Origin of the sequence: Undibacterium sp. Dicai25W, from assembly GCF_049340505.1 — a bacterium.
Classification (GTDB): Bacteria; Pseudomonadota; Gammaproteobacteria; order Burkholderiales; family Burkholderiaceae_D; genus Undibacterium; species Undibacterium jejuense.
Map to the genome: position 1 here is coordinate 1 of NZ_JBMPOQ010000001.1, position 57,671 is coordinate 57,671.

Sequence of the window (57,671 nt, forward strand, 5' to 3'; positions counted from 1 at the left end):
CCATCCCGAACAGGACCGTGAAACGACTCTGCGCCAATGATAGTGCTGCAACCAGTGTGAAAGTAGGTTATCGTCAGGCTCCCCAATGCTACCCCTCTCTGTGAAAACAGTGAGGGGTTTTGCTTTTGTGATTCAGAAACTCTTCTACGATAACTCAGGTTATCAAATCCCATTCTCCGTTCACCGTTCTCAGTTCTTCGCCCCACAATGACTCGCTTTTACGCTCTACATCTGCCGTGCGGCTCAACGCCCGATCTACGCAAGAATTCGATTTTTCTGTGTGTTACGGGAGGGCTTGAGCGGAGAAAATCAAATCGTTTTAGTCGGACTCAATCCGGTGTGTACTCGCCAATGACAAATCACTAAGACCATATCTACTTCTCTCGTCGTGACTACAAATATGTTTAAAGACCTTGCAGACTCTCATATTTCGTATAAAACTGAGTATAGTCCAGACTAATTCACGTTTTCCGGGGGAGAACAAGCCATGATGACCGTTCCTATCGTGATGGATATCGAAGCATCTGGCTTTGGTGCTGGCAGCTATCCAATTGAAGTCGGTTTTTCACGGCGCCACGGTGAAGGGTGGTGTACCTTGATTCGCCCTGAGGAGGATTGGGAGCACTGGGACGAAAGCGCTGCGCAAGTGCATAAAATCCCTCGCGAAACGTTGGTTGAACGAGGTCGACCTGTAGCAAATGTCGCTGTAACCCTGAACCTCATTTTAGCTGGGCACACCGTATATACCGACGGTTGGGCACATGATTACGTCTGGCTTGCTCGCTTGTTTGATGCGGCTGACCTTCAACCTGGATTTCGTTTGGCGGATTTTAGAGAAATTATTTCTCCCAAGCAGGAAGAACTGTGGCATCAGACAAAAAGGCAGGTTGAAATTGACCTTAATGTTGGTCGACATAGAGCTAGTAACGATGCGCGTATTTTACAATTGACCTGGCTCCGCACTTACGACGCGTGCCGACTTTTGCATTAAGCAATCCTATTTATGCCAACGTGCTTTGTGATCTGGAGTTCTGTTAAATTTTCCTTTGATTACTTAATTTCTCGCTTATTTTGTCTCTCTCCTCTTCAGGGCTTTGCTCTTTTTTGCCACGAGCTTATTTGTAAGCATTTCCGGAGCCGTCGCACACGTGTTCCCATGATTGCCCCCGCACTCATCTCGTCAATCTGCTTTTTTAGATTCAGTTTGTTACATTTTTTCTAGCAATATTTTGTTTGCAGTTTAAATGTAATGAAAGAAATAAAGTCTTACATTATTCCTCCCAACCGATAACTACTTTTTTGTTTCCCTGCACCTATAATAAGTATCGTTAAGTAACGAAATTTATATTAATGTTGTATTGGGAGAGCAAATGCTAGTCGGTGATGTCGACCACTTTTCCTTGTGCAAAGTCTTTATTTTTGGACTCGCCTTGTGCCCTAATCCTATACGCGCGAGTAGCTACGAGCATCATTCTATTTCGCGGTCAAAACAGGGGAAAATTTATCCAACACTGCTTGCTAAGTTCCCTGCGATAACACGAAAAAGTTTCCAGTAATGACACGTACACGAAATTAAAAAGCCGTGTTGTGCGGCCTGCAGTTATTCAATTATCCAATCCGCCTCGAGCAAGCCAAAATAAGGTCATCAGCCTTCCCCGCAGTACTGCAAGCCTGATCGACAACGAACTGAAAGTCCCAGCTACAAAGTTCTCCAAAACATGTCAAAGAAGTATCTTAAAAAATAGTGGCGAGTCTGAACGTTTCTTTTGGTACATGAGATCAACGAGATACGGATTGCAATCAGTTCAAGGATTTGGTGAGCAAGGAAGAAAAGATCCGCGTCAGCGTTTTGTATATCGATCATTACGTTGCACTTACCTTTCGCTTCATCCGCCTTAGCTACAGGGCATTCCATCAATAGATGAGACGACAAACTGGCAAAGCACAAGTCATTTGATCGTTCGATCTACGATCGCTATTTTTGAGAAGCGGCGACTTGCTCTGTTTCCCAGACTGTCTGCCGCCAGAATACCAATAGTTTATGGAGAAATATGATATGTCTAAAATTGCATTACTAGGAATGGGTGCAATGGGATCGCGCATGGCAAAAGCATTGATTGAAGCTAAGCATACGCTCCACATTTACAACGTTGTAGGCAATGCCTGTGAACCTATAGTTGCGATGGGCGCTAAAGCATTTGTTACGCCTCGCGAGGCTGCGGTGGGTGTTGATTTTGTTATTGCAATGGTCTGGGATGATGCCGCGTCAGCGTACGTGTGGCTTGATCCCGAAATTGGTGCTATGCAGTCACTTTCAAAAGGGGCCGTCGCAATTGAATGTGCAACCTTAACCGTTGAGCACGAAGCAAGGTTGATGAAAGCGGCGGAAGCGCAGGATGTCGAGTTTGTCTCTGCACCAATGTCAGGATCACTACCTGAAGCCGATGCCAAGACATTGATATTTACCACAGGTGCAAGCAAGCAAGCCTTTTCTAAAGTGGAGCCCATTCTCATGGCGATGGGACAAAAGATCAACCATGCAGGAGATCCACTTGATGGAATCTCCCTAAAATTGCTTATTAACAGCAAACTCGCTCTCGAATACGCAGCCATGGCAGAAATGATCGCATTTCTTTTGGCATCAGGTAAAGATGCCAAACGTTACTTAGAGATCGCTGCATCAACCGCTCCCTTCTCGGCACGAGGTATAAGGGAGGCGCGCTATATGTTGGACGGCAACGAGACTTCACGAGTAAAAATCAATCAATTAATCAAAGACTCTGCCAATCATATTGCGCACTGCAAAACACATGGTGTCCCCTGCCATATGACTGAGGCTGCCAACTTAGTGTTCCGTAAAGCCAGTGCCGCAGGCTTTGGTGATCTCGATGCTGTTGCTCTGGCACGCATCTACCGGGAACAAACTGCGCAATACCAAGCTGCGTGAACGTGGGTGACAAGGTGCTTGCCTTTATGTGCCTCGCCAACAAACAACCAGTAATAACCAACTCGTAAGGGATTTTATATGTTTAAAAGATTTTCACGCGCCTATCAAGCCCAACAAATTCAACATGATTGGGAGACCAATCCACGTTGGAAAAATGTCTTCCGCCCGTATTCCGCAGAAAAAGTCGTATCGTTGCGGGGGTCTTTGCAACTCGATCATACCTTGGCACGCCAGGGTGCCCAAAAATTATGGGACTTGCTTCATACCGAGCCATACGTCAACAGTTTGGGTGCGCTTACAGGTAACCAGGCAATGCAACAAGTAAAAGCGGGTCTCAAAGCAATCTACCTTTCTGGATGGCAAGTCGCAGGTGACGCCAATACTAATGGTGAAATGTATCCGGATCAGTCACTGTATTCAGTTGATTCTGTACCTAAGGTGGTTATGCAACATTCAAACGTGCTGATGAAATTCAATGGAATGAAGGAAAAGAGGAGATTGATTATTTTGTGCCTATCGTTGCTGATGCTGAAGCCGGATTTGGCGGTGTGCTCAATGCATTTGAATTAATGAAATCCATGATCGAAGCCGGTGCTGCGGGTGTTCACTTTGAAGATCAGCTTGCTTCTGTCAAGAAATGTGGTCACATGGGAGGGAAAGTGTTGGTACCTACTCGCGAAGCCATCGCTAAATTAGTTGCAGCACGCCTAGCCGCGGATGTCATGGGTGTACCTACGCTTCTCATCGCAAGAACCGATGCCGAAGCGGCTGACCTGGTGACTTCAGATATTGATGAAAATGATCAACCGTTCCTTACAGGCGAACGCACCATAGAAGGTTTCTACCGCGCTCGTAACGGCATGGATCAAGCAGTTTCGCGTGCTTTAGCTTACTGCCCTTATGTGGACATGGTGTGGTGTGAAACTGGCAAACCTGATCTGGATTTTGCGGAGGAGTTCGCTCGTCGCATCCACGACAAGTTTCCAGGGAAGATGCTTGCTTATAACTGTTCTCCTTCCTTCAATTGGAAGAAAAATCTTGATGATGCAACCATTTCTAAGTTTCAAAACAGACTTGGCGCTCTTGGTTACAAATTTCAATTCATTACTTTAGCTGGGTTTCATAGTCTCAACCACGCTATGTTTGAATTGGCTTACGGTTATGCTCAACGGCAGATGAGCGCGTTCGTTGAGCTTCAGGTAAGGGAATTTGAATCATCATACAAAGGATTTACCGCAGTAAAACATCAACGTGAAGTGGGCACTGGCTATTTTGACGCCGTCACTACAGCGATCGAAAGCAATGCGTCGACTGCTGCACTTAAAGGGTCAACTGAAGAAGAACAATTCTTAGAATGTGACTCAGCAGAATAAGCAGAATAAGCAGTAAAAGCAGTAAAAGCAGTAAAAGCAGTAAAAGCAGTAAAAGCAGTAAAAGCAGTAAAAGCAGGGTTGCGTTGCAGCCCCGCTTTTGAATCCGCTACGTTTTACGTCTGTTTTTTGCAAAACCTACATCTAAGATCCAAACGAGTCGCCTTTTTTTCGTTCTGTCCTCAACTTTTCACATACTGTCGCAAGCTATTCGCTTTTGCTATATCTAGCCCTTATGCTCTCGTCAAATGATCCACTTGCAATGCATGGAAGTTCTTATTCAACGGTTGCAATGACGTGCTTCGAGCATATTCAATGTATATCTGCGGAACCTGCCAAAGGCACTATTTTGGATTTGCGTTGGTGTTTGTTAAGGAGTCAATGATGAAAAATTTTCTATCCGGCCGTATCTTTCGCTTTTTCATTTATATCGGCTTGTGCACGATATTAGAAACGGTACTGGTAGCTGATGCCCAAGCTGTTTCTGAAGTGGGCGGTGGATATGCAAGAGAGCGCAGACCTATTGATGCCCGCGTCACGAATGTAGTGATGAGTGGACCAATTCAGTTTATTTTAAAACCATCCATCGTTCCCGATTTATATGTCACCGGTGACCCATCCTTAGTGACGAAAGTCACCACGATAATTGACGGTAATACTTTATATATAGCAACCAAAGGTATTTTTATTGCAGCGGGAAAAACGCAGAAAACTATCGTGGAAATACATTTACCAAAGATAGAGAAACTGCAGTGCTCTGCGAATGGTGATAGCTCCGTCATCGGTTTTAAAGGCGATAACCTGGATCTCGACCTGCGTGGTAGCGGCAATTTCATCTTAGATGCCGATTATGTCAATTTGAAAATGAAGTCGACAGGAAGTGGAACAGTACAACTGCGGTTACAAAACATGCAAACTATCTCAATAAATTCACAAGGAAAGGGAACAATTTTGCTCTACGGTCAAACAAAAAATTTTGATGCACAAGTGTCTGGCGCCGGTGGACTCAACGCTAGTGCAATGCGAGCACAACAAGGCACTCTCAATCTGACCGGCTCTGCGGATGTGGCAGTGTATGTGAATACTGAAATCTCAGCATTTGCATTGGGAAGTGGCAATTTACGAATTTTAGGTAATCCAATAAGACGCCATGTGGAGCATCGCGGTTCTGGCCAGATTATCTGGCAGTAAATTCATGGTTAAACCTGTTAATCATATCGATTGTCCGCACTTTTTAGTTTGGCAAATATATCTACCACCAATTAATTGTTGTAAATTACTCTTGTGCAATAAACATCTTATTGTGAATGGAAAAATATTTAATGAATTTAAAAAACATTATCCATTTTTTATATTGATAATTTATTGTTTTTGTAAATAAAATTTTATCGATTTGTCGTTGGTAGTGAAACTCTATTTGCATGGAAAAATTTCTGTAATAATCATCGCGCAGATGTAAGTATTTGTTTCAAAAATAAAATGTTTTACCTGCGCTCAACAACGCAGGTTCGCTACCAACCTGACCGATCTGGAACCATGATTACTATTCAAAGTAAGTGCCTGACAGCGTTGTTTATTGCGTTTTGTTTCATCTCAGGCGTCTATGCCCAAGAAAATCCTATGCAGTTTTTGAGTAGCGCGAATGCGAAAGTTGCCCGTGCTGAGGCTTTAAAAAATCGATGGGAAGGTCCGCTCGATGGCCCAAAAATTCAAAAGAAAAAGAAAATTATTTTTATTGCCGGCGATATGAGTGATGCCGGAATTTCGAGTGTTTTCAATGGTGTGCGCGAAGCAGGTGCCGCAGGAGCGTGGGAAACGCTGTCGATTGATTGTCGGGGGCGCTGCAACCAAGGCGCAGCGATCATCGCACAGGCATTAGATATGAAGGCAGACGGCATTATTTTGGCAGGTGTCGACGTTACAACGCAGGCAAAAGGCATGGCTGCCGCAGCTAAAGCTAAAGTTCCTGTTGTTGGTTGGCATGCATCGGTTAAGAGCGGTCCCGTCGATGGTTTATTTACGAATATCACCACCAACCCAAAAGAAGTCGCGCAATTGGCTGCTTTGTACACGGTGGTTGAATCAAATAATAAAGCTGGCATTGTCGTATTCACCGATTCGACTAATCCCTATATGTTGGCCAAATCCAGTGCGATTATTGAAACTATTAAACAATGCGAAGGCTGTCGTTTATTAAGTGTAGAAGACGTTGCTTTGAGTGATGCTTATCTGAAAATGAAATCGGTGGTTGACAACCTAGTGAAGCGCCATGGCAACAAATGGACACACGTGATTGCCGTTAACGACTATTATTTTGACCTCCTCAATGCATCGTCGATTGCTCCTTTGGTCGCGGCAAATAAATTGGTGGGTGTATCAGCGGGAGACGGTTCACCAACAGCCTACAAACGTATCCGCGCTAATGATATACAAACTGGAACCGTTCCAGAGCCGCTGGTGATGCATGCGTGGCAACTCGTCGACGAATTGAATCGTGCCATGACTGGTCAGGCTCCAAGCGGCTACGTGACGCCGGTACATCTGGTAACCGCCCAAAATATTGCCTACGACGGAGGCGCAAAAAATGTATTTGATCCGGCAAATGATTATCGCAATCACTATCAACAAAGCTGGCTTAAATAAAACGCTTTCTGGTTCTCTGAGCCAATGACGTGCGGCTAACTTATGTGATTGTTATTGCAACATTTTCATAAGCTAGCCAAAATAGTTTTCGTCTGCATCGATTCCCATCGTCGTTTTCGACTGAAACCCCATCTCACTGTCGCCTGACAATCACAGGCTTCGCAGGAAGGCGTATCATTACGCCCCTGAGTGTATTTTCTATACTGCGTTGGCTCTTCAACTACAGCCGTTAGTTATCTTTTATTTTATCCATGCAAACAACGAACCAAGACATCCCTACTGCATCCGCGCGCCATGTCATTGTGATTGGCGGTGGTCCCGCAGGATTGATGGCCGCTGACGTACTTTCAGCAAAAGGAATACGGGTTGATTTGTATGATGCAATGCCAACAGTGGGACGAAAGTTTTTGTTGGCCGGTAAGGGTGGCATGAACCTGACGCATTCTGAGGAATTTAGTACGTTTTTGTCCCGTTATGGTAACCGCGCCGCAAATCTTCAGAAAATGCTGCAAAATTTTGATGGTAAGGCTGTGCGTGAATGGGCACAGGGGTTGGGTATAGAGACTTTTATTGGCAGTTCAGGACGGGTTTTTCCTGTGGATATGAAAGCAGCTCCTTTGCTGCGCGCATGGTTGCATCGCTTACGTGAACAAGGGGTGCAATTTCATATGCGTCATCGTTGGTTAGGATGGACTGATGATGCGCAATCCTTACGTTTTGATAGCCCCGCGGGTGCATCTCTCGTCAAGTCGGACGCAGTGATACTCGCTCTTGGCGGGGGCAGCTGGGCGCGCCTTGGGTCGGATGGAAAATGGGTAGCACTACTGCAGCAGCAAGGTATTGATGTCGCGCCGCTCCAGGCGGCGAATTGTGGTTTTGATGTTGCATGGACAGATTTTTTTAAAAATAAATTTGCCGGAAAACCATTACTTACCGTTGCGGCGCAGCTTCGTGGCAATCATAGGGGTATGCGTAAGGGGCAATTTGTCATCACTGCTGGAGGTGTTGAAGGTAGCCTGATTTATGCTTTATCATCTTCTTTACGTGAAGAAATTAATTGTGCCGGAGAAGCAATACTGGAGCTGGATTTATTGCCCGATAAAAGTATGGAGCGTGTGCTTCAAGAACTTGGCAGCGGACCGGGTGCGCGTTCTTTTGCGAGCTATCTGAAGACTAAATTGGGATTAGATAGTCTCAAGATTGCCTTAATACATGAAGTATTGAGTAAAGAACAAATGCAGTCGCTGAATGCACTTGCTGGTACTATAAAAAAATGTCCAATTCGTTTGCTATCCGCCCGTCCAATCGACGAAGCGATTAGTAGCGCAGGTGGCGTCAAATTTGAGGCCTTAGATCAGTACGGTATGTTGCTCGCGCGTCAGGGTGTATATTGCGCAGGTGAAATGCTCGATTGGGAAGCGCCCACTGGCGGTTACTTGCTCACCGCTTGCCTCGCCAGTGGCAAGCACAGCGCACAGTCTGTACTTGGTTATTTAAAGAGTATTTAAAGAGTACTTAAAGAGTACGTAATGCTTACTTGATCAAGAAGTAATAAGCAGAATAAGAGATGAAAAAATCGATGTTTTCCTGATTCAACCATCAAGTTTCGCTTATAAGTTGTTACAATCTCGGGCTTGCTTCATGGCTTATATTTTCACACAGTTGTTCAGAACGTCTTACTTATGAGTGATTCTCGAAATTCACCACGTCTTTCGGTTGCCTGGCGCGCCGCTATTCAAGTAGCGGTGGGTAGAATTGTGCCAGCAAAAATAATTAATTTTTCCGCTTCAGGCATACAGCTACAAACCAGTGTGATGCTCAAAGAAAAACAGGTCTACCAGATGATGATGGAAGTACCAAGTCACAAAGATGCCTCATCGCGTACGCAGGTCGTTTGCAAAGCAACTTGTCTTTACACGATCTTGAGCGGCAATGAATACCGTGCCGGAATGAAGTGCTCTGATTTCCCACCGCAACACCGCGAGCTATTAGAAAGCTGGGGCGGTTAAGCCCTTCGGCCTTCAAGGCTTACCAAAGCAAAGTTTTCCCTCCCGTGTTATAACTGACAACCTGGTAGGACGGGTGCAACCCGCCAAGAACACGTTTTTGCACGCCGTCGTGGTCAGTCCACAGCTTGGTCCGGAGTGAACTTTCAATATCGCGAATATGAATACCATCCTTACTGAACAAAAATTACCTGATTCTTCTTTGCGAGTTGCTGCTCTATTATCTGAAATTGGCCACGATCAACCGATCGTCGTACTGCCTGCTTCTGGAAAAACTGCAGCTGAAGCGGCAGCAGGATTGGGCTGTAGTGTTGCAGAAATTGCTAAATCTATCGTGTTCCGTCGGCTTTCGGATAATGCTGCCGTCATGGTCGTTGCTAGCGGAAGCAATCGGGTCGATGTGGACAAAGTTGCGGCAATGGTTGGTGCCCTGGGTAAGGCAGATGCCCAATTTGTTCGCGAAAAAATTGGTTATGTGATTGGTGGCGTATGTCCTATCGGTCATGTCGAAAAAAGCGTCATGCTGATCGATCAGGATTTGTTGCAATATCCTCAAGTCTGGGTCGCAGCTGGTCATCCGCATGCTGTATTTGCCCTGACACCACAACAATTAATTGCAATGACCAATGCCCCTGTAGTGGACATTGCCTTACTTTCTTGAATTGAATAAGTATTATGAGTATTTTGTACGACTTTGATCCCGAAACCGCCTTAGCGACTGAGCCAGTTCCCTCACCGTGTGTCGGCGTATGCAAAATGGATGAGAAGGCAGGTTGGTGCGCGGGTTGTTTTCGTACCATTGACGAATTGACTGCTTGGAGCACTGCCAGCAATCAGAGCAAATTGCAGGTCTGGCGTTTAGTAAAACACCGGATGTTTTGAGATGATTTTATAGCCCGGTAGATTGATCTTTGCCGGGTTTTTGTTTCTTTTTTACGGCATTTTTTGAAAGTGACTTCATGGATGACGAAACGCTGAAGCTCCCGCATGGTATGCAGATATTTCAGCGTGGCTGGTTGTCATCCAATAATATTCTTTTCATCAGCGATACCCAAACAGCTTTAGTTGATTCTGGTTATGTCAGCCACGCTGCACAGACGTTGGCTTTGGTGCAGCACGCTTTGCAAGGTCGGCAACTTGATTTTCTGATCAATACGCATCTGCATTCTGACCATTGTGGCGGGAATGCTTTGTTGCAGCACACTTATGGCTGTCAGACTTTGATTCCGGAAGCTGAGGAGCACGCTGTAACAAATTGGGATGAAGAGCAATTATCGTTTACCGCCACGGGACAGGAATGTCCACGTTTTCGCTTTGACCACGTGCTTAAAGCGGGTGATCAATTGCTACTGGCGAATTTGTCCTGGCAAGTCTTAGCGGCTCCCGGCCATGATCCGCATTCGGTCATCTTGTATTGTGCCCAAGAAGGCATATTAATTTCGGCCGATGCGTTGTGGGAAAACGGCTTTGGCGTAATTTTTCCTGAGCTCGAAGGTGAGTCCGGCTTTGCTGAGCAAGATGCGACTTTGCAATTGATTGAAGAATTAGATGTTCGTTTAGTGATTCCTGGTCACGGTGCGGCATTTACGGATAAGCAAGCTGCCGTGGGCAGAGCGCGTAGTCGCCTCGACTATCTGTCCGCCGATCCAAAAAGAAATGCCCGAAACGCGATCAAAGTATTGATGGCTTTTATGTTGTTAGACAGACGCGAAATGACGCTGACTCAGTTGTCTGCTTGCCTGAATCAGGTTCGCATGATGCGTATCGCTGCGGCGCATTTGGCGCTACCCATTGAACATTTATTGCCACAGCTGATACAGGAGCTCATCAAAGCAGGCGCTGCCCGTCTTGAGGGGGAGCACCTGTTAAGTTGTTAGTAATATCTGGGTTATTTCAGCTGATAGGGTGAATCGCTAAATGCTTGCACTGGTGCGAGATCAGGATAGTTGGTTGGGCGATTTTGTTGTTTCGCCATAAATGCTTCCATTAAATTCGCACTCTGCCATATGCCTGATTGCAACCAACCCATTTGTTGCAATGCGTCGTGCGTGCTATGGTCGCGCGCGTAGTGTATCGCTTGCTTACTGCCCCAGATCGCGACTGGTGGTTTTTCGCTAATTTCTTTGGCCATCTGCAACGCGGCTTCTATCATCGCTTCTGGCGTTTCAAATACGTCATTGACCAGACCGCAGTTGAGTGCACGCTGGGCATTCAGACGACGACCAGTATAGGCCATTTCATGCACTATCCCTTCCGGTATCAGCTTAGGTAAGCGTTGCAAGGTGCCCAGATCGGCGGTCATGCCAATGTTAATTTCTTGTATGCAGAAAAAGGTATTGGTCGTTGCCAAACGGATATCCGCTGCACATACCATATCAACGCCGCCGCCAATGCAACCACCCTGAACCGCCGCGATGACTGGCATGCGTAATTGTTCAATGAGGTTAAATGAATGATGCATATCTTTCAGTATCAACGCAATATTTGCCCGCCCAATAGCATTGTTATCGTCCAGTGAAATGCCGCCACCTGCAAAGACATCCAAGGCCATCCCAGCAGTGAAATGCTTGCCAGTGGATGAAATCACCAGCACCCGGGCGGAGGCCTGATTTTGCAATTGCTGCAGGATTTCGACCAATTCTCTGAAGAATACCGGCTGCATAGTGTTGAGGCTATCGGGCCGGTTAAAACGCAAATGGGCGATTTTATTGTCGATACTGAAGTCAAAACACTGGTAAGTCATAAGGATTCCTTGGCTGCGTGTTGGAGTGAAATGAAGATGGTTCGCACTGGGGTGTTATTGTGTCAGCCCCGCGGTAAATAACTATGTTTTTTCTGATAACATGATATCAGTCGTCTTCATAAAATTCTTACAAATCCCATTCAGTCCCAACAAATACCTACACGTATCGAGATAGATCTATGTCCAGCAACGCGCATCTGCCCCAAATTTTGCAAAACCTCGTTTTACCCGTGATCGCCTCTCCTTTGTTTATCGCCAGCGGCCCTAAGCTGGTTGCTGCGCAATGCAAAGCCGGAATTGTTGGTTCGTTTCCGGCACTCAATGCGCGTCCTGCTGAGCTGCTTGATACCTGGCTGACCGATTTAACGGCGGAGCTCGCTCAATTTCAGGCTAACAACCCAGATGCCAAAGTTGGTCCCATTGCAGTCAATCAAATTGTCCATCAGTCAAACGACAGGCTGGCGCATGACGTGGCGGTGTGCGTCAAGCATCAGGTGCCTATCATCATTTCGTCGCTGCGCGCACCGCCAAAAGAGATGCTGGACGCGATTCATAGTTATGGTGGCATCGTTTTGCATGACGTGATTTCAATTCGTCATGCTCAAAAAGCATTAGAGGCCGGTGTTGACGGCTTGATCCTGGTTGCTGCTGGCGCCGGTGGCCATGCTGGTGGTTTGTCACCGTTTGCCTTAGTTGGAGAAGTGCGCAAGTTCTTTAAGGGACCGATTGCATTGTCAGGCTCAATTGCGACGGGTGATGCGGTGCTCGCAGCGCAGGCAATGGGTGCCGATTTTGCGTATATTGGTTCGCGTTGGCTGGCAACGCCAGAATCCAATGTGGACGATGCGTATCGTCAGGCCATTCTGGAATCCACCGCTGCTGACATTGTGTACACTAATTTGTTCACCGGTGTGCATGGCAATTACCTGAAAAAATCAATTATCGCGGCGGGGCTTGATCCTGACAATTTACCGGTCGCTGATAAGACGAAGATGGATTTTGGTACGGGTGGCAATAAAGCCAAAGCCTGGCGCGATATCTGGGGCGCTGGTCAAGGCGTTGGTCTGATGGATGACGCTCCTACCGTTGCCGAGATTGTCAAACGTTTGCAAGACGAATACCAGGCTGCAAAAGCCCGCGTATTGGCAGCCTGAGTTTCACATCTGATGCAACACAATGATGCAAATTGGCTTAATGGCAGGTTGCAAGCCATTTGCATCTCCTTGAATAATCGTAGTGTGTCCTGAACGCATCAAAAAGATTCAAGTTTAAAGACAGAGTTGCCGTAACCGGACTATCCCATCCAACTTCTGTCGATTATGCGCCGCTACTCCGTATTACTGCTTTCCTTGTTGTTGGCGATATCCGCATCGGCGAACGAAAGTTCGTCGCCTTCGTCGTCACCGCCTTCCAAACCGATAAAGCAGTCGTCGACGAAGGAAAAAGACAAGGAAAAAGAGAAAGAAGAAGCACCTCCTGCCAAAGAAAAAGAAGGACGCAAATCGTCCAAAGAAGGCAAGGAAGGGAAAGAAAGTAAAGACGCTGCAAAAGAATCTGCGAAGGAAGCGCTCGCTGCCGATGAATTGGCTGCAAAAATCGCCGAGCGACTAGCCGTTTTACGCAAAGAAAAAGAAGAGGTTAATTCACGCGCCTCGGCACGTTCAGTAATGCGTCCAGTCTATACTCCACGGCGCGCCGAACCAGTGAAACCAAAAGCCGAGATGGTGGCGTCAGCATCGGCAATGTCAGATCATGGCGCTGCCGCAATTGCTGCGGCGATGGATGCCCACGGCGCTGGCGCTTGGGGTTATCAAGGCGAGACGGGGCCTCTGAGTTGGGGGAAATTAAGTCCGGCTAATAGCAAATGCGATATCGGAGATCGTCAATCACCGATTGATATTCGTGACGGTATCCGCGTCGATCTGGATCCTATTGTATTCGATTACCGCGTTTCTGGCTTTAATGTCATCGATAATGGCCACACGGTACAGGTCAATGTTGGTGCCGGCAATTACATTACGGTAATGGGGCGTAATTATGAATTGGTGCAATTCCATTTTCATAAGCCCTCGGAAGAACGTATTAACGGCAAAAGTTTCGAAATGGTTGTGCATCTGGTGCACAAAGATGCAGATGGAAAATATGCCGTGATTGCCGTTTTGATCGAACGTGGCAAGCCACATAGCGCAATCCAGCAAGTCTGGAATAATCTGCCACTTGAAAAGACGATTCCTCAGGAGGCTTTGACGCCGCTTGATCTGAATAAGGTTTTGCCACAGAAACGCGAATACTATACCTATATGGGATCGCTGACGACACCACCATGCACAGAGGGCGTGTTGTGGATGGTCATGAAAGAACCGATAGAGTTGTCGCCGGAACAGATCGGGATTTTCAATCGTTTGTATTCCATGAATGCCCGCCCTATCCAAAAAAGTAGCGGACGTCTGATTAAAGAATCAAATTAATCGTCAAAGCAGCGTGAAGATACTCCCCTAGTTTTTTTTCAAAATGCTTTTGCAGATCAATATTCGCAATGACATTTAAAAATACTCCATGGGTGTATTTTTTTGCTTGCGTTTTTTACGGCTGACGTTGTAAAAAGTGCCAGCCAGTTTTTACGTTACATTTGTTGTATCCCTTGCTACATACGCATACATAAAGTCGGTCAACCAAAGTGACGGCCAAACGCTTAACGACATATCGGTAATCAATCCTTGGTTACCCCTAATTAAGCGTTAAAGGAGCCCATCATGCGTGTCCCCACTTTCTCTGGCATCACTTTATTAGCAATCATTGCAGCGTCTGCCATGACCAGCGGCTGCGCCGTGTACGCGACTCCGCCACGCGCCTATGTTGTCGCTCCCACCCCAGTTGTCGTTGCACCTGGCTGGGGTTATGGTTACCGCCGTTGGTAATTTGTTCGCAAGAAAGTTTCGCACATCCTGATCTAAACAGGCTGCAATTTGAACCGGCTGACAACTTGTGATAAGTTGTTCGCCTGATCTAATAGAGATTCCGCAGCTGCAGCAGCTTCTTCTACCATGGCCGTATTTTGTTGCGTCGCTTTATCCATGTTCTTGACGGATAAATTAACATCCTCAATATTTGCGCTTTGTTGCTGACTGGCGCTGGTAATTTCCGTCATGATTTCGGTCACATGCTTGATACTGGTCACAATATCATTCATCGTCGCACCTGCTTCATCAACTAATTTTGATCCTGCATCAACGCTATTTACAGACGATGTAATCAGATGTTTGATTTCTTTTGCTGCGTTGGCAGAGCGTTGCGCCAGATTGCGTACCTCGGAGGCAACGACGGCAAACCCACGTCCTTGCTCGCCTGCACGCGCAGCTTCTACCGCAGCATTTAAAGCCAGAATATTTGTTTGAAAAGCGATCTCATCAATGACGCCAATAATATCGGCAATCTTTTTGGATGAGGCATGAATCGAGCTCATCGTATTCACCACATGACTGAAAACCAGCCCGCCTTTTTCTGCGACACCAGCCGCATTCAGTGCTAGCGTATTGGCGGCAACGGCATTTTCCGTATTGAGTTTCACCGCTTTGGTGAGTGTTTCCATTGATAGGGACGTTTGTTCCAGGCTTTGGGCTTGTTGCTCAGTTCGGGACGATAAGTCGATATTTCCAGACGCAATTTCGCGTGATGCAGCCGTGATCAGGTCAGTGCCTTGACTGACTTCTCTGACGATGTCAGCAATGCTATCGCGCATTTTATTAATGGCATGTAGCATGCTGCTTTGATCTCCCGCTTTGATATCAATTCGCGTAAATAAATCCCCTTCTGCGATATGATCGGCAATTGAAATTGCCTCGCTTGGTTCGCCACCTAGCTGGTTTTTGATACTATTGGTGATCAGGGTGCTGACTACCATCCCCACCAAAATGGAGAGAGCTCCTAATACTGCTAGTACGAGTCGGGATGTTGAGGAATCGGCGCTAGTAATTGTGGATAATTGAGCAATGCTGGCATTCTGGTAAGCGGAAAGTTTTTTAATGCTATCGACGTAGTTATTTAAGGCTGGTTCCAGTTTACTTTGCAATAACTGCGTTATGTTTTCCGGATGGGATTTTTTCTCTTGAAAAATATCGTTGCGGACTGCCAGATAAATTTTTCTTTGTTCACCTACTGCAGCAATGAGTTGCCCTTCTTCCGGTGATTTAGTATATGTTTCCAGTGTCTTTTGTATTTCGCTGATGTGGCTGCTGGTTTCTTTGATCAGGGCTTCAAAGTGTTTTTGGCGTTCTGGATCGTTAGACTCTGCGACCACCATAGTTCTGGCGCCATTCAGGTTGGTGCTGGCTGACCATTCTGAGAATAAGCGTTCTTTTTGCATCACATCATTGACCATCATTTTCATGTCCTGATCAATTTTGTGTAAGCGCCAGATGCCCTGCAATGTGATCATCAACAATAGACAAAGGACAATAAAGAATCCTGCGATCAGTCGAGTGTTAACTTTTAAGTTAGATATTTTCATATGGGTGCCTAAACGCGATTGAGCAATGAAAAATTCTCTGAGGCAAATTATTTGCAAATCTGCATTATCAAATTAATATATGTAAGGGTATAACAGAACGTAGATATGTGGCGCAATAAACAAGAAAAATGCTTGCTTTGATCACGCTTACGTGGCGATGTTTGATCCCGGATAAGATGGGTGCCTGGCTTCGCACTAATGTCGTTTGCGTACTTTTGCTGTAGAAACAAATATCATGATGAAAAAATTAACGATTATTGGTGCAGGAAAGGTTGGAAAAGTATTCGGTCGTCGCTTTCAACATCGTGGCGTTTTCAGCGTTGTACAGATTTTGAATCGTCATCTTCAAAGTGCCTTAAATGCCTGTGAATTTATTGGTATAGACAACGTTGCTGCATTAGCCGATCGCAAGCAGTTACAGGAGGCAGACATCTGGATGTTGGCCGTTAATGATGATCAGATCATTCCCGCTTGCCAAATGTTGCAAGAGCAAGGGGTGTTGAATGCCGACAGTATTGTTTTTCATTGTAGTGGTTCTAAGGCATCGACGGAGTTGGTGGCAGCGATGGAAACAGGTGCCGCTGTGGCCAGTATTCATCCAGTCGCTAGTTTTGCGAACCTGCAACACGTGGTAGAAAATTTTCCCGGCACGATCTGCAGTATTGAAGGAGATCAGCGAGCGCTTGCCGTGTTGTTGCCAGCAATACAGGCGATTGGTGCACAAGTTGTGCAAATCAGTGCCGAAACTAAATTGCTGTATCACGCCGGGTCGGTGTTTGCCAGTAACTATCTGGTGACATTGTTGGATACAGCATTACGCGCTTACCAGGCAGCTGGAATACCATCAGAGCTGGCGCTGGCAATGGCAGCACCTTTGGCGCGGCAGTCGATGGAAAACGTATTTGCATTGGGCGCTGCCGAGGCCTTAACTGGCCCGATTGCACGCGGTGATATGCAGACAGTTGCGCGTCAACAAGCTGTTGTAAGTAGTTGGGATGCGAAGGCCGGGGACTTGTATCAGGCATTTACGCCACCAACGCAAGCGCTGGCGGCACGTAAAAATTATTCAGAAAAATAAACGCTGTTGCGGCCGTTCTCTTTGGCTTGCGCCAATGCCTGATCGGCACGTTCAAAGACGCTATCTTCAGTTTCACTATCGCGGCATTCAGCCACACCCATACTGACTGTAATGCTTAAGCGCGTGCGCGTCAGGTCGGTGGTGCGTGAAAAATCGTTATTGGCGATCGTGGCACGCAAATTTTCAGCAATCGAGGTCGCTTTTTCGAGTGTGCAATTTTTCAATAAAATTAAAAATTCTTCACCTCCCCAACGGCAAATGACATCGCTCTCACGCAGTGATCGCTTAGCAATCGCTGCTATTTCTTTGAGTACGTGATCGCCGACTTGATGCCCTTGCTTATCATTGATTTTCTTAAAAAAATCGATATCCAGTAACACTGCGCACATCGGTTGGCGAGAGCGTTCAGCATCGAGTAATGCTTGTTGGAAAATAAAATCAAACGCGTGACGGTTTAGGAGATTTGTCAGGGTATCGGTGGTCGCTGATTTTTCCAGCTTGTTCTGATATTTTTTGATGGTGAAGAATGCCAGCACCATCAGTGTCAGTGTCATGACGCCACCCACAGCCAAATTAACTAGCAGGACATTGACCAGTGGTTTAAGCTCGTCATCGAGATTTTTATCGATGACAAGTTGCCAGCCTAAATCCGGTATGTTTCTGATGCTGACAAGGTGTGAAATTCCATCAGCGTTATATTCTAAAGACGTGGCAGTATTTTTTTGATTCGCCACAATTTGTGCTGAAATATTTTTGATGCCGTTGACGCCGCTGATATTGTCATGGCGATCATTACCTTTCGCAGTGGAAAATACAATGTCGCCCTGCTTATTGAGAAAATAAATGTTGCTGTGGAAATTTTGCTGGTAAGCGTCAATGGTGCCTTTTAAGTTATCGAGATTGAGCTTAATGCCGAACAAGCCAACAATACCGATTAACTTTCCATTTGTGTCAGCTACTTTATAGTTGACGGAGAAACTGGTCGGATCATGGGTGAGAGGATCTGAATCAAAGTTAATTTCATACGGCGCTTTAAGATTTCTGAGTTGAAAGTACCAATTGTCGATTGGATCAGCACTATTCATTGTTTTGGCGATACCAACGCCGTTATACAAATGACGCGTCTGATCTGAAATTAAATAACTTGTCAGGGCATTATTCTTATTTTTGAGGTCTTTCAAATATTGATTAATTTGCTCTGGTTCTTCTTCACCATTAAGTAGCCAATCGCGGGCAACTGTGCTATTTGCTATTTGACCTGAGATGAAGTTTGGTCGGAGCATTAATCTTTGAGTTTCTGCATAGATACTGTCATTGAGCACAGGTAAACTCTGCTCATTGAGTGTATTCGTCAGTGTTGTTTTGGAAATAAAAAAACTGGCGAGGGAAGTGCCAGTGAATCCAATAACAAGAATAACAAATAGCCAAATCAGCCAGCCGTATTTTTTTAACATGTTTTTCATGAGCTGTAGACGGAAGATGTGCGTGAAGTTTGCTGCAAGATCATACTATAAACCTGCACACTTTCTGCTCAATATAGTGTTCGTTTAAACTTGTTTTACGGCAATATTTGTGAAAAATGCCGCAAAAGGCGGCATTTTTTTTATTTAATTAACTAATTTTCCAGCATTCCGGCTTTAAGGAATTGGTGTAATAGACACTCTCAGACGCACGCGTGAACCTGGATCGTATGGCATGACAGACGTATAGCTGCGACCATTGTATTCATACGTGACCGCATAACCGTTAGTGCGTGATTGCCAGTTATCAACATTGCGACATTGACGAACTGGACGGGTGGTATAGCCTGGCTGTGCATTATTGTTGTTATCGACACGATCACCAACAATGGCGCCGGTAATCGCACCAGCAGCGGCAGCGGCAATACGACCGTTACCATTGCCAACCTGGCTGCCCAACAAACCGCCTGCAATCCCGCCGATAATGCCGCCGGTATTGCTGCGTTCTTGTGGTTGTTGAACATTTTCATATACCGTCTGACATTCTTGGCGAGGAACGTTCATTTGTTCAACTTGAGGAACGACGTTGACGATACGTGCATATTCTTCAAAATCTGCGGCATGAACTACAGGCATTGCGAATGCCATACCTAGCAGAGATGAAGAAATCGTAAGTTGCTTCAGTGTCAGTTTCATTTTTTACTCCGGTACATTTGTCATCATTTGGTCAGTATTTAACGCGCGAAGTTCCCAAAAAGAAGACAAATAACAAAAAAAAGTTTCCGATCGTCATCGCGATAATAGTTTCATTGTACAAAATATCGCTGCTGACATGATGTCCTAATGTATATCTTACCTATATTAAATCGCCGGCCGAGTGCAACTGTTACTGCCTGAGCAGGTTGTCGAATCAGGCCGTTTGTCGGTTTAGTTTGTGATCGGTTGGCTTATTTCAATACTTGCTCAAATCATCAGCCAGCTATTTCTATTCATTCCGTAAAACAAATTTCTTGCAAGTATTTCAATCATCCACATATGAGTAGCGATGTTAGGTTAAGATCGTGACCACACTGATCAATCGAATTTCCAATGGAGCTATCATGCAAATTTTATGGACGTCCTGGCTAACAGTCGTTGTTTTAGCGATGTATTTCTGGAACGTAGTTACCGTCGGAAAAGCGCGCGGGAAATATGGCGTAAAGGCACCTTCGGTTGAAGGTCCGGAAGATTTTCAGCGTGCCTTGCGCGTACAGGCTAACACCGTGGAACAACTGGTGTTCTTTTTTCCGGCATTGTGGTTATGTGCGCTCTGGTTTAGTGATAAGACTGCGGCAATTGCAGGTGTTGTGTGGGTCGTAGGTCGTATTTTGTATGCTCTGGCTTATTTAAAAGATCCTTCAAAACGCGGCGCCGGATTTGCGGTTGCTACACTAGCTTCCCTCGCTTTGTGGCTTGGTGCCATTGTCGGATTAACTGGTTTGGTTCATTAAATAAGGATGCAACGATGACTGTCAGCACCAAAAATAATGTTTCTGTCATTGCTTCATATGTTCTGATTGGGATCGGCCTGCTTATCGTTTTGAAAGCTGGCTTATTAGTGGCTCTGTTTTCCGGTTTGTTGATGTATTCACTAATCCACTTGATGGCCCCTGCTATCGCCCGCACTTTTAATCAGCGTCGGCCACGTGCAATTGCGGTAGGTTTGTTGGCTGCCGTGCTGATCATCAGCGTGATGCTGGCAGCTTGGGGTATGCATTTGTTTTTACGTAGCGACGGTGGAAATTTGCATAGTTTGCTACAAAAACTGGCGGATATTATTGAGGCATCACGTAGTCAAATGCCTGACTGGGTGAGTACTAACTTTCCAGAAGATGTCGGTGCTTTGCAAGAAATGATTACGCAATGGCTGCGTGAACACGCAGGAGAAGCAAAGTTACTGGTGCCGGAAGCAGGTCATCTTATCGTGCATTTGTTGCTAGGCATGATCATCGGTTGCATGGTCGCTTTGCGCGAAACCATCGACGATTCAGATCTCAGACCGTTTGCCGCCGCCTTGCAGCAAAGGATAGGTACCTTAGGACGGATTTTCGAAAAGATCGTCTTTGCACAAGTACAAATTTCTTTCATTAACACGGTTCTGGCAGCGATTTATCTCTTGGTCATTTTACCCTTATCTGGTGTACATTTGCCATTAACCAAAACGATGATAGCGGTGACCTTTCTTGCGGGTCTGATTCCGGTGGCAGGTAATGTATTTTCAAACACCGTACTCGTGATCGTTGCTTTATCGCACTCTCTGAATATCGCAATCGCTTCACTCGTGTTCATGGTCTTGGTACATAAAGGCGAATACTTTCTGAATGCCCGCATCATCGGTGCCCAGATCAATGCCAGAGCGTGGGAGCTGCTGACGGCTATTTTGGTGATGGAGACTTTATTTGGTGTACCAGGCTTGGTCGCTGCGCCCGTGTTTTATGCATATTTGAAAAAAGAACTGAGTGATCAGGGTTTGGTCTGACTTTGGCCTGACTTTCAGCTGATTTTGACCTATTTGGTGCCATAATTCAGGTGGTCTGAAGTAATGTCACCTTAGCGTCCTGATGACACATTGCTGTAACGACTAATTTAAACACTTAACTTGCACACTTAACAAGAGCTAAAAATGATACTCGAAATTGCTGATATTCGTATTCATCCCGGACAACAAGCTGAATTTGATGCCGCAATACAACGTGGTATTAATGAAGTGATATGTCATGCAAAAGGATTTAGCGGCTTTAAAATTAATCACGGTATCGAGTCGCCAGAGCGTTACGTGCTGATGATTTACTGGGAAACTTTAGAAAATCACACGGTAGATTTTCGTGAGTCACCGGCATTTTTGCAGTGGCGTGCGATTGTAGGTCCATTTTTTGCGCAAGCCCCTGTGGTCGAACATTTCAACTTACTGGCAAAATCAGCCTGATGACTGTAGGGATATAGGTTGTTCCTCCTTGATTCCTGTCGTTTCACCCCAAGTTAGGACAGTCATCAAGACATCGGTAGTCTGCTACGTATATTTTGCCCAAGCTGCCGATATAACAGGCAGCTCATCAAAAGGTCAATATGGTTCCGCATCTCGTCACGGCTCTGAATGGGCCTTTGCTCGATTTAGAAAAGAAAATCCTCGAAGCAACGCCTGCCATCGAGCGTTGGTTTCGTATGGAATGGCAAGAGCATACGCCCCCATTTTATTGCTCAGTAGACTTACGCAATGCAGGCTTTAAGCTGGCACCGGTTGATACGAACTTATTTCCTGGCGGGTTTAACAACCTCGCTAACGAGATGTTGCCTCTCGCCGTGCAAGCTGCGATGGCAGCCATTGAAAAATATTGTCCGGATGCAAAAAATTTGTTGTTGATTCCGGAAAGCCACACCCGTAATACTTTTTATCTGCAAAACGTGGCACGGATGATGCAGATTTTCCGTCAGACCGGGCTGAATGTGCGTCTTGGTTCTTTGTCTGCTGATATCAAAGAACCCACCCCGATCGATTTGCCTGATGGCACGCAACTGATTTTAGAACCTTTGGAACGTTCAGCAAATGGACGTCGGCTGGGTTTGAAGAACTTTGATCCGTGTACTATTTTGCTCAACAATGATTTGTCGGCAGGTATTCCGGCGATTTTAGAAGACATCAACGAACAAACCTTGTTGCCGCCTTTGCATGCTGGCTGGGCTTTGCGTCGTAAGAGCAATCATTTCTCTGCTTATGATGAAGTGGTGAAAAAATTTGCCAAGATGGTCGATATTGATCCTTGGATGCTCAATCCGTTTTTTACCAAAGTCAAAAACGTTGATTTTAATGAGCGCACGGGTGAAGAAGCGTTGGCGGCCGCGGTTGATACTATCCTGGCAAAAATCCGTAAAAAATACAAAGAATACGGTATTAAAGAAAAACCTTTCGTGATCGTCAAAGCGGATGCTGGTACCTATGGCATGGGCATCATGACGGTCCACAATTCCGATGAAGTACGCGATCTGAACCGCAAGCAACGTAACAAGATGTCAGTGGTCAAAGGCGGCATGGAAGTGCGCGACGTGATTGTGCAAGAAGGTGTATATACTTTTGAGCAGATTCAGGAATCCGTCGCCGAACCGGTCGTGTACATGATAGATCGCTATGTGGTGGGTGGTTTTTATCGCTTCCATGAAGAACGTGGCGTCGATGAAAATCTCAATACACCGGGCATGCATTTTGTGCCACTGGCGTTTGCGCAACAACACGCCGTGCCGGATATGCGTGCTAAGCCTGGCACTGCGGCGCCAAATCGCTTTTACATGTATGGCGTGGTCGCGCGATTAGCCTTATTGGCGGCGTCTTTAGAGATGGAAAAAACTGATCCAAACCCCGAAATTTATTAAACTGCCGGCAGCCCCGGCTTGTGGAACTTTGCTATGAAAATCGCTTTCCTGACTGACCCGTTATCGCAGTTCAAGACTTACAAAGACTCCACCTTCGCGATGATGCGCGAAGCCCATCGCCGTGGCTACGAGATTTATGCATTTGGCCCTGAGGATATGGCGCTGGAAGGCGGTCAGGTGATTGCGAATATCAGCAAAATCACGCTGACTGGTGATAGTGAAGACTGGTATCGTGCTGAAACAGCGGTTTCTATGCCCCTCAGCAGCTTTGATGCTGTCTTACAGCGCAAAGATCCACCGTTCGACATGGAATACATCTATGCCACATACTTGCTGGAAATGGCAGAGCAGCAGGGTGCGCGGGTCTTTAATAAACCAGCAGCGATCCGCAATCACAACGAAAAATTGAGTATTGCCCAGTTTAGCCAATTTACAACACCGACTCTGGTTACGCGCGATGAGCAACGCATACGCGCATTCCACCGTGCCCACCAGGACATTATCCTCAAGCCGCTCGATGGTATGGGTGGCGCTGGTATTTTCCGTATTCGTGAAGATGGCATGAATCTCGGTTCAGTGATTGAAACACTGACACTGAACGGTACTCGTACCATCATGGTGCAGCGCTATATTTCAGAAATCGTGCATGGCGATAAGCGGATTTTATTGATCGGCGGTAAAGTAGTGCCTTACGCTTTGGCGCGGATTCCGCAGAATGGCGAAGTGCGCGGAAATCTGGCAGCAGGTGGTGTGGGTGTAGCACAAGATTTGTCGGAACGCGATCTTGAGATTGCGCAGACTTTAGCACCACAGCTATATGAAAGAGGTCTGTTGCTGGTAGGATTAGATGTGATCGGTAATTGTCTGACCGAAGTTAATGTCACCAGCCCGACATGTTTTCAAGAAATTACGCAGCAAAAAGGTTTTGATGTTGCTGCGATGTTCATTGATGCACTCGAAGTAGCCGTCACAAGTCCTTACAAAAAAACAAGTGTTTGACACACATTTTACACATGCATTTAATATACTCCCGTCGAGTATTTTAATTGCCTTGATGAAATAACTGAGTATGCGGCTATTTTTTTCGCATACTCCCAGGGTAAAGAAATTATGGTCGGAATACTCTTGATGACACATGCTCCCTTGGGTTCTGCTTTTATACAAGCAGCGGCGCATGTTTTTCGTGGCAAGCCTGAACGGATCGAAGCGATCGACGTGATCGCTGATCAGAATACGGACGAAGTTAATCAGTTAGCGCATGCTGCTGTAGAACGACTCAACGATGGTTCGGGTGTGTTGGTGATGACCGATATTATGGGCGGTACACCATCCAATTGCTGTCGCCAACTCGGTGAACCTGATCAGGTGGCAATCATTGCCGGTATTAGTCTGCCTATGTTGCTCAGAGCAATCACCTATCGCCAGGACGACCTTGATGTCGTCGTTGAAATGGCCTTGGCAGGTGGGCAAAATGGCGCTGTTCGTATCGATAATCGGGTTCGGCTGTCCCCCAATTAAGTGGAAAGTAAAAAATGATTCAACAAGAAATCGAAATCGTGAATAAACTGGGTTTGCATGCCCGTGCATCGGCAAAATTCACCCAACTCGCCAGTAAGTTCAAAAGCGAAGTCTGGGTTACCCGCAATAATCGTCGTGTGAATGGGAAATCCATCATGGGCGTAATGATGTTAGCAGCAGGTAAAGGCAGCAAAATTTTGTTGGAAACCGACGGCGGTGATGAGCAAGAATGCTTTACCGCTATGCAAGCATTAATCAATGATAAATTCGGTGAAGGCGAGTAAATCACGACATCAGGAATCCTGAAAGTTCTTGATAGCAGCACAAAAGTCCGTCACATATAGATGGATCTGAATAAATAGCAGATTGGGGACAAAGCATGGCGTCATTTACTTTGCAAGGCATCCCAGTTTCTCGCGGTATTGCGATAGGCAGGGCACATCTCTTACGTCCTGCTGCATTGGATGTTGAACATTACCTCGTTGCCCAGGAACAGGTTGAGGCAGAAGTATTACGTTTACAGGCTGCCATTGCGCAGGTGCATAAAGAATTGCAATCGATCTGGGCCGATCTGCCTCAGGATGCACCGACAGAGCTTGGTGCGTTTATTGACGTTCATGTCCTCATCTTGTCCGATCCTATGGTGTCGGAAGCACCACTCGATATCATCCGCTCGCGTCATTACAATGCTGAATGGGCGTTGGTCACCCAGGTAGACGAACTATCTGCACAGTTTGATGAAATTGAAGATGAATATTTGCGCGAACGTAAAGCCGATATTCAACAAGTTGCTGAACGTATTTTGAAGGTGCTGACTGGTAGCGCCAATTCTGTTCCACGTTCTGATGGCATCGATGAGCGCAGCGCCAATATGATCGTCGTCGCCAGAGATATATCTCCGGCGGATATGATGCAATTTCGCGATGTCGCGTTTGCTGGTTTTGTGACAGACGAAGGTGGTCAGAATTCACATACCGCGATTGTTTCGCGTAGCCTCGGCATTCCAGCCGTGGTCGGCATGGGCAATGCTTCACATCTGATTGAGCAAGACGATTGGTTGATTATCGATAGCGATGCCGGTGTGGTGATTGTGGCGCCGACCTCTTTGGTGTTGGAACAATATCGCGAACGTCAGGTTCTTCTACAAAAGCAGAGAAAAAAATTAGGCAAGCTGAAGAAAACGCCAGCGATAACCCAGGATGGCGTAGAAGTGACCTTGCTTGCTAATATTGAATTGCCCGAAGATGCAGCGCATGCGCTGGATGCAGGAGCGAGCGGCGTGGGTTTGTTCCGTTCCGAATTTTTGTTTATGGAACGCAGTGGGCAAGAGCACAAACTGCCAAGCGAAGAAGAGCAATTTGAAGCATATCGCGCTGCCGTATTAGGCATGAAAGGCCGTCCCGTCACGATACGTACGCTGGACGTTGGCGCTGACAAACCGCTCGATACGACAGAACACAATATTCTGAATCCTGCACTTGGATTACGTGCAATCCGTTATTGCCTCACCGAACCACAATTATTTTTGACGCAATTACGCGCGATCTTGCGTGCCTCTGCTTTTGGCCCAGTCAAGATTTTGATACCGATGATGGCGCATAGTTTTGAAATCGACCAGACCTTGAATTTGATTGCTCAGGCCAAAAAAGAATTGCAGGCTGAATCAAAAGAGTTCGATGCCAATGTACCAGTCGGAGCGATGATAGAAATTCCTGCCGCAGCATTGGCTTTGCCTATGTTTGTCAAAAAACTCGATTTCCTGTCGATAGGTACCAATGATTTGATTCAATATACGTTGGCGATTGACCGTGCTGATCACGAAGTGGCGCATCTGTATGACGATTTACACCCCGCTATTTTGCAACTCTTGCATACCATCGTCACGACTGCAGAGAAAGCTGAAATTCCAGTCTCAATTTGTGGCGGTATGGCGGGAGATATTCGCCTGACCCGCTTGCTAACCGGTATGGGTTTCCGCGAATTATCAATGCCAGCGGCACTATTGCCAGAAATTAAACAGGCAATTTTGAACACCCATCTGGAAAACGTACAGCCGTATGTAAAAAAGATCTTACGCAGTTACGAACCCGTGGTGATACGGGAGACGCTAGCTGCGATGGAAATGCTTGGGCAGACTGTGCATTGATGTTGTGCGTTGGCAGTTGGCGTTTGACGTCCGTGGCAGACTTGGTTATCCTTAACGACTAAGAATTTGAAAACATTGCTTTAAGTTTATAACGTCGCATGTTGACTGCTTTTCGTCAGCGATGCAATGCAGGTTCTTCATAACAAATTTGATGTAAAAAGTGCGCCGATTTGAAAATCAGCTTGCGGGCGCAGTCTGGAAATATCAGACAATAAATACGGCTAAAGCGAGCTTGAATGCAGCTTTTCTCTCTCTCACATTCAGCCCACCTTTTAGCCTTCCTTGATTTTTTTTAACGAGAATTTCTCGATGGAAGTGTGTATGTCAGTTTCACATCAATCTGTTGGCGCTGTTACACCGCAAGCGTTTTTCTTCGAGCAGGCGTTACCACTGCAAAGTGGTGCCAGTATCGCTGAATATACCTTGATGGTAGAAACGTATGGCAGCCTGAATGCCGATAAATCCAATGCCGTTTTGATTTGCCACGCCCTAAATGCATCGCACCATGTGGCTGGTTATTATGCCGACGACCCTAAGAATATTGGTTGGTGGGACAACATGGTCGGCCCCGGCAAGCCAGTCGATACCAATCGTTTTTTTGTGATCGGCATCAATAATTTAGGTTCCTGTTTTGGCTCTACCGGACCCATGCATAACAATCCGAATACTGGTAAGCCGTATGGAGCAGATTTTCCGGTAGTGACGGTCGAAGATTGGGTCAATGCTCAGGCGCGGGTTGCCGATCGATTGGGGATCCAGCAGTTTGCCGCGGTGATGGGTGGTTCATTGGGAGGTATGCAGGCCTTGGCCTGGAGTATTCTGTACCCGGATCGCCTCCAACATTGTGTGGTGATTGCCTCCACACCCAAGTTGTCGGCGCAAAATATTGCCTTCAATGATGTTGCACGACAAGCGATATTGACCGATCCGGATTTTCACGGCGGCGATTTCTATGCGCATGGCGTGGTGCCTCGCAACGGCTTACGAGTTGCTCGGATGATAGGTCACATTACCTACCTGTCCGATGACGATATGGCGGAAAAATTTGGCCGTGATCTCAAGTCTGGTGACTATCAATTTGGTTATGGCGTTGATTTTGAAATCGAATCGTATTTGCGTTATCAGGGCGATAAATTCTCTGATTATTTTGATGCCAATACGTATTTGCTGATTACCAAAGCACTCGATTATTTTGATCCGGCACGCCATACAAATGGTGACTTAAGTAAGGCACTGGGGAATACAAAAGCACAGTTCTTATTGGCATCGTTCACGACGGATTGGCGTTTCTCTCCAGAACGTAGCCGTGAAATTGTACGCGCTTTAATCACCAATAAACGTACCGTCAGTTATGCTGAAATTGATGCGCCACATGGTCACGATGCTTTCCTGCTCGATGATGCACGCTATTTGAATCTCATCGCTGCGTACTTCGATCGCATCGACGCACAATTGCAAGGAACATCCGTATGAATTTTTCAGAATTAAATCAATTACGTCCGGATCTGGCATTTATTGCCGACTGGATAAAACCTGAAACGCATGTGCTTGACGTTGGCTGTGGCGACGGTGTGATGCTTGATTATCTGCAATCGGATAAGCATTGCATTGGTTATGGCATCGAGATCGCCGATGACAAGGTGTTGGCGTGTGCGAAGCGCCATGTGAGTGTGATTCAGCAAGACATGGAAAACGGTTTGAGCATGTTTGATGATAATGCTTTTGACACTGTGTTATGTCTGAATTCTTTGCAAATGATGAAACATGTGGAAGCCTTGCTGCGAGATATTGCACGGGTTGGCAGAGATGCCATCGTGTCGTTTCCCAACTTTGGTTATTGGCCGCACCGCACCGCTTTATTCATGGGGAAAATGCCGGTTTCCAAATCTTTACCTTACCAGTGGTATGACACACCAAACGTGCGCTGCGCAACGATTTATGACTTCGCAGAGTTAGCCAACGAAGTCGGACTGGAAGTCCTGGAGTGCGTGGCTTTGCATGAAGGTAAACCAGTGCATGTATTGCCGAACTGGCGCGGTAGTCTGGCGGTATTTCGTTTGCGCAAACGAAGTGCCTAAGTGGCTTTCGTTGAGGCTGAGGTTGCCCTTTGGTGTAATGATTCTGCTACCATCTTAGTATCAATTATTTACGGTGCTTGGTCATGAAATTTGTTTCACCATCAATGTCGTCATGGGTTTTGCTTGGCCTGTTCGTGTGTAGTGTTGTCAGTGCTCCATTTTCCGTAGCACAAGATGCACCACGTGACGACGGCGTGAAGGTGGGGGGGATGTCATGGGCACGCAATTTTGTGCCAAAAGGCGCTCTCGAACAACAAGCGGCTATGCAATACGCGCAGGTCATCCAACAGGCGCAGCAAGCACGTGCGCTTGGCCCGGATGACTTCCCGCAAGTGGTTCGTTTGCGTACCATCGCCAATAAATTAATTCCATACACTTTGAGCTGGAATGCCCGTTCCAAGAACTGGAAATGGGAAGTCAATTTACTCGCCTCTAAACAAGTCAATGCCTACTGCATGCCGGGTGGAAAAATTGCATTCTATTCTGGCATCCTCGATACACTGAAACTAACTGACGATGAAGTCGCTATTGTAATGGGGCATGAGATTGCCCATGCCTTGCGTGAGCATGGTGCAGAACGTGAAGGCAAAGCGAGGATTGCTAACTTTGGCGTACAGTTGGCGGAGATTTTTGCCGGTTTGAAAGGTTACGATTCGCGTGTTGCTGGTGCCGCGGCAGGAACTCTCGCAAAGGTTGGTATGTTGGCTTTCTCGCGGCAAGACGAAACCGAAGCAGATATTGTCGGCCTTGATATCGCCGCACGTGCTGGTTACGACCCACGCGCCGGTATTGTGCTGTGGCAAAAAATGGGCATGATTAATAAATCTGCACCACCGCAATGGTTGTCGACGCATCCTGCAGGAAATAACCGGATTGCTGAAATTCAAAAACACTTGCCGGAAGTCATGCCTCTATACGCTAAGGCACATGGTTTTAATGTCAACCAGCTTGCACCATATCGTCCGAACGTAAAGGGCATCGAACCAGTGATTTATCCCTGAACAGGATAATGATGATTATGACAGCTTATATTTCCAAAAAAGAAATACTGTCAAATATCGTAATGTTTCATGGTGCTACTAGTTGTTACCTATTTTCATCTCCTTAAGGTAAAAACTTGGTCAAAAATTACTTTTGTGGCTTGTTTGTGACACTTTTCAGCTAATTTCCTTGTCCTGTCATCATCCTTTCATAATTGGATGTAACACTCTGCAAGATTCAGAAAACTTCTGTGATAGACTTTTTCGTATATCGATATATCTAATTTGTAGGAATTTGTAGTTTTATAAATTCTTTTTAAGAACCAATATCGTACAAAATAGACGAGTTTATGCCTTCGTCTGTTTTTTTTACCGAATAAGCAATCGTTTGCGCAATATTGACGGAACAATCCACGATCATTGTAGCAATCGTTTGCGCGTCTAAACGACGATCTCAGTAATAGGCGATATCACGGTCGGCGAATAGTTATATTAAAGCAATAAAGCCAATAAATCTGGCAAGCATGTGTGGTGAAGGAAATGTGATCAAGCTAGCTCTTGCGCTTGAAACCACAGACCAAGTTTGATGCAAATTTAAAATTAATTATTATTTATCTAAAATCAGATCAGGGAGCAGTCAATGAAACAAACCACTAAATCGTCAGCGTTTTTGCCACGCATGTCGATGGTCGCAATTGCATGCCAATTGGTATGTATGAGCATGTCTTCTGCATATGCAGCAGAAGCGACAGAAACAAACAATGATCCAGTTGATTCCAAACAAGTGACTATTACCGGTAAAAAAGTCGGTATGGGCTTGATGGTGCAAGAAAACGCGCCGAAAGCACGTAGCACGATTACTGCGGAAGAACTGGCGAAACAGCGTCCAACTGGTAACGCATACCAAGCCTTGGAATTGATGCCTTCAGTCAACAGCTTCAACTACGATGCAACTGGTTTGTTTGGCGGTGGCTTGACATTGCGTGGTTTTAACAGCGATCAAATTGGTGTCACTATCAATGGCGTGCCTGTTAATGACTCTGGTTCTTTCTCCGTATATCCGCAAGAATTTGTTGATCAAGAAAATACTTGTACCCAATTCGTTACGCAAGGTTCTACTGACGTAGACTCCCCGCAAATCGGCGCAACTGGCGGTATTATTGGTATCACAACTTGTGATCCATCCAAAGAAAAACGTTTCCGTGTGATGCAAACGGTTGGCGAACTGAATATGTTCAAAACCTATATGCGCTATGACACAGGCATGTTGTCTGATGAAAAGACACGCTTATTTATTTCTGCTTCTCACGCAACTTCCGACAAGTGGAAGGGTCAAGGCGGCGCCGATCGTTACCACGTAGATATGGGCTTCCGTACAGACTTTGATAGATTCAATTCGATCAACGGTACTATTTTGTATAACCGCGCAATCAATCAGAATATCAGTTCATTTAATTTGGCTGATCTGCAAAAAAACGGTTACAACTACGATTATTCGACTACATGGGTTGGTCACGCTCCAGCATCACCTGGAAAAGCAGGCTCTGATGCGAACCAGGCATTTGGCGATTCCTACTATAAGCTGACACAAAATCCATTCCAGAACGTTATCGCTTCTGTTACTGGAAAATTCCGTTTGAATGAAAATACGGATATCAAGATTTTGCCTTACTACTGGTATGGTTTCGGTACTGGTAGCAATCAACAAAAATTGATGACGGAAAACAAATTCCTCAATACCTCAACAGGTAAAGTCAATGCAGGCGTTGATTTGAATGGTGATGGCGATATGTTAGATAAAGTCATCGTAGCAACAAGCAGCGTGACTCGCACAAATCGTCCTGGTATCACTGCTTCAGTTACTCATACAATCGATAACCATCAGATTCTTGCTGGTTTTTGGGTAGAGCGTGCAACCCATGAGCAATTTGGACCTATGGTTCCTGTTGATAACAATGGTGTTGCAGCAGATATATGGCTGCGCAATAATCGTATCACTCGTCCTGATGGAACACCTTACCAGTCTCGCGATTGGAAGACCATTAGTACTGCGTACCAATTCTTTGCGCAAGATACAGTTAGTTTGATGAATGATAAACTGACCTTGAATGCAGGCTTCCGTGCTCCGACAATGAAGCGTGATTTCACTAATAATTCTAGTGAAGGCGAGCCAGTTGCATACAATATCAAACGCACATACTCTGACTTGTTGCCGCAAATCGGTGTCAGATATCAGATTGACCATGACAATCAATTGTTCGCAAGTCTTGCGAAAAACATGAAGGTACCAGGCAACTTTGCGTACGCGACTAGCGGTAACGTATCGATTGTCAACGGCGCGCCAGTATTTAGTACCGATGTAACTAAAGAAACATCCTACAATCTGGACATGGGTTATCGCCTGCAGACCGATAAAATCACTGCACAAGCAACGATCTATGCTGTTGATTTTAAAAACCGTTTAGCATCAACAACTGATCCGATAACTCAAAACACTATTTTAATCAACGCAGGTAAAGTACGTTCTACAGGCGCTGAGTTAGAATTGGGTAACACGCCAGTCAACGGTTGGTCGTTCTATGGTTCCGCTGGTTATATTAATAGCGAAATTAAAAACGATATCCTTTCATCCGGCGTCATGTTGCCAACTAATGGCAAACAAATGACTGATACGCCAAAATGGAAAGCTGGTCTGAGCGCTCAGTACGAAACCAATGCCTGGTACACTCGTCTGAAAGCTAAATACACTGGCAAACAATGGGCAACCATGACCAATGATGAATTGGTACCTGCATACACGTTGTTGGATTTTGATGCAGGCTATCAGTTCGCAAATGCGGGTATGTTTAAAAAGCCAACGATTCGTCTGAACGTCAGCAATATCGCGAACAAACAGTATCGTAATCCTCAAACATTCAACGTGTTGAATGCTTTGCCTTACGGCGCTGCGTCAGCTAAGAACGTATTCTATTACATGGGTTCTCCGCGCTTTACATCGGTAACTGTTTCTGCGGATTTCTAATCTGAAGAAGCCCAAGTTGCTGTGACATAAAGTCAGCAAACCATTGAATACCGAAAGGTCTGCAACAATGACATGTTGCAGACCTTTTTCGTTAAGTGAATACCATTTACTTATTTCACAATGAGATTAAAGAACGTTAAAACCATGAATCAGATTCGACGCATTTCAACCGTGCTAATTCTCGCTGGTTTGTCAGCTTGTGCCACTAGCAATTTTAGCCAGAGCGCCAGATATGAAGACATTACCATCTTCAGCATCAATGATTTTCACGGTAACTTACAATCAGACCAGCCCGTTCCATACCTTGCCAGCAAACCAGATATTCAACACCCAGGTCAATTCATCAAAGTTCCTGCCGGTGGTTATGCCTATTTAGCGAGTAAGCTTAAAGAGCGTCGGGCGGCAGTGCACGCCAGTATTTTGGTTGGCGCTGGTGATTTGATGGGCGCTTCGCCGATGGGATCAGCATTACTTCAAGATGAACCGGTGATAGAAGCCTTGAATCAAATTAATCTCTCAGTGACCGCCGTCGGTAACCATGAATTTGATCGTGGCCCTGACGAATTGATGCGCAAAATTCAAGGTACTTGCCCAACTAGTGGCTGCTCCTATATGGGATTTCATGGTGCGAATTATGACTATATTGGCGCAAATGTATATCAAGTGGGAAGCAACTCATCGTGGCTGAAACCCTATGTGATTCGCCAGGTCGGTGATGTAAAGGTAGGCTTTATTGGTGCCGTGACTTCCGACGTGCCCAATCTGGTTGCAGGCGATGCGGTCAAGCAGTTACGTTTTGAAGATGAAGCAAGCGCCATCAATCGTTATGTGCCCGAGTTACAAAAACAAGGCGTGAATGCCATCGTCGTGTTGATCCATGAAGGAGCGATGTACAAAGGAAACGAGAATGATCCTAGCTATCGTTGCGAAGGCTTGCAGGGGCCGATTATTGACATCAGTAAAAAATTAGACAAAGCAATTAACCTGGTGGTTTCGGCACATTCACATCAAGGTTATACCTGCAAAATTGACGGTCGTTTAGTAGTTCAAGGGCGTAGCTACGGCGCATTTTTGACAGAATCAACTTTAACAATAGACAAGCAAACTCATCAAGTTGTGAACGCCGTTGCAGTCAATCATCTGATCGATCAGCAGCAAATTACGGTCGATCCCATTGCGCAAAAATTAGTCAATCAAGTGACAACACAAACGGCAGCAATGCGTTTGCGGCCAGTGGTGACACTCAACAAACCATTGCTACGAACAAGCGATGCTCAACATTTCGATAGTCCTTTGGGTGATGTCATTGCCGATGCGCATTTGTATTTCGCGAGCCAACTTGGGAATGTAGATATCGCATTTATGAATCAAGGCGGTATTCGTAGCGATCTACCCTCAGGCTCTCAAGCATCGCCGGTCAACATTACTTTTGGGGATATTTACGCCGTCCAGCCATTTGGAAATATGCTCATCAGGATGCAACTGAGTGGTGCACAAATTATGGAAATTTTGCAGCAGCAATGGAGCGATAAAACCGCAAATGAACCCAAAAAATTGTTTGCATCAGACTCGCTTTCCTATTCATGGAAACGAGGAGATGCTTCTGACATCCAAATCAGCAACGTCACAATTAAAGGTCAGCCACTGAACTTAAACCAAGAATACACCGTCGTCGCCAATAATTTTTTAGCTGACGGTGGGGATGGTTTTAAAGTGTTTAAACAAGGTCGTAACCGTCAAATCATCGGGCGCGATCTCGATGCTTTGGAAGCCTACCTTGTTAGTCACGGCACAGCGATTGATCATGGTTTGAATTTGAACCGGGTTGAGCACAAACAATAATTTGATCGGTAGATACTGCCATTCCTGCTAAAAACACGCAGGAATGGCAATCTTTATAGGGCGGTGGCAACCCGCGCTACAAAAAATTTCAACCGTAAGTAATGATTAACGGTGAATGGTCAGAAAAACGCTCTTCTTTGTAAATCGCCGCCGACTTCGCTTTACGCCCAATACCCGGTGTTGCGACATGGTAATCGATACGCCAACCAACATTATTTGTCCACGCTTGACCCCGATTACTCCACCACGTATAAGCTTCCGCAGTGGTGTCAGGGTGCAGATGACGATACACGTCAACCCAGCCTAACTCATCAAACAAACGTGTCATCCACGCACGTTCTTCAGGCAAGAAGCCGGAATTTTTCTGATTGCTTTTCCAGTTTTTCAAATCAATTTCTTTATGCGCAATATTCCAGTCGCCACACACGACCAGTTCACGACCCTCAGCAATCAATTTTTCCAGATGTGGAAAAAATTCATCCATAAAGCGGAATTTAGCTTCCTGTCTTTCTTCCGAAGAAGAGCCCGATGGACAGTAAACAGAGATCACCGATAAGTCACCAAAATCGCAGCGCACGTAGCGACCTTCAGGATCAAACTCCGCACTGCCAAAACCAATGTGTACGGCATCAGGCTTCTTCTTGCTATATACACCCGCACCGGAGTAACCTTTTTTCTCAGCATAATGAAAATGCCCGTGAAAGCCATGCGGTGCCAAAAATTCATCCGTCATATCCGGCGCTTGCGCTTTGAGCTCTTGCACACAAACAAAGTCTGGATCTTCTTTTCCCATCCACTCAAAAAACCCTTTTTTTGCAGCGGAGCGGATGCCGTTTAGATTGGCGGAGATGATTTTGGTCATATAGATATAGGTGAGTTGACAGAACCATTATTAGTGAGCATCCAGGTCAATGTATCACCGAAATCTGGAACACTTAATTGGCCAACACAGGCTTCAAGTTTAGAGGGATCACCACAAAGTCGGTGAATTTCATTAGCACGAACAAACGCTGGATTGACAGCAATTTGGGGATGGTGACCAGTGATTGTTTTAAGCAGTGCAATAACAGACTGCAAACTCATAGGCCGACCTGAACAGATATTATAAACCTCACCACTAACTGCATTTTCTAATAACTTAAGATATGCTTCACATACAAAGCGGACATCGTTGAACTCACGCTCGACGTGCAGATTCCCTAATTCAATCCGCGCAGCCTTCTCAGAAAAATGTTGTACCAACTTAGGAATCAGAAATGAGGTAGCCTGAGACGGACCAGTGTAGTTAAACGGCCGGACAAAAAACAGAGGCAAACGATCGAGATAAGTGCGAGCCATATATTCCATGGCTAATTTACTCATCGCATAGTGATTAATTGGTGCTGCAGGCTGTGACTCAGAAATCGGCGATACCTCGCAATTGCCATAGATGTTCGCACTGCTAGCCAGTAAAACGCGCTTAGGTTTTTCTGGCAGCAGGCTTAAACCTTCTAGTAAATTCAAGGTGCCCAGCACATTGACATTGTAAAAGGCGCTGGCATCGGCATGACCGACAAAGCTGATGGCGGCCAAATGGACGACTGCATCTGGTGCAGTCCTTTTTAATTCCGCATGCAGATTAACGTGGTCGGTCAGATTTGTCTGCAAACCAGTGACACTATGCCCGCGTTGACGAGCAAGCTGGCAAAAATGCAGACCTGTAAAACCATCGGCACCAGTTACCAGAATTTTCAAAATGACATTCCTTTTTGATTGCGCTGCAAATCGGCTTCTACCATCATGCCGCATAACTGTTCAAGCGTCGTTGTCGGTTCCCAGCCCAGTGCGGCTTTGGCCTTAGCTGGATCGCCAATCAGTAATTCGACTTCAGCAGGGCGATAAAATTTTGGGTTAATACGCATGACGGTACTTCCGCTAGCAACGTCAACCGCGATTTCTTGTTCTGCTGAGCCACTGAAATCGAGGTCTATACCGGCTCCTTTAAACGCCATGCGGATAAAGTCTCGCACAGTCTCGGTACGGTTAGTGGCTAACACGAACGTGTCCGCCGTATCGATTTGAAGCATACGCCACATACCTTCGACGTATTCTTTGGCAAAGCCCCAATCGCGTTTGGCATCGATATTCCCTAACTCCAGGCAATCGAGTTGACCGAGTTTGATCTTAGCCACCGCATCAGTAATTTTACGTGTAACAAATTCACGACCACGCAAAGGGCTTTCATGATTGAACAAGATCCCGCTGGAAGCAAAAATGTCATAGCTTTCGCGGTAATTAACTGTCATCCAGTGGGCATAGAGTTTGGCTACAGCATACGGACTACGCGGATAAAATGGCGTACTTTCAATTTGTGGTACGGCTTGAACTTTGCCAAACATTTCCGATGTGGATGCCTGATAAAACCGAATCTTGCGGTTGATCAGACGGATCGCCTCAAGCAAGTTAAGAGCGCCAATACCAGTAATCTGGGCTGTGGTGCTAGGTTGTTCAAAACTTACACCAACAAAGCTTTGGGCTGCCAGATTGTAAATTTCATCTGGTTGTGTTTTTTGAACCAAGGCTATGGTGGAACCTAAGTCGGTCAGATCGTATTCTACCAAATGCAGATTCGGGTGAGATGTGACACCCAATTCATCCAGGCGCCAGAAGTTGACCGAGCTAGTGCGTCGATACGTACCGTAAACGGTGTAATTTTTTTCCAGCAATAATTCAGTTAAATAGGCGCCGTCTTGACCGGTGATGCCTGTGATGAGTGCTATTTTTTTCATAACTTACAATTAAAGAAGATAGTCAGTGCGTTGAATTTAAGTTTCCGCTTATAAAAGCAAAAAAATAATATTTTTATTAAAGCCGATTTTTTATCCAACCATCAGGAAATTTAAATTGTCGCGTCAATCCATGTCCAATTCTCGTTGCATTTGCCATGATGGTAAGTGTGTGCGATTTCTCTGGCAGCACTGGTAATGCTGCGCCATCGATCACATGTATTCCACTCAGCCCAAACAGCTCTCCTAAATGATCTGTTTCTCCTGGTCCAGGTGCAAGTTTCATCGGAAAGGTACCAGCATAATGAATGTCACCTCCGGGTTGGCCCACGGTAAAACTCATCGGCAGTATTATTGCACCTAACTTACGAAAGGCTTTCCTAAGTTGTTCAGCTGATTCACTCATCAGCTTGTCTACATCAGTATTATACCCGCCACGAATGTTCAAATTTCCATCTTCTTGAAGTTGCGCCTCGGATATGGAAAGACTTCCAGGTAAAAATATGTTTCCGACTAGGCAGGAACTGAGCAAATTGCTTAATAAGCTCACTCCGAAGCGACGTTTGAGAGGTAGGTGGCGTAAGAATTCCGTCATAGGAATACCTGTTGGATTAAATGTAGAACCGAAGCCATTCAATCCATTCTTTAGAGTTAAGTTGAAAGACAACTGTCCTAAACCGAATCCAGCGCTTCTGGTTGCTCCTAATAATTGGGGTATCCACAATAAAAACGCGCCGGTAGGGCAGGATAAAACCTTGATCGGATTGGTTAGCTTTAATGCCTGCAGTGCCAACCTAGTTGTCGCCAAGGTACCTGCTGCCAACAAAATTTTACTTGCACTAATGGTTATATTGGTCTGCGATACTGAACAGTAACCATCGACGCAACACGCACCTTGTGTGCTGTTGACGGCAGTAACTGTAAAGCCAGGACGGTGAAAAAAATTTGGAAAGCGTTGTAGTGCGCTTAGCTCATCGCTGGAGGAATACAAGGCTTTGCGGTAACAGCCCCAGAGACAATTTCCGCTTAGATTACAGGCCTTTCTGTCTGCACGATCGGTTTTGAGGACGGCGACACGCGATCTTCCCATTCGAAAGCCGAGTGAGACAAGTTTTTCCCGCTTTTTGGTGTAGCGTTCATATAAAAACGTATGTGGTTTATCTATTTCAAGTGGATCATCTGAGCAGTCATCGAGTCCAAAATAATCGGAAAGGTCATCATTTTTTCCACCGCTAATGCCTATCCTTTGTGCCACCTCATTGTATGCAGTCTGCATCGTAGCAGTGTCACATGGAAAAGAAGCGAGTTCCTTGATTGAAAAACGTGCCACACCACAGCCCCAAGCATTAGACAGGCCGCCGGTTGCTAAGGATCCGACCGCGATAAAGTCATGAGTAGAGATCCGATTTAATTCAGAAAATTGTTCGAATGCGTAGCTGAGTGTTGGTACGCGTAGTTTTGGTGATGTTGCATCCAACATGCGCAAGGCATGAAAGTCTTTGCCCAGCATCCATTTTTCCTGTGAAATATCGTGGGTGCGCCAAGCTAAAAAATTGTCTGAAGGTGGTTCGAGAGATGCTTTTTTCCCGCCATCAACCATCAACACTCGTAGTCCAGCTTCGAGCAATGGAAATGCTGCGGAAACACCTGCAGGGCCGCTGCCGACAATGAGGACATCAAAATTAGTGGGCATGTTCAATCCTCAAACGATGGCAATAAATATTTTGTAATGAGTTTACTAAGAGATAAGCTTAGCAAACGCCAGAGTGTTTCAGCTACGAGAGTCGCGCTGATGGCAAGCACACTGCGCAGCATGCCGTGTGAGTGAGGAATACCCAAAAAGCTTCGGGCTCCGATAGTGCTGGCTTCTCCAATTAATGTCGCGGCATCAAGGCGCCAGGTTAGCTCGGCGTGCCAATTACCATTCGCGATAACGCCCTTATCGATTAAAGCAAGCAAAAACGGTGCATTGTGAAACGATTGCGGTAGGTGCAAAGGATGTCCATTGCGCAGAGTCATAATCACGCGTACATACTTCCTGATAGAAAATAGTGGTACGGATTGACTCAAAATGTAGCGAAAAAAAGTATTTCCTTCAAGTAAAAGTAAGCGTCGCTGAGAATTTCCACTGCGATGCATACCTAATCGAAGATCCCGTAGTTCGAGTTGCAAAGACTGCAGGTCGGCTTTTGTTTCCATCACAGGTAGTTGCAACAGAGATTGAAAACGGATTGCTTGATCTGTTTTGCGCAACAACTTAAATGCAGTAAGTAGCAGTGCGGCAGGAACTGGGAGCAGAGGGCGGTAAACGCGTAGGCGTACAACAGCAATTTGATTGAGAAATTCGCTGAATGGTCGTGTTTTTGGGGCTGCCAGACAGATAAGACGGGAGTATTTCTCAGGGGCTGTGGCAATCCTCAGCAAGCCTGTGATCAGGTCGTCGATATGGATAGGCTGAACTTGAGGACCGGGCAGTAAATGTGGAATCGCTGGCAGGCGCGCAGTTGTATTTACTAACTGACCAAATAAGCCTTGCTGAACTCCACCGTATACCTGTCCCGGACGGACAATAGAACCACCAGCGGCCAGAATGATCTGTTCGATTTGCCATTTGGTTCTACCATACTGTGTCGGTGCATCGGCACGTGAAGTTTGGCTGGAGACAAAGATGAGTGCTGCCGAATGTTTTCGGGCAGCCTCAATAAGCAATTGTGCAGCATGCAATTCTTCTCTCGCTACCCCAGCATTATCCACCGTATTCGCAGCAAGATGGATGATAATATTGGTATCGTCTGGTAATGGCGGTACAAACTTTGAGCTCAAGTCATAAGCAAGCGAGATCACATCTGTGCGTGGGAGGGGACGCCGTACCAAGGCAACCACCGAATGTCCGTCAGTTAATGCGCGGCTAACTAGTCGCGCACCAATATATCCATTCGCACCAGTAATGGCAATTTTCATTGCTGATCCTTCCGTATATTAGGCATCAGTGCGGAATCTTCCTCATGGAAAGCTGGTTTTGATTTGACGAATGCAAATTTGGATGTGACCCAGTACATCAAAACAAATAAGGAAACATCCGTAATCATTTTGGCAAATACCGCATGCGAGTAGACTTGCATTATTATGCAAAGTACTAATGATGACAGTGGAGTATAAAATAGTGCCAGACCAAAATAGCGGATCGCATGGGTAGTGATATTTTCTTTGTCAGAAATCGAGTAGGTAAAGTAACGATGTGCAAAAAAACCAAAGATCGCCGCCGCAATTTTGACGAGGATATTTGAGATCAATGGAGCATATCCAATATGAATAAGTAAAATGAAACCACCAAGGTCAATACCATAGGCGATACCAGCAACCAAAATATATCGAAGAAGAACCATATTCAATTAAGCCGGAGATAGAGGTTTATCTCGGCGGTCACCGATTTTACGTGCTGGTACGCCAGCGCAAATCGCATATTCTTCGGTATCTTTGGTCACTACGGCATTGGCGCCGATGACGGTTCCTTTAGCCAAAGTTACTCCCGGCATAATAACAACCCCAGCTCCAATCCATACATCGTCGCCAATGACAATTTTTTTTGGAATCGAAACACGCGAAAAGATTGGTGTTTCACTACCTGCAATTGGATGCTCACCGGATGAAATGGTGACGTTACTACCGATAAGTACGAAGTTCCCAAAATCTATCCCTCCAACGCCATTGATATACGTACCAGAGTTGACAGCGAAATGGGTGCCGATACGAATGCGCTCTGAATGGACAATCGTACAGCGTGGTTGTATCCAAGGAAAACCACGCAATTCTTTAAATAGTATTTTACTGAAAAATCCGCGCAACAAAACGCCGAGCAAAGTAGGAGCCAATGATAGAAATCCCATTATAAATGACTCGAATTCCAATCTGGCTATGGTCGCAAGCGGATAAACTACCGCTTTATCACGCAAAAATTTTAGATATTTCATAATTTTTCAGGTCTGACAGAATTATCTCTTTTATGAAGAAAGCGATTGCGCATTCCTAATTTCATATGGAGAGGGCGTCGGGGAGCGTTTCCAATGTCGTAAGAAAGAAGTGGCAGAATTAATTGCGTTCCCATAAGGATGGATAATGCAGCAAGCATTATGGTGCCAGTTGGTGTCGTTATGTGGCTACGAGCTGCATTAATCCAGTGATAAATGCCAAAACCACATCCAGAAAAGAGCAAGAATAAACCTAAAGGTAACTCTACTGACGCAATACTTAAGTCCCGCAGGTAGTAATTATAAAAAATACGTTTGATAAAATTACGGGCATGTTTAAATAAAAATTCGCCAACAATTTTCGAAATTTTTAAATTACTGACCTCGTCGGCGTATTTAGCGTTCATAGGCACGTCAATGACAACAGCTTTGAGGGTATTGAGCCTAAATAGCATGTCGGTTTCAAAAAAATAGCGCTGACTAATTTTTTTAAATGGTAAATGCTTGGCGACATCTGCATGGATAGCCGTGTAGCCATTTGTTGGATCAAACAAATCCCAGTAACCTGAGGAAATTTTAGTCATCAGTGATAGTACGGCATTTCCGAATAAGCGCATTGGTGGCATCGCACCAATTTCTTCCAGGTCAAAAAAACGATTTCCTTTTGTGTAATCGGCTTCACCTAGGGCGATAGGGGCAACGAAACTACCGATGAGGCTTGGATCCATTTGACCGTCTCCATCGACTTTGACGATGATGGAAACGCCATCTGCTATGGCGGCCTGATAACCAGTCATGACAGCACCACCCACACCCTGATTGACTGTATGTCGCAGCACACGCACACGTTTATCGGTGTTGTTAGTCTCAACAAAATCACCTGACTTATCTGGGCAGCAGTCGTCGATCACGTAGATGCGTGTTACTTCAGGACCAATTTCAGCGATCACATTCAAAATGTGGCGCGTCACTTTATAGCTAGGAATAACTACGCCAATCTTGGGCTCTTCATCAGGAAACATTGTTTTCATAATTTTTTAGATGAATACTGTTCGTAAATAATTTCTTTAGAGTTGAAAATGAAAACTAATCATTTTCTATTGCGATATGAGTGAGAGCAACTCCCATAATTCGATGTGAGTTAGTGGGGAGTGAGCTGGCAGATTCAAGTATCAGTGTATCTACTGGTTCCTTAACATCCATCGTCATTTCATATTCCTTACCACTATCCGATAGTTTCACCATTGATGATTGTTTGCCCAATGAAATGGTTAAAGGCGTAGCCCAGTTAGCCGGGATTGTCCAAGAAAAAAATTTGAGCCTGACTTTTCCCTTAATCGTGAAAGGCAGTTCAACGCTTGCTCTTGATCCATTGGTCCAGGCGCCCCATGCCTCTGCGAGGTTGAAGCCATTCAGACGGCAATTTATTTTCCCTGTTCCTAGCTGTATATCCAACACTTGTCCAAATGGAAGAGCAGTTTTTTTTCTCTCTTCAATAAGAGGTTCTGATTTCAGAGGGTATAAGGTAAAACGTCCCATTTTGATTGCATCATGGTAGTCGAATTCGGCTTGATATTCGTTGGCAAACAAGACCCAACTAGCATCGCCAACATCAAGTTTTGTAACAGGAGATCCAGGCGGTTTATCTAGCACCTTAGGAGCGCTAGCGAGTCCAAACAAAACATATGAGGCACTACCATAGCGCTCATCTGTGACTAAAACGCCTTCATGCGTCTTACCTTTGCCAACGATAGTGTTAATTGCAGATGCGTATTCGCTTAGTGGACGATTCGTTGCGGTATGAGAGTATGCCCAACCATATGTCTGTAAGCAACCGATCATTGCTATCAAAAATATCTGAAGATATAAAGTGCGTTTATAAATATCGGTTCTTACAAGAGAAATTGTAGCATTCAGGCACATTATTATCAGTAAGACGCAGCTCATGAAATGGACGCCAGAATAATTCCATTGATAGTGATTGCTTGAATTAAAGAAAGCGAAGAGAAGTGGATAATCCCATGGGAAAATCTTTACTTGCCTAAATAGAAAAAAACCACAGATTAATATCGATATTAAGCTGATGAAATTGGTTGTCCGCAATGCTTTTTTCTCGAAGGTCGTTAACGCATGAAAATACAGGAACGGCAATAGTGCAATCGCGGATCCTAAATATCTGCCATGAAGACGATTCGCTTCTCCATCATTTAAAGATGCGGCGCCAGCCGTAAACCATGATGCCATTGCTATATGTGCAGCGAGCATCAAAGTGATGAATAGAATTGGAAAATATGTATCGGGGACGATTATCGATCTTTCGCCAAAGCTCCCTTTTATCCGTTGTTTAATCGAGACGTACATTAATACAATAGCTGGCGTAAATATCATTGCCAGCACCATAAAATGTGCATAGGCGTAGTAAAGCGCGGAACCAGCTTTTTGAATGATTTTAAGCTTTGTAGGTGCAGCTCCAATATAGTTGCCGTAAAATCCAAGACCAAGAACAACGGTTGGATTCCATGCCCATGCGTCAGTGCTCAAGCGCCAAAAAAGAATAATGCTCAGGTACGTACTTATTAGTAGTAATACGATGCGCTTCAATGATTGCAGTGCACTGAGTATCGAAAACAAAGGTGTCGCAGACAGCGTGATGGTCAGTGAAGTGGCGACTAGTAACGCGATGCCATGCGGCTTAAGCAGCATTGAAATGCCAATACAGCAGCCCGCAAGGACACTTGTGGTTTGCGGTCGCGACGGATAGCGCGTAACTATTACGTAACATAGAACTGTGCTTATTAGTATCAAATCTATTTCTGGCATAACTGCCTGAATATAGATTGATGTTGGAAACAGTAAAAATATCAGAGCGCCGAAAAAGGCATTTTTGGCACCAAATATTTTGAAGAAAGTCCGATACAGTATCGCTGCTGAAAGTAAGTATTCAAGTGCATGAATCACGCGGAAAGTTGATATAAAGTTTTCACACGAGATTGCAAAAATTTTATGTATAAGTTGAAAAAATAAAATATTTGATACTTGTTGCAAACCTGGGTCTAGTTGATAGATTGTATTAAGCTGATCGATAAATTTTCCGCTGATAAAATAGGCATACTCATCAGATCCGAAAATAGGTGATCCCAGCAAAGAACCCAAAAAAATATAGAAAGCCAGGAAGCTGAGCAATAACGGATAGAGTGAGGTCGACCGAGCGAGTGAGTTTAATTTCATAAATGACGATCGTTATTCTTCATTGTCAGCTTGGAGGTGCTGGTCTTTTGAAAACCAATGATTATTTTGATCATTGGTTTTTTATTTGACTATTTTTAGGTTAATTGCTTAAGAGCTAAGCACTCACGACGTCGTTCAGACGGTCAATATAACGTAATCCTGTGGCTCGATAACTGAATTTCGCTTCCATATGTTTGCGTGCCAATTTGCCCAGAAGTCGACCTTGTCCGGGATTATCGAGCAAATTGGTCATGTGAAAGTTTGCTTGTTCCCAGTCTGGATCAGCCCATAGTTGACCGGTATTATGTGGATATTCGCCGTCTTTTACCGGGATCAACTTGTAGTCGATACCATAGGCTACATGGTCATCCATAAAGTCTAGATTGCCTGAAAAAGCTGTTGCTATAACTGGTTTGCCGAGCGTCATTGCTTCCGCGATACCAAAGCCGAAGCCTTCAGAGCGATGCAAAGATATAAAACAGTCAGAGCAGCGCAAAAGATTTTTCACTTCATCATTACTCATCGTTTTTTGAAACAGCGTTACATGAATGCGGATATCACTCAGTGCAATACACAATTGGTTAAAAGCTTCCGGGTTGGTCTCTACGCCATTGACCTTTATAACAAGATGAGCATGGCCGTATGGACGGTCTTGAAGTAATTTTCGGAAAGCTTTAATAATTGCTTCAGGGTTTTTTCTCGCTGAATATGAACGTAGATCATAATAGAATAGAAAAACATAGTCTGATTCAGGAATACCGAAATAACGCCTACCCAAAAAGGTATTAAGACGAACTTCACATGCGAGGGGCATGTGTACGACTGGTTTGGAACATGCTTCTTTGAGAGAATCGTAAATAAATTTTGATGGTGCCCAAATTTCATCGAAACGATTCAAGTGCTGAGCCCATTCTTCAGGATATTTTGCTAGCTCCCACAGCGGGTAAATAATGTTATAGCCTTTCCATTCTCTGGTGTATTCCAAGTGCTTAAGTGCTTGGTCTATTTCGTTACCATTAATGTGGAAAATATTGACATCTTGAGCAATATCACTGGCTGATGCCCCCAATTCTTGCTTTTGAAAAGCGTCAGGTGGCGTTAGTTTATAAATATCGGTTAGTGTCGGCGACTCCCCAACGCTCGTAAATGAGCGAAAACTGTTGCGTAAATGTTCGCCCATGCCAATTGGGGCATAAGGGTGTCCGATCAGTGCTGCTTTTTTATTTTTATGGGTCATGACTGGCTGCCTTTGTTGCTATTGAAACCAGATTGTTGAATTCTAGTCGCGTCGAATGCGTTTTTAACTGCTTCCAGATAAGTATGTCCGAAGCGACGGTCAGGCTCGAGATAAGCCCCTTCTGCCCACTCATTCCATGCGTTGACAAACATTAATCTCTCATCACCATATTGTTGAAGTCGTGTCTGAATAATTGTTTCTTCCAACCATGCCTGGAATGCACCAGGAGTTGCATATTCAAAACAGAAGCTGTTATTTTGTCTGCGCGCGGAATTGTCCCAGCCAGGTGTAACACCTTTAAAGCGTGTGTATGCAGGTGTTTCCCGAGTTGCATAACGAACCGCAAGATCGCGGTAATCGGCTACGCTCCCCGCGAAGTCTGGATTGATTATTGCACCTGATGCCTGCTTTTGATCCGCAAGACCCTGGGGTGGGAATTCTACCGCCGCGTCACAACCAAATTCTTTCGGATGTTTTTTTGCATGAACTAGCTCGAAAGATTCGACCATAGCTATGTAGATTTCACCAATCCCTTGTTCACGACAGACGGCTCTCCAACGAGCGGCTGTAGCGGCAAAATCCGGGAATAAGGTGATTCGATAGACCAGAACTAGTGGACGTCCATCGACTCTGATATAACGCTGGTCGCGGAAATAGCGGATCAAATCAAGTATCACTGCCGTATCGTCTTCGTCGGAATGTGATTGTGCCATTAGAATTTCGTGTTCTTGCCCGTCCCACCGACGTGTCCAATTTTCATTTGCCCAGCATAAGCAGAATGGAAAATCAGGTTTGCCAGTTTCTAGCATTTGTTCAATAGGACGGTCAAGCAAGCGTTTACCATCGAACCAGTAATAATAAAAACAAAATCCTTCGATCCCATAGCGGCGGGCTAGCGCAGCTTGTTGTTCCATGACTTCGGTTAGACGTAAATCATAGTAACCCAAGTCGGCTGGGATGCGCGGCTGATAATGGCCTACGAAATTCGGTCTTGCTTTGCTAACATTAGTCCATTCCGTAAACCCAGTTCCCCACCATTTGTCATTTTGCGGAAAAGGATGAAATTGCGGTAAATAAAAGGCGATTAATTTTGGGTCAAAAGATTTATTTAGCCTTTCACTCCACTTGTTCTGTAGAGTATGCTGATTTTTGTAAATACAACGCATTTTAAATTGTTGGTCAACAGCAGCAGTTGTTTTTGATAAGTGGTGAATAATGGTAGCTGCTGGGTTGTAATAAACGTCAAACCCCTCTTTTTGTACGCTCAAACATAAATCACTATCTTCACAATAACAAGGAAGAAATTCTTCTGAAAATCCTCCAATTTTCTTCGCCAAATCGGTTGGCATTAATAAACATGCACCTGATACGTAATCAACACGCCTTACATACGAAAAGCGGTCCTGTTCAGGATCTTCATTGAGACCGATCATTTCGGCAGTACCGTCAGGACGTATCGTAGCACCCGCTTCTTGTAAATGTCCGCTAGGATAAATCATGCGTGGACCGACAGCACCTACATTGGGATGAGATGTAAACGTGTCTTGTAAGGCATTTAGCCAACCTTCGGTAACTTGTACGTCATTGTTTAGGTATAAAACTCGTTCACCATGTACGGTTTTTAGTGCATTATTGCAGTTAAGCAAAAATCCGAGGTTGGTCGCGTTTCGTAAATAGCGTATATGCGAGATCGAACTGATGATCTCAGCGGTCTCATCAGTTGAAGCATCGTCTGCGACGATAACTTCGTAGTTGATATCGGTCGCGGGGTATTTACTAATTGAAAGTAAACATTCTAGTGTTAATTTAATGTTGTTAAAGACCGGAATGATGATCGAAACATCTGGATGCTCGTTCGGGCAAGGTAAATTCACTCTCGCTGCGGCGGAGATCAGCGTTTCTTTACCGATTCCAATCATAGCCCACGGTTTTGGAGTTGCGTTGGCTAAATTGGAAGCCTTGATTTTTTCAATATTGTGCTTTGTTGGCGTGTAATCTGACCATTCCCAGTAGCCGTCTGCATTTGGTAAAAAATGATTACTATTGGACGATATTAAACCACTAGTTTGGTCATTTGAAAGAGGCGAAGTGGGCGTAGGCCAATTGCATTGAATATCTTGATAACTTTTCCATTGCGTGTATGGAGCCCAATTTTTAAGGGCGAATCCAAATACACGGAAAATTGAATTCTTCAACAATATTTTATTCTCGTAGCTAAGAGGAATTTTGCGATAATATTTTAAAGATTTTTGCGCTATTAATTTTGATAAGTTTTGCATATGCGTTACGACGCTACGTAATGGTGCGGTCAGTTTCCATGAGCGCGAATTAAACACGGCTGATAGATTTTGGCTTAGGACCTCAATTTCATAATTGTAAAGCTGGATCCGTTGTGTTTCTTCAAAATTAGCCTTTTCGAGTTCGGCGACATGGGCCTCACGTTGCAAAATGATCTGTTGAAGTTTTGACTTTTGTATATTCAGGTCATTTTGCAATTTGATTTCGTGTTCTAACGCCTGCGCTTCAAGGCGATGTTTCAGTTTGAATTCGTGTTGCTGTAATTCGCCAATTCTGGCGTCGCGATTTGCCATCAAATCACGCCAGAACCTAGTGATTTCACTGTCAGCAATGGGCTGATCAAGAATACCTGATGCAATCGTTGGAAGTTCAACATCTGAAGCAAGGGCAATCCAGTAGACAGGTTTTAATGCATTGTTCCCGCTTTTGATGTTTCCATTTTCAAGTTGATAAACTTCATCATAGGTCTTCCCGGATTCAATAAATATTCCGGAACCATAGATTATGCGCTGTCCAAAATAACAAACGTTTTTGTAGTTAGATTCGATGAGTTGCTTAAACTCATGGGCGTATAACTCTTTTACGTGATGGGGATTTACATTAGCGGGTGCAATAGTATAATTGTATTTATCAGGGCTTGAAATTAGCAAAACTCCGTCTTTTCGAAGAACACGTTTAATTTCTTTCATCATCAATTCGTGTTGATCGTGGTGTTCAATTGTTTCAAAACTAACTACGACATCAATGCTAGAATCTGGCAATGGAATTTCTGCACAACTACCTATCATAAAAGAAAGATTATTTTTTTTATAGCTTGAGCTGGCGTGGAGAATCGCTTCCGGCGAAATATCTACTCCGATGACGGATTCCGCGCAATCAGCCAACATTGCTGAACCATAGCCTTCTCCGCTAGCGATATCTAGGACATGTTTTCCTTTGATAATTTCACATGCTTGCAAATAGCGATGGAGATGTTCGAGTTCAATGCTACCCTGGGTCCCAGGAACAAATCGTTCTCCAGTAAATTTCATTATTTTGTCCAATTTAGTTTCGCAAATTCATTTTTGACAAGGAATTTGATATTCATGCGTCGATAATTTTTATTTATAAAGTTTGCATTTAGCAAGCTTTATATGTGTTATTTTTTTATTAAACCGTTTATGTTTGTACTTCCAAGCTGATTTTCCTCATCGGAATTCCAAGAAGACCGAAGCAAACTGAACTGGCATGGACTCGGACGATTAGCGCATCATGTATCCAATGATGTTGAACATGATCTTCCTGTGTTCCTTCAGCAACTGCAGGAGAAATACTATAATCCCCAGATGGAAGTATCGGTAACCTGAACGCAAACCGTGCATTAAATGTATTTCCAGCTTTGATAGTTAAATGCTCTTCACGATAAGAAAGGAATGTATTATCGGAAAAAATTACTTGCCCAAGACGATCTTTAAACTGAAAACCAATAATAGGCCGATAAATTTCTTTATTTGCAATGCAGGAAATGTCTAATATGACATTTTCCCCGCCGACAATCCAAGATAACGGTACACCGTTTTCATCGAGTAAATGAACTGAATTTATTTTAGCGTCCCCGGTTCCGAAACCTAGTTGTTCAGCCGAAAACCGGAATACCTCAATATCATTGCGTAGAGTAGAAGTATTAATCATTGATTCACGCATATCGCGATAATCAGGGAGCTCGGCTGCTACCTGCATTTCAGGATCTCCATTGCTAACGCCTTTTACGTCTTGCGTTGACTCATATAAGGTTGCAAGATATTGCTTGGTTACTTCTTTTGGTATGCCTATTTCTACGACTTTTCCATGTTCTAAAAGAATTGCTCGACTGCATAGATTAACAATGGCACTGGTATCGTGACTAACAAATAAAACAGTACCGGTTTTCATAAACTGGCGTAAAAAACGCATGCACTTTTGTGTGAAAAATGCATCACCAACCGCTAGGGCTTCATCGACGATGAGAATATCGGCATCAACGTGGGCAATGACCGCAAAGGCCAATCTGACCATCATACCGCTAGAATAAGTTTTGACTGGCTGTTCTATAAATTCGCCAATATCGGCGAAAGCAGTAATAGCATCGAAACGAGCTTCAATTTCTGATTTAGTCAAACCTAGAACAGCTGCATTTAAGTAGACATTTTCCCGACCGGTAAACTCTGGATTGAAGCCAGAACCAAGTTCCAGCAACGCGGCGATTCTACCTTGTGTTCGTATTGAGCCTTCAGTGGGTGACAAGGTGCCGCAAATCATTTGCAATAAGGTTGATTTGCCACATCCATTACGTCCGATCACCCCGATCGTTTCACCCTTCATGACGTCAAAGCTGACATCGCGGAGTGCCCAAAATTCACGGAAATAGCGTTTTGGCGATCGTCCTGTTTTGCGCTGCAGGGCAGGCAATATAAATTGCTTTAGCCGGTCACGTGGGGCGTCATAAATTTCATAGCATTTACTGAGTTTACTAATCTGGATCGCTACTTGATCAGAGGACATCTGCAAACCCTTTTCTTGTTTTTTGGAACCATGCGTAACCTGCGCCAGCGACACCTATGGCCACCACTGTGTAGATGGCTAAACCAGGCATATCCGGAATTTGTCCAAAGATTAAGGCTGCACGTGCTTGTTCAATGATGAAAGTAAGCGGGTTCGCCATGATGTACGGCCGGAAATTTTCAGGAACGGCACTGATTGGATAAAAGACCGGAGATAAAAACATCAATATAGTAATTAAAATACCAATAAATTGGCTGACATCACGCAAAAATACGCCAAGTGAGGCTAAAACCCAGGCTAAACCTGTGCTTAGTATTACCAAAGGTAGCAATACTAAAGGAAAGAAAATCACTGTCCAATGCAAATATCCATTGAAAATGATAAAGGCAACAAGTAACACAGCGGTGCTAATCAGGGTGTGGAATAAAGTGGCACCAACAGCAATAATAGGCATTATTTCTATCGGAAATATTACCTTTTTCACATAATTGATGTTATTGACGATGAGCGACGGCGCTCTGCTTAATATCTCAGCAAATAAGCCATGTACAATCATTCCAACAAATAGTAGTACAGCAAACTGCGTTTTTCCTCCACCTTCGGCAGCTCCACCCCATCGCGATTTAAAAATTTCAGAAAAAACGAAGGTGTATACGACAAGCATGAAAATTGGGTTGAAAAAAGACCATGTCAGTCCCATTGCAGACCCCTTGTAGCGCCCCAAAACCTCTCGTCTCGTCATTTGCAGAATCAGCTCGCGGTGAAGAGCTAGATTTTTTGCCAACGACGTAAGAGAAGTAGGATGCGCAGCGTGTGGATTAATTGTGGTCGAAGACTTCATTCAATGATGACCTTTGTTGTTAACATACTCGTACACCAACTGCCGTATAAAATTAAACTAATAATTCTTTTTCTCAGAACTTTTTCTCAGAAAAATCTTTAGTCACAAAGCGAAAATTGTGGCTAACTTTCGTTAGAAGCCACTATTATTCAGATTTTTAGGGGGGCGATCGCGCATTTTACAAGTAGATACATTTTGGACCTTTTTGCGCCAGAACAGGCTGTAACAAAATGAAACAAAGTTGTGGATTTTTTAAAATAACAAAAAAGTATATCTCTATGAGAGGTAATAAGCAAATTTAATTAATTTTATAACAACTACTGACTTGAGCGTAATCTCAGGTACGTTTTACCTGGATGACGCTCATACTATTGTTTACCGATTGAATATTACATCGAGCTGTTTTTAGTCTGTGATGCCGTAACGAGTCCGGTAATCTGCTACGCTCTTAGCGCGCTTAATTAATTCACGATCAGCCACTGTCGCAGACAAATAATCAAACAAATCATTCAAATTCCCGATAGAAACCACCGGCATGTTGTAGGTATTGCTCACTTCTTGCACTGCTGAGTGGGCAGATAAAGCGTCGTCTTTGCCTGAGCGTTCCATACGGTCGAGGGCGATTAGTACGGCGCAAGGGGTAGCACCTGCCGCACGTATCATTTCTACGGATTCGCGGACGGATGTGCCTGCAGAAATCACGTCGTCGATGATCACTACTTTGCCTTTGAGTTCTGCACCAACGATGGTGCCACCTTCGCCGTGGTCTTTGGCTTCTTTGCGGTTGTAGGCGAATGGCACATTGCGACCACGCGCTGCCAGTGCTACTGCGGTGGCCGATGCAAGCGTGATGCCCTTGTATGCTGGGCCAAACAACATATCAAATTCAACGCCGGAATTGATCAGCGTGTCAGCATAAAAAGCCGCTAATTTGCCTAAATTAGCGCCATCGTTAAACAGACCCGCATTGAAAAAATAAGGTGAGTTGCGACCTGCTTTGGTCACAAAATCACCAAAACGGATAACGCCAGCTTTGACGGAAAACTCGATAAATTCTTGTCTTAAATTGCTCATGATGTTCTTTCTTAATCGCTATAAATGTGCCGCATGTAATACATGCAGCACTGGGATTAGCCTGCTAATTTCTTTTTGAGCAGTTCATTGACTTGCGCTGGATTGCCTTTGCCCTTGGTGGCTTTCATCGCTTGTCCAACCAGTGAGTTAAAGGCCTTTTCTTTGCCTGCGCGATATTCATCGACGGATTGCTGATTGGCTGCCATGACTTCATCAATGATTTTTTCGAGCGCGCCAACGTCGGAGATTTGTTTTAAGCCTTTAGATTCAATCACCTGATCTGCCAGATTCACATCCGCAGAAGGAGCCTGCCACATTGCGGCAAAGACTTCTTTAGCGATCTTGTTAGAAATCGTGCCGTCGGCAATACGCTGCAACAGGATTGCTAATTGTGCTGCGCTGACAGGAATCGCACTAATTTCTATGCCTTCACGATTCAAGGTAGAGGCAACATCGCCCATCATCATGTTGGCAGCGGGTTTGGCTTGTGCTACACCAGCCGCATTGACGACTGCTTCAAAATAAGTAGCTATGCCTTTGGACTGGGTCAGGACAGTTGCGTCGTACTCAGGCAAACCAAATTGTTCCACAAAACGGCTACGCATCGCGCCTGGCAATTCAGGCATGGTGCTGCGTACTTTTTCTACCCATTCAGCACTGACTTTGAGCGGTGGCAAATCTGGGTCAGGGAAGTAGCGATAGTCTTGTGAATCTTCTTTGCTACGCATAGAGCGCGTTTCTTTTTTGTCCGGATCATACAAGCGAGTTTCTTGCACCACGGTGCCACCATCTTCGATCAATTCGATCTGGCGACGTACTTCGTGATTGATCGCTTCTTCCAGGAAACGGAAGGAGTTCAGATTTTTGATTTCAGCACGGGTGCCGAACTCTTTTTGGCCGACTGGACGCACAGAGACGTTGGCATCGCAACGGAACGAACCTTCTTGCATATTGCCGTCACAGATATCGAGCCACATTACTAATGAATGTAAGGCTTTGGCGTAAGCAACTGCTTCGGCGGCGCTACGCATGACTGGTTCAGTGACGATTTCCAGCAATGGTGTGCCAGCGCGATTCAAATCGATACCGGTCATGCCTTGGTAATCTTCGTGCAGCGATTTACCCGCATCTTCTTCCAGATGTGCGCGTGTCAATTGGATGTTTTTGACTTCTGATTTGCCGTCTTTTTCAACCACGCAAGCGACGTAGCCGCCTTGAACCACAGGGATTTCAAACTGACTAATCTGATAGCCCTTTGGCAAATCAGGATAGAAGTAATTTTTACGTGCAAAAATCGATTCTGGCGCAATTGTCGCGCCGACTGCCAGACCAAACTGGATGGCTTTTTCTACGGCCGCTTTGTTCATCACTGGCAATACACCTGGCAACGCCAGATCAACCGGACTGGCCTGCGTATTTGGCTCTGCGCCAAATTGTATGGATGAACCGCTAAAAATTTTTGAGTTGGTTTTAAGCTGTACGTGTGTCTCAAAACCGATAACCACTTCCCATTGCATAGTAGTTCCTTCGTATTTAATCTTAATCTGTTTTAATCTGGCTTACATTGACTCAGTCTTGATACTCGCATTGACCGTTGCTGGTATTGATTTTGAGTTCAGTAAAATTCATTCTTGACCCACATAAAGCGGGGCAGGTCGGTCTGATATGTACCATCTCGCCCTCGCGTTCAACGCGGATGCTGCATTGGTAACCGCGATCAAAATCATAGCCGCGCTGAGTTCGGGTGGCGATTGCATCTTTTAAACTGATACGCCAACCTTTTTCAGTCACTTCAGCTAGCAACTGATCATCTTTATCGATGCTACATTCATGACCATGATCGGTGCGAAACAAAGACGATTCCCACTGAAAATCATCGATGGTATCGCCATGCAATTTTATATTTGCCTGATCGGCAAAAATCAGGCGCTCACCATTACCATCTTCAAGCTTGGTCTGGGTACACTGCAAATGCAAATCCAGCGCTGGCTCTTGGGCTAACGTGGTTATGCTGGCCGTGCTAAACAGCAAAGCAGTCACTAAACTGAGCTTAAAGTGGCGTGTTTTCATACAGGCGAGCGTTGATGCCAGTCGGTCACTTGTTGGTACTGATGAGCCACATTTAATAAGCGTGCCTCATCAAAGTAATTGCCGATTAATTGTAAGCCGACCGGACGCTTGGAATTTTTTTCACCTTGTCCAAAACCACAAGGTATCGACATACCTGGCAAACCTGCGAGGCTGGTCGACAATGTGAAAATATCAGCCAGATAGTTAGCCACCGGATCATCAGACTGCGCGCCCAAATCCCACGCCACGGTTGGGGCAACTGGCCCCATAATGACGTCACATTTTTCAAAGGCTGCAGCAAAATCCTGCGCAATCAGGCGGCGAATTTTTTGTGCTTGCAGATAATATGCATCGTAGTAACCATGCGATAACACGTAAGCACCGACCAGAATACGGCGTTTGACTTCGTCGCCAAAACCTTCGGTACGCGACTGGCGATACATGTCGTTGAGGTCTTTGTAATCCGCTGCGCGATGGCCGTAACGTACGCCATCAAAGCGACTCAGATTAGATGAAGCTTCAGCTGGCGCAATCACATAATAAACAGGAATGGATAATTCGGTTTTCGGTAAAGAAATATCGACCAAAGTCGCCCCGAGCTTGACGTATTCTGCCAGTGCTGCACGAACGGATTGTTCAACATCTGCCGCCAGACCTTTGCTGAAAAACTCTTTCGGCACACCGATGCGCAAGCCTTGCAGAGATTTGTTCAAATCACGGTTGAAGTCTTCGGGTTTGCGTTCTACTGAGGTAGAATCTTTTTCATCAAAGCCCACCATGGCATTGAGCAGCATGCCGCAATCTTCAGCGGTTTGCGCAATCGGGCCACCTTGATCGAGTGAAGAAGCAAACGCAATCATACCGTAACGCGATACGCTACCGTAGGTTGGTTTGATACCCGTTACGCCGCAAAAAGCGGCTGGTTGACGGATGGAGCCACCAGTGTCTGTACCGGTAGTAGCTGGCGTCAGACGCGCGGCAATTGCTGCTGCAGAACCACCGGAAGATCCACCTGGTACTGCGGTTTTATCCCAAGGATTTTTGACCGCTCCAAAAAATGAATTCTCATTCGCAGAACCCATCGCAAACTCATCACAATTGAGTTTGCCAAGCGTCACCATGCCAGCTTGCACGAGTTTTTCAACAACAGTGGCGTCAAATGGACTGACGTAGTTTTCCAGCATGTGTGAGCCAGCAGTCGAGCGCAGATCACGCGTCACAAATATATCTTTGTGTGCAATTGGAATGCCAGTCAGCGCAGTGGCTTTGCCACTCGCCAACAGCGCATCGGCAGCAGCCGCTTGTTTGAGGGTGAGTGCCGGATCGACATGCAAAAAGGCATTCAGATCACTAACAGCAATGCGATCTAAAAAATGTTGCGCGAGTTCAGTCGCAGAAACCTGTTTGCTGTGCAGCAGGGCAGATAATTGGGCAAGGGTTTTTGTATGCATTTGTTTGTTCCGAATTCTTTTCCGAAAATCTTATTCAATCACCTTAGGTACCAGGTATAAGCCATCCTGGGTTGCTGGCGCGCATTGTTGGTATTCCTCGCGGTGATTGCTTTCTGTGACCACATCTTCCCGCAAACGCAATGCCATCTCAGGCAATAAAGCAGCAATAGGATGACTCAGCGGTGCTACACCAGTGGTATCAATGGCTTTAAGTTGTTCCGCCAGGGCAAAAATCCCATTGAGTTTGTCGAGCGTCGAGTCTGCTTCCGTATCGGAAATTTTTAACTTTGCCAAATTGGCAATGCGAGTTACATCGTTAAGTGTCAGTGACATGATTTATGGGCGCCTAAAGCGCAAAAAAAGTCCAAAAGAGTGTCAAAAAAGAGTGATGGAATTGTTACAAAATCGCAGCACTGGCGAGTGAACTTATAAGCATTGAGTTGACTCTATTCAAAAAATAGAATTTTCTCTCGTTTAGTTACTTAATGTCACAAAGCGGTGTTAATTCCATGTAAATATTTATAAATCCCGATACTGCATTTTTAGGTGTTGGTATCAAGTAAATTTAAGAAGATTATAAGGTAGAATGATGGGTTAATGCCCTAAAGGCGTGCTAAATCCCTCAACTTAGTCTTAGCCTTGGATTTGTATAGCATTTTTAAGACGGTAGGCAGGGTACAAAATTCGTGGTGTAGCGACTTAGGCATTGGTGTGATAATTGGTATAAATTTTATCGCGGCGATTTGCTTAAGGCGCTGCACGCAACAATAGTTAAAGTAATAGTTAAAATACAGGACAATACATGTTTGGTTTCTTACGTAGTTATTTTTCAAATGATCTGGCGATCGATCTGGGTACAGCAAATACATTGATTTATGTTCGTAGTCAGGGCATCGTCCTTGATGAACCGTCCGTTGTGGCAATTCGCCAGGAAGGCGGACCTAATGGTAAGAAGACGATCCAGGCTGTTGGTAAAGAAGCAAAACAAATGTTGGGCAAAGTGCCGGGTAATATTGAAGCGATTCGCCCGATGAAAGACGGCGTGATTGCTGATTTTACGGTCACGGAGCAAATGCTCAAGCAGTTCATCCGTATGGTGCACGATACAAAATTCTTCAAACCTTCCCCACGTATCATCATTTGCGTTCCTTGTGGTTCTACCCAGGTTGAGCGTCGTGCAATTCGTGAATCAGCACTCGGTGCTGGCGCTTCTCAGGTTTATCTGATTGAAGAACCAATGGCAGCAGCGATTGGTGCTGGCTTGCCAGTATCTGACGCGACTGGTTCTATGGTGGTGGATATCGGTGGCGGTACTACGGAAGTCGGTATCATTTCTCTGGGCGGCATGGTCTACAAAGGCTCAGTGCGCGTCGGCGGCGACAAGTTCGACGAAGCGATCGTCAACTACATCCGCCGTAACTACGGCATGCTGATCGGTGAACAAACTGCTGAAGCGATCAAAAAAGCGATCGGTT

The 57,671-nt window shown here is 45.1% G+C and carries 49 protein-coding genes and 1 pseudogene (1 of these 50 running past the window's edge); 28 read left to right on the top strand and 22 right to left on the bottom strand.

Annotation, left to right across the window (positions count from 1 at the left end; translation table 11 throughout):
• Positions 1-487 precede the first annotated feature (487 nt).
• From ACO0KY_RS00005 to ACO0KY_RS00050, 10 genes and pseudogenes are all read left to right on the top strand, one after another.
• Complete coding sequence (locus ACO0KY_RS00005) at positions 488-991, top strand: hypothetical protein (protein ID WP_246447301.1); 504 nt, start codon at positions 488-490, stop codon at positions 989-991.
• A 1,065-nt stretch (positions 992-2,056) separates the two neighbouring features.
• Positions 2,057-2,947 (top strand): NAD(P)-dependent oxidoreductase, encoded by an 891-nt coding sequence (locus tag ACO0KY_RS00010; RefSeq protein WP_423043223.1) that lies wholly within the window; start codon positions 2,057-2,059, stop codon positions 2,945-2,947.
• A 78-nt stretch (positions 2,948-3,025) separates the two neighbouring features.
• Positions 3,026-4,320 (top strand): annotated as a pseudogene (gene aceA, locus ACO0KY_RS00015) (isocitrate lyase).
• Between the two features lie 381 nt (positions 4,321-4,701).
• Positions 4,702-5,508, top strand: coding sequence for a GIN domain-containing protein (locus tag ACO0KY_RS00020; protein ID WP_423043225.1), 807 nt, complete (start codon positions 4,702-4,704; stop codon positions 5,506-5,508).
• Positions 5,509-5,853: 345 nt separating this feature from the next.
• Positions 5,854-6,960, top strand: a complete 1,107-nt coding sequence (locus tag ACO0KY_RS00025) for a substrate-binding domain-containing protein (RefSeq protein ID WP_423043227.1) — start codon at positions 5,854-5,856, stop codon at positions 6,958-6,960.
• A gap of 251 nt (positions 6,961-7,211) precedes the next feature.
• Positions 7,212-8,468, top strand: a complete 1,257-nt coding sequence (locus ACO0KY_RS00030; protein ID WP_423043229.1) for a TIGR03862 family flavoprotein — start codon at positions 7,212-7,214, stop codon at positions 8,466-8,468.
• Between the two features lie 174 nt (positions 8,469-8,642).
• Complete coding sequence (locus ACO0KY_RS00035; protein ID WP_422990068.1) at positions 8,643-8,969, top strand: PilZ domain-containing protein; 327 nt, start codon at positions 8,643-8,645, stop codon at positions 8,967-8,969.
• 157 nt (positions 8,970-9,126) lie between these two features.
• The gene (locus tag ACO0KY_RS00040; RefSeq protein WP_423043231.1) at positions 9,127-9,627 is read left to right on the top strand and encodes a YbaK/EbsC family protein; all 501 of its coding nucleotides are present in this window, start codon (positions 9,127-9,129) and stop codon (positions 9,625-9,627) included.
• A 14-nt stretch (positions 9,628-9,641) separates the two neighbouring features.
• Positions 9,642-9,848 (top strand): DUF1289 domain-containing protein, encoded by a 207-nt coding sequence (locus tag ACO0KY_RS00045; protein WP_422990072.1) that lies wholly within the window; start codon positions 9,642-9,644, stop codon positions 9,846-9,848.
• Positions 9,849-9,925: 77 nt separating this feature from the next.
• Complete coding sequence (locus ACO0KY_RS00050; protein ID WP_423043233.1) at positions 9,926-10,843, top strand: MBL fold metallo-hydrolase; 918 nt, start codon at positions 9,926-9,928, stop codon at positions 10,841-10,843.
• Between the two features lie 11 nt (positions 10,844-10,854).
• On the opposite strand, the gene ACO0KY_RS00055 is transcribed toward ACO0KY_RS00050, so the two are convergent.
• A complete protein-coding gene (locus ACO0KY_RS00055) occupies positions 10,855-11,709 on the bottom strand; it encodes an enoyl-CoA hydratase-related protein (RefSeq protein WP_423043235.1) in 855 nt (284 codons plus the stop codon).
• Positions 11,710-11,888: 179 nt separating this feature from the next.
• Between ACO0KY_RS00055 and ACO0KY_RS00060 the strand changes: the two genes are divergently transcribed.
• The 3 genes from ACO0KY_RS00060 (at position 11,889) to ACO0KY_RS00070 (ending at position 14,627) form a co-directional block, all read left to right on the top strand.
• Positions 11,889-12,863 (top strand): NAD(P)H-dependent flavin oxidoreductase, encoded by a 975-nt coding sequence (locus ACO0KY_RS00060; RefSeq protein ID WP_423043237.1) that lies wholly within the window; start codon positions 11,889-11,891, stop codon positions 12,861-12,863.
• A gap of 165 nt (positions 12,864-13,028) precedes the next feature.
• Positions 13,029-14,177 carry a carbonic anhydrase gene (locus ACO0KY_RS00065; RefSeq protein ID WP_423043239.1) on the top strand — a complete coding sequence of 383 codons (1,149 nt, stop codon included), beginning with the start codon at positions 13,029-13,031 and terminating at the stop codon, positions 14,175-14,177.
• Between the two features lie 285 nt (positions 14,178-14,462).
• A complete protein-coding gene (locus ACO0KY_RS00070) occupies positions 14,463-14,627 on the top strand; it encodes a hypothetical protein (protein WP_186912649.1) in 165 nt (54 codons plus the stop codon).
• 32 nt (positions 14,628-14,659) lie between these two features.
• Here ACO0KY_RS00070 and ACO0KY_RS00075 read toward each other — a convergent pair whose 3' ends face one another.
• A complete protein-coding gene (locus tag ACO0KY_RS00075; RefSeq protein WP_423043241.1) occupies positions 14,660-16,216 on the bottom strand; it encodes a methyl-accepting chemotaxis protein in 1,557 nt (518 codons plus the stop codon).
• 235 nt (positions 16,217-16,451) lie between these two features.
• On the opposite strand from ACO0KY_RS00075, the gene ACO0KY_RS00080 reads away from it, so the two are divergent.
• Entirely contained in the window at positions 16,452-17,294 is an 843-nt protein-coding gene (locus ACO0KY_RS00080) for a Rossmann-like and DUF2520 domain-containing protein (RefSeq protein ID WP_423043243.1), read from the top strand.
• Here the strand turns inward: ACO0KY_RS00080 and ACO0KY_RS00085 are convergent.
• Positions 17,279-18,748: a sensor domain-containing diguanylate cyclase gene (locus ACO0KY_RS00085; RefSeq protein ID WP_423043245.1), complete on the bottom strand. Its 1,470-nt coding sequence runs from the start codon at positions 18,746-18,748 to the stop codon at positions 17,279-17,281. The two genes, ACO0KY_RS00080 and ACO0KY_RS00085, sit on opposite strands and share 16 nt — an antisense overlap.
• 183 nt (positions 18,749-18,931) lie before the next feature.
• Complete coding sequence (locus tag ACO0KY_RS00090; RefSeq protein WP_186912652.1) at positions 18,932-19,450, bottom strand: glycine zipper 2TM domain-containing protein; 519 nt, start codon at positions 19,448-19,450, stop codon at positions 18,932-18,934.
• Positions 19,451-19,854: 404 nt separating this feature from the next.
• Here ACO0KY_RS00090 and ACO0KY_RS00095 point away from each other — a divergent pair, with 404 nt between their 5' ends.
• From ACO0KY_RS00095 to ACO0KY_RS00155, 13 genes are all read left to right on the top strand, one after another.
• Positions 19,855-20,244 (top strand): MAPEG family protein, encoded by a 390-nt coding sequence (locus tag ACO0KY_RS00095; protein ID WP_423043247.1) that lies wholly within the window; start codon positions 19,855-19,857, stop codon positions 20,242-20,244.
• A 14-nt stretch (positions 20,245-20,258) separates the two neighbouring features.
• Complete coding sequence (locus tag ACO0KY_RS00100; RefSeq protein WP_423043249.1) at positions 20,259-21,272, top strand: AI-2E family transporter; 1,014 nt, start codon at positions 20,259-20,261, stop codon at positions 21,270-21,272.
• A 144-nt stretch (positions 21,273-21,416) separates the two neighbouring features.
• Positions 21,417-21,719, top strand: coding sequence for an antibiotic biosynthesis monooxygenase family protein (locus tag ACO0KY_RS00105; RefSeq protein ID WP_186912655.1), 303 nt, complete (start codon positions 21,417-21,419; stop codon positions 21,717-21,719).
• Between the two features lie 140 nt (positions 21,720-21,859).
• Complete coding sequence (gene gshA / locus ACO0KY_RS00110; protein ID WP_423043252.1) at positions 21,860-23,158, top strand: glutamate--cysteine ligase; 1,299 nt, start codon at positions 21,860-21,862, stop codon at positions 23,156-23,158.
• 33 nt (positions 23,159-23,191) lie between these two features.
• Entirely contained in the window at positions 23,192-24,157 is a 966-nt protein-coding gene (gshB, locus tag ACO0KY_RS00115; protein WP_423043254.1) for a glutathione synthase, read from the top strand.
• Between the two features lie 111 nt (positions 24,158-24,268).
• Positions 24,269-24,676, top strand: a complete 408-nt coding sequence (locus ACO0KY_RS00120; RefSeq protein WP_423043256.1) for a PTS sugar transporter subunit IIA — start codon at positions 24,269-24,271, stop codon at positions 24,674-24,676.
• Positions 24,677-24,690: 14 nt separating this feature from the next.
• On the top strand, positions 24,691-24,960 hold the full coding sequence (locus ACO0KY_RS00125) for an HPr family phosphocarrier protein (protein WP_186912660.1): 270 nt from the start codon (positions 24,691-24,693) through the stop codon (positions 24,958-24,960).
• Positions 24,961-25,055: 95 nt separating this feature from the next.
• Positions 25,056-26,822, top strand: a complete 1,767-nt coding sequence (ptsP, locus tag ACO0KY_RS00130; RefSeq protein ID WP_423043259.1) for a phosphoenolpyruvate--protein phosphotransferase — start codon at positions 25,056-25,058, stop codon at positions 26,820-26,822.
• A gap of 321 nt (positions 26,823-27,143) precedes the next feature.
• Positions 27,144-28,295, top strand: coding sequence for a homoserine O-succinyltransferase MetX (gene metX / locus ACO0KY_RS00135; protein ID WP_423043261.1), 1,152 nt, complete (start codon positions 27,144-27,146; stop codon positions 28,293-28,295).
• Positions 28,292-28,900, top strand: a complete 609-nt coding sequence (gene metW, locus ACO0KY_RS00140; protein ID WP_423043263.1) for a methionine biosynthesis protein MetW — start codon at positions 28,292-28,294, stop codon at positions 28,898-28,900. The genes metX and metW overlap by 4 nt, the downstream gene beginning before the upstream one ends.
• 83 nt (positions 28,901-28,983) lie before the next feature.
• A complete protein-coding gene (locus tag ACO0KY_RS00145; RefSeq protein WP_423043265.1) occupies positions 28,984-29,901 on the top strand; it encodes a M48 family metallopeptidase in 918 nt (305 codons plus the stop codon).
• A 619-nt stretch (positions 29,902-30,520) separates the two neighbouring features.
• The gene (locus ACO0KY_RS00150) at positions 30,521-32,902 is read left to right on the top strand and encodes a TonB-dependent receptor (protein ID WP_423043267.1); all 2,382 of its coding nucleotides are present in this window, start codon (positions 30,521-30,523) and stop codon (positions 32,900-32,902) included.
• Between the two features lie 144 nt (positions 32,903-33,046).
• Positions 33,047-34,744 (top strand): bifunctional metallophosphatase/5'-nucleotidase, encoded by a 1,698-nt coding sequence (locus tag ACO0KY_RS00155; protein WP_423043269.1) that lies wholly within the window; start codon positions 33,047-33,049, stop codon positions 34,742-34,744.
• 88 nt (positions 34,745-34,832) lie between these two features.
• Here ACO0KY_RS00155 and ACO0KY_RS00160 read toward each other — a convergent pair whose 3' ends face one another.
• The 18 genes from ACO0KY_RS00160 to gatC all read right to left on the bottom strand — a co-directional run bounded on the left by ACO0KY_RS00160 (position 34,833) and on the right by gatC (position 56,529).
• Positions 34,833-35,606 (bottom strand): exodeoxyribonuclease III, encoded by a 774-nt coding sequence (locus ACO0KY_RS00160; RefSeq protein WP_423043271.1) that lies wholly within the window; start codon positions 35,604-35,606, stop codon positions 34,833-34,835.
• The gene (locus ACO0KY_RS00165) at positions 35,603-36,478 is read right to left on the bottom strand and encodes an NAD-dependent epimerase/dehydratase family protein (protein WP_423043273.1); all 876 of its coding nucleotides are present in this window, start codon (positions 36,476-36,478) and stop codon (positions 35,603-35,605) included. The genes ACO0KY_RS00160 and ACO0KY_RS00165 overlap by 4 nt, the downstream gene beginning before the upstream one ends.
• Positions 36,475-37,512: a GDP-mannose 4,6-dehydratase gene (gene gmd / locus ACO0KY_RS00170; RefSeq protein WP_423043275.1), complete on the bottom strand. Its 1,038-nt coding sequence runs from the start codon at positions 37,510-37,512 to the stop codon at positions 36,475-36,477. Before gmd ends, ACO0KY_RS00165 begins: the two co-directional genes overlap by 4 nt.
• Before the next feature lie 76 nt (positions 37,513-37,588).
• A complete protein-coding gene (locus tag ACO0KY_RS00175) occupies positions 37,589-39,202 on the bottom strand; it encodes an FAD-dependent monooxygenase (protein ID WP_423043277.1) in 1,614 nt (537 codons plus the stop codon).
• 2 nt (positions 39,203-39,204) lie between these two features.
• Complete coding sequence (locus tag ACO0KY_RS00180) at positions 39,205-40,470, bottom strand: NAD-dependent epimerase/dehydratase family protein (RefSeq protein WP_423043279.1); 1,266 nt, start codon at positions 40,468-40,470, stop codon at positions 39,205-39,207.
• Entirely contained in the window at positions 40,467-40,895 is a 429-nt protein-coding gene (locus tag ACO0KY_RS00185; protein WP_423043281.1) for a GtrA family protein, read from the bottom strand. Before ACO0KY_RS00185 ends, ACO0KY_RS00180 begins: the two co-directional genes overlap by 4 nt.
• 6 nt (positions 40,896-40,901) lie before the next feature.
• On the bottom strand, positions 40,902-41,396 hold the full coding sequence (locus ACO0KY_RS00190) for an acyltransferase (RefSeq protein WP_423043283.1): 495 nt from the start codon (positions 41,394-41,396) through the stop codon (positions 40,902-40,904).
• A gap of 80 nt (positions 41,397-41,476) precedes the next feature.
• Positions 41,477-42,508: a glycosyltransferase family 2 protein gene (locus ACO0KY_RS00195; protein ID WP_423043285.1), complete on the bottom strand. Its 1,032-nt coding sequence runs from the start codon at positions 42,506-42,508 to the stop codon at positions 41,477-41,479.
• 55 nt (positions 42,509-42,563) lie between these two features.
• Positions 42,564-44,705 (bottom strand): ArnT family glycosyltransferase, encoded by a 2,142-nt coding sequence (locus ACO0KY_RS00200; protein ID WP_423043287.1) that lies wholly within the window; start codon positions 44,703-44,705, stop codon positions 42,564-42,566.
• A gap of 115 nt (positions 44,706-44,820) precedes the next feature.
• Positions 44,821-45,942 (bottom strand): glycosyltransferase family 4 protein, encoded by a 1,122-nt coding sequence (locus ACO0KY_RS00205; protein ID WP_423043290.1) that lies wholly within the window; start codon positions 45,940-45,942, stop codon positions 44,821-44,823.
• Positions 45,939-49,271 (bottom strand): glycoside hydrolase family 99-like domain-containing protein, encoded by a 3,333-nt coding sequence (locus ACO0KY_RS00210; RefSeq protein WP_423043292.1) that lies wholly within the window; start codon positions 49,269-49,271, stop codon positions 45,939-45,941. Before ACO0KY_RS00210 ends, ACO0KY_RS00205 begins: the two co-directional genes overlap by 4 nt.
• 127 nt (positions 49,272-49,398) lie before the next feature.
• Complete coding sequence (locus tag ACO0KY_RS00215; RefSeq protein ID WP_423043294.1) at positions 49,399-50,760, bottom strand: ABC transporter ATP-binding protein; 1,362 nt, start codon at positions 50,758-50,760, stop codon at positions 49,399-49,401.
• Positions 50,750-51,601, bottom strand: coding sequence for an ABC transporter permease (locus tag ACO0KY_RS00220; RefSeq protein WP_423043296.1), 852 nt, complete (start codon positions 51,599-51,601; stop codon positions 50,750-50,752). Before ACO0KY_RS00220 ends, ACO0KY_RS00215 begins: the two co-directional genes overlap by 11 nt.
• Positions 51,602-52,006: 405 nt before the next feature.
• Entirely contained in the window at positions 52,007-52,675 is a 669-nt protein-coding gene (gene pyrE, locus ACO0KY_RS00225; protein WP_423043298.1) for an orotate phosphoribosyltransferase, read from the bottom strand.
• 56 nt (positions 52,676-52,731) lie between these two features.
• On the bottom strand, positions 52,732-54,213 hold the full coding sequence (gene gatB, locus ACO0KY_RS00230) for an Asp-tRNA(Asn)/Glu-tRNA(Gln) amidotransferase subunit GatB (protein ID WP_423044123.1): 1,482 nt from the start codon (positions 54,211-54,213) through the stop codon (positions 52,732-52,734).
• 31 nt (positions 54,214-54,244) lie between these two features.
• Entirely contained in the window at positions 54,245-54,745 is a 501-nt protein-coding gene (locus ACO0KY_RS00235) for a hypothetical protein (RefSeq protein ID WP_423043300.1), read from the bottom strand.
• Positions 54,742-56,196, bottom strand: coding sequence for an Asp-tRNA(Asn)/Glu-tRNA(Gln) amidotransferase subunit GatA (gatA, locus tag ACO0KY_RS00240; protein WP_423043302.1), 1,455 nt, complete (start codon positions 56,194-56,196; stop codon positions 54,742-54,744). The genes ACO0KY_RS00235 and gatA overlap by 4 nt, the downstream gene beginning before the upstream one ends.
• A gap of 30 nt (positions 56,197-56,226) precedes the next feature.
• The gene (gene gatC / locus ACO0KY_RS00245) at positions 56,227-56,529 is read right to left on the bottom strand and encodes an Asp-tRNA(Asn)/Glu-tRNA(Gln) amidotransferase subunit GatC (protein ID WP_186912676.1); all 303 of its coding nucleotides are present in this window, start codon (positions 56,527-56,529) and stop codon (positions 56,227-56,229) included.
• A 469-nt stretch (positions 56,530-56,998) separates the two neighbouring features.
• On the opposite strand from gatC, the gene ACO0KY_RS00250 reads away from it, so the two are divergent.
• Positions 56,999-57,671: the 5' portion of a rod shape-determining protein gene (locus ACO0KY_RS00250; protein WP_176801730.1), read on the top strand. 371 nt of this gene lie beyond the right edge of the window; 673 of the gene's 1,044 nt are visible here — the first part of the coding sequence; it begins with the start codon at positions 56,999-57,001; its stop codon lies beyond the right edge, outside the window.

Excerpts from the sequence above, each read along its gene's own strand:
- metX (WP_423043261.1), top strand. The coding sequence starts at position 27,144 with ATGTCAGTTTCACATCAATCTGTTGGCGCTGTTACACCGCAAGCGTTT.
- metW (WP_423043263.1), top strand. The coding sequence starts at position 28,292 with ATGAATTTTTCAGAATTAAATCAATTACGTCCGGATCTGGCATTTATT.
- ACO0KY_RS00120 (WP_423043256.1), top strand. The coding sequence starts at position 24,269 with ATGGTCGGAATACTCTTGATGACACATGCTCCCTTGGGTTCTGCTTTT.
- ACO0KY_RS00020 (WP_423043225.1), top strand. The coding sequence starts at position 4,702 with ATGAAAAATTTTCTATCCGGCCGTATCTTTCGCTTTTTCATTTATATC.
- gatA (WP_423043302.1), bottom strand. The coding sequence starts at position 56,196 with ATGCATACAAAAACCCTTGCCCAATTATCTGCCCTGCTGCACAGCAAA.
- gmd (WP_423043275.1), bottom strand. The coding sequence starts at position 37,512 with ATGAAAAAAATAGCACTCATCACAGGCATCACCGGTCAAGACGGCGCC.
- ACO0KY_RS00160 (WP_423043271.1), bottom strand. The coding sequence starts at position 35,606 with ATGACCAAAATCATCTCCGCCAATCTAAACGGCATCCGCTCCGCTGCA.
- ACO0KY_RS00075 (WP_423043241.1), bottom strand. The coding sequence starts at position 16,216 with ATGAAAATATCTAACTTAAAAGTTAACACTCGACTGATCGCAGGATTC.
- ACO0KY_RS00025 (WP_423043227.1), top strand. The coding sequence starts at position 5,854 with ATGATTACTATTCAAAGTAAGTGCCTGACAGCGTTGTTTATTGCGTTT.
- ACO0KY_RS00185 (WP_423043281.1), bottom strand. The coding sequence starts at position 40,895 with ATGGTTCTTCTTCGATATATTTTGGTTGCTGGTATCGCCTATGGTATT.
- ACO0KY_RS00155 (WP_423043269.1), top strand. The coding sequence starts at position 33,047 with ATGAATCAGATTCGACGCATTTCAACCGTGCTAATTCTCGCTGGTTTG.
- ACO0KY_RS00030 (WP_423043229.1), top strand. The coding sequence starts at position 7,212 with ATGCAAACAACGAACCAAGACATCCCTACTGCATCCGCGCGCCATGTC.
- ACO0KY_RS00090 (WP_186912652.1), bottom strand. The coding sequence starts at position 19,450 with ATGAAACTGACACTGAAGCAACTTACGATTTCTTCATCTCTGCTAGGT.
- gshA (WP_423043252.1), top strand. The coding sequence starts at position 21,860 with ATGGTTCCGCATCTCGTCACGGCTCTGAATGGGCCTTTGCTCGATTTA.
- ACO0KY_RS00125 (WP_186912660.1), top strand. The coding sequence starts at position 24,691 with ATGATTCAACAAGAAATCGAAATCGTGAATAAACTGGGTTTGCATGCC.
- ACO0KY_RS00150 (WP_423043267.1), top strand. The coding sequence starts at position 30,521 with ATGAAACAAACCACTAAATCGTCAGCGTTTTTGCCACGCATGTCGATG.
- ACO0KY_RS00200 (WP_423043287.1), bottom strand. The coding sequence starts at position 44,705 with ATGAAATTAAACTCACTCGCTCGGTCGACCTCACTCTATCCGTTATTG.
- ACO0KY_RS00055 (WP_423043235.1), bottom strand. The coding sequence starts at position 11,709 with ATGACTTACCAGTGTTTTGACTTCAGTATCGACAATAAAATCGCCCAT.
- ACO0KY_RS00050 (WP_423043233.1), top strand. The coding sequence starts at position 9,926 with ATGGATGACGAAACGCTGAAGCTCCCGCATGGTATGCAGATATTTCAG.
- ACO0KY_RS00085 (WP_423043245.1), bottom strand. The coding sequence starts at position 18,748 with ATGTTAAAAAAATACGGCTGGCTGATTTGGCTATTTGTTATTCTTGTT.
- ACO0KY_RS00060 (WP_423043237.1), top strand. The coding sequence starts at position 11,889 with ATGTCCAGCAACGCGCATCTGCCCCAAATTTTGCAAAACCTCGTTTTA.
- pyrE (WP_423043298.1), bottom strand. The coding sequence starts at position 52,675 with ATGAGCAATTTAAGACAAGAATTTATCGAGTTTTCCGTCAAAGCTGGC.
- ACO0KY_RS00235 (WP_423043300.1), bottom strand. The coding sequence starts at position 54,745 with ATGAAAACACGCCACTTTAAGCTCAGTTTAGTGACTGCTTTGCTGTTT.
- ACO0KY_RS00005 (WP_246447301.1), top strand. The coding sequence starts at position 488 with ATGATGACCGTTCCTATCGTGATGGATATCGAAGCATCTGGCTTTGGT.
- ACO0KY_RS00040 (WP_423043231.1), top strand. The coding sequence starts at position 9,127 with ATGAATACCATCCTTACTGAACAAAAATTACCTGATTCTTCTTTGCGA.
- ACO0KY_RS00095 (WP_423043247.1), top strand. The coding sequence starts at position 19,855 with ATGCAAATTTTATGGACGTCCTGGCTAACAGTCGTTGTTTTAGCGATG.
- ACO0KY_RS00100 (WP_423043249.1), top strand. The coding sequence starts at position 20,259 with ATGACTGTCAGCACCAAAAATAATGTTTCTGTCATTGCTTCATATGTT.
- ACO0KY_RS00210 (WP_423043292.1), bottom strand. The coding sequence starts at position 49,271 with ATGAAATTTACTGGAGAACGATTTGTTCCTGGGACCCAGGGTAGCATT.
- ACO0KY_RS00190 (WP_423043283.1), bottom strand. The coding sequence starts at position 41,396 with ATGGGATTTCTATCATTGGCTCCTACTTTGCTCGGCGTTTTGTTGCGC.
- ACO0KY_RS00105 (WP_186912655.1), top strand. The coding sequence starts at position 21,417 with ATGATACTCGAAATTGCTGATATTCGTATTCATCCCGGACAACAAGCT.
- ACO0KY_RS00045 (WP_422990072.1), top strand. The coding sequence starts at position 9,642 with ATGAGTATTTTGTACGACTTTGATCCCGAAACCGCCTTAGCGACTGAG.
- ACO0KY_RS00220 (WP_423043296.1), bottom strand. The coding sequence starts at position 51,601 with ATGAAGTCTTCGACCACAATTAATCCACACGCTGCGCATCCTACTTCT.
- ACO0KY_RS00180 (WP_423043279.1), bottom strand. The coding sequence starts at position 40,470 with ATGAAAATTGCCATTACTGGTGCGAATGGATATATTGGTGCGCGACTA.
- ptsP (WP_423043259.1), top strand. The coding sequence starts at position 25,056 with ATGGCGTCATTTACTTTGCAAGGCATCCCAGTTTCTCGCGGTATTGCG.
- ACO0KY_RS00195 (WP_423043285.1), bottom strand. The coding sequence starts at position 42,508 with ATGAAAACAATGTTTCCTGATGAAGAGCCCAAGATTGGCGTAGTTATT.
- ACO0KY_RS00070 (WP_186912649.1), top strand. The coding sequence starts at position 14,463 with ATGCGTGTCCCCACTTTCTCTGGCATCACTTTATTAGCAATCATTGCA.
- gshB (WP_423043254.1), top strand. The coding sequence starts at position 23,192 with ATGAAAATCGCTTTCCTGACTGACCCGTTATCGCAGTTCAAGACTTAC.
- ACO0KY_RS00035 (WP_422990068.1), top strand. The coding sequence starts at position 8,643 with ATGAGTGATTCTCGAAATTCACCACGTCTTTCGGTTGCCTGGCGCGCC.
- ACO0KY_RS00205 (WP_423043290.1), bottom strand. The coding sequence starts at position 45,942 with ATGACCCATAAAAATAAAAAAGCAGCACTGATCGGACACCCTTATGCC.
- ACO0KY_RS00080 (WP_423043243.1), top strand. The coding sequence starts at position 16,452 with ATGATGAAAAAATTAACGATTATTGGTGCAGGAAAGGTTGGAAAAGTA.
- ACO0KY_RS00175 (WP_423043277.1), bottom strand. The coding sequence starts at position 39,202 with ATGCCCACTAATTTTGATGTCCTCATTGTCGGCAGCGGCCCTGCAGGT.
- ACO0KY_RS00010 (WP_423043223.1), top strand. The coding sequence starts at position 2,057 with ATGTCTAAAATTGCATTACTAGGAATGGGTGCAATGGGATCGCGCATG.
- ACO0KY_RS00065 (WP_423043239.1), top strand. The coding sequence starts at position 13,029 with ATGCGCCGCTACTCCGTATTACTGCTTTCCTTGTTGTTGGCGATATCC.
- gatC (WP_186912676.1), bottom strand. The coding sequence starts at position 56,529 with ATGTCACTGACACTTAACGATGTAACTCGCATTGCCAATTTGGCAAAG.
- ACO0KY_RS00215 (WP_423043294.1), bottom strand. The coding sequence starts at position 50,760 with ATGTCCTCTGATCAAGTAGCGATCCAGATTAGTAAACTCAGTAAATGC.
- ACO0KY_RS00145 (WP_423043265.1), top strand. The coding sequence starts at position 28,984 with ATGAAATTTGTTTCACCATCAATGTCGTCATGGGTTTTGCTTGGCCTG.